General features: G+C 62.3%; 57 protein-coding genes (2 of these 57 cut by a window edge). 22 read left to right on the top strand and 35 right to left on the bottom strand.

Going from position 1 to position 55,403, the window contains the following annotated elements; all coding sequences use genetic code 11:
- The 3 genes from CK627_RS05295 to bioH form a co-directional block, all read right to left on the bottom strand.
- On the bottom strand, positions 1-747 hold the 5' portion of the coding sequence (locus tag CK627_RS05295; RefSeq protein WP_095591832.1) for a putative metalloprotease CJM1_0395 family protein. The gene continues 51 nt to the left of window position 1, outside the view; 747 of the gene's 798 nt are visible here — the first part of the coding sequence; the start codon lies at positions 745-747; its stop codon lies off the left edge, out of view.
- 1 nt (position 748) lies between these two features.
- Positions 749-982, bottom strand: coding sequence for a flagellar biosynthesis protein FlgE (locus tag CK627_RS05290; RefSeq protein ID WP_095591831.1), 234 nt, complete (start codon positions 980-982; stop codon positions 749-751).
- Positions 983-1,053: 71 nt separating this feature from the next.
- Entirely contained in the window at positions 1,054-1,818 is a 765-nt protein-coding gene (gene bioH / locus CK627_RS05285) for a pimeloyl-ACP methyl ester esterase BioH (protein WP_095591830.1), read from the bottom strand.
- 37 nt (positions 1,819-1,855) lie between these two features.
- Between bioH and CK627_RS05280 the strand changes: the two genes are divergently transcribed.
- Positions 1,856-2,584: a ComF family protein gene (locus CK627_RS05280; RefSeq protein WP_095591829.1), complete on the top strand. Its 729-nt coding sequence runs from the start codon at positions 1,856-1,858 to the stop codon at positions 2,582-2,584.
- Positions 2,585-2,664: 80 nt separating this feature from the next.
- On the top strand, positions 2,665-3,243 hold the full coding sequence (nfuA, locus tag CK627_RS05275) for a Fe-S biogenesis protein NfuA (RefSeq protein WP_005307891.1): 579 nt from the start codon (positions 2,665-2,667) through the stop codon (positions 3,241-3,243).
- Between the two features lie 69 nt (positions 3,244-3,312).
- Here the strand turns inward: nfuA and gpsA are convergent, their stop codons facing one another.
- The 3 genes from gpsA to CK627_RS05260 are packed head-to-tail and all read right to left on the bottom strand — an operon-like array spanning position 3,313 to position 5,269.
- Entirely contained in the window at positions 3,313-4,317 is a 1,005-nt protein-coding gene (gpsA, locus tag CK627_RS05270) for an NAD(P)H-dependent glycerol-3-phosphate dehydrogenase (RefSeq protein ID WP_095591828.1), read from the bottom strand.
- A gap of 2 nt (positions 4,318-4,319) precedes the next feature.
- Positions 4,320-4,790, bottom strand: a complete 471-nt coding sequence (gene secB, locus CK627_RS05265; protein WP_005307878.1) for a protein-export chaperone SecB — start codon at positions 4,788-4,790, stop codon at positions 4,320-4,322.
- Positions 4,791-4,837: 47 nt separating this feature from the next.
- The gene (locus CK627_RS05260) at positions 4,838-5,269 is read right to left on the bottom strand and encodes a rhodanese-like domain-containing protein (RefSeq protein WP_005307875.1); all 432 of its coding nucleotides are present in this window, start codon (positions 5,267-5,269) and stop codon (positions 4,838-4,840) included.
- Positions 5,270-5,594: 325 nt separating this feature from the next.
- Between CK627_RS05260 and gpmM the strand changes: the two genes are divergently transcribed.
- Together gpmM and CK627_RS05250 are read left to right on the top strand one after the other, a co-directional pair.
- On the top strand, positions 5,595-7,124 hold the full coding sequence (gene gpmM, locus CK627_RS05255; protein ID WP_095591827.1) for a 2,3-bisphosphoglycerate-independent phosphoglycerate mutase: 1,530 nt from the start codon (positions 5,595-5,597) through the stop codon (positions 7,122-7,124).
- A gap of 9 nt (positions 7,125-7,133) precedes the next feature.
- Positions 7,134-8,474, top strand: coding sequence for a peptidoglycan DD-metalloendopeptidase family protein (locus CK627_RS05250; RefSeq protein ID WP_095591826.1), 1,341 nt, complete (start codon positions 7,134-7,136; stop codon positions 8,472-8,474).
- Between the two features lie 110 nt (positions 8,475-8,584).
- On the opposite strand, the gene CK627_RS05245 is transcribed toward CK627_RS05250, so the two are convergent.
- Positions 8,585-9,235, bottom strand: a complete 651-nt coding sequence (locus CK627_RS05245; RefSeq protein WP_017778597.1) for a Qnr family pentapeptide repeat protein — start codon at positions 9,233-9,235, stop codon at positions 8,585-8,587.
- A 90-nt stretch (positions 9,236-9,325) separates the two neighbouring features.
- Here CK627_RS05245 and CK627_RS05240 point away from each other — a divergent pair, with 90 nt between their 5' ends.
- Complete coding sequence (locus CK627_RS05240; RefSeq protein WP_017778598.1) at positions 9,326-10,333, top strand: substrate-binding domain-containing protein; 1,008 nt, start codon at positions 9,326-9,328, stop codon at positions 10,331-10,333.
- Between the two features lie 97 nt (positions 10,334-10,430).
- Here CK627_RS05240 and CK627_RS05235 read toward each other — a convergent pair whose 3' ends face one another.
- From CK627_RS05235 to CK627_RS05225, 3 genes are read right to left on the bottom strand one after another with little or no spacing between them, the layout of a single operon-like run.
- Positions 10,431-11,072 (bottom strand): bifunctional 4-hydroxy-2-oxoglutarate aldolase/2-dehydro-3-deoxy-phosphogluconate aldolase, encoded by a 642-nt coding sequence (locus CK627_RS05235; RefSeq protein ID WP_010635429.1) that lies wholly within the window; start codon positions 11,070-11,072, stop codon positions 10,431-10,433.
- A gap of 9 nt (positions 11,073-11,081) precedes the next feature.
- The gene (gene edd, locus CK627_RS05230; protein WP_095591825.1) at positions 11,082-12,878 is read right to left on the bottom strand and encodes a phosphogluconate dehydratase; all 1,797 of its coding nucleotides are present in this window, start codon (positions 12,876-12,878) and stop codon (positions 11,082-11,084) included.
- A complete protein-coding gene (locus CK627_RS05225; protein ID WP_005307862.1) occupies positions 12,875-13,384 on the bottom strand; it encodes a gluconokinase in 510 nt (169 codons plus the stop codon). The genes edd and CK627_RS05225 overlap by 4 nt, the downstream gene beginning before the upstream one ends.
- 245 nt (positions 13,385-13,629) lie before the next feature.
- On the opposite strand from CK627_RS05225, the gene gntU reads away from it, so the two are divergent.
- The 4 genes from gntU (at position 13,630) to CK627_RS05205 (ending at position 20,949) form a co-directional block, all read left to right on the top strand.
- Positions 13,630-14,970: a gluconate transporter gene (gene gntU, locus CK627_RS05220; protein WP_095591824.1), complete on the top strand. Its 1,341-nt coding sequence runs from the start codon at positions 13,630-13,632 to the stop codon at positions 14,968-14,970.
- A gap of 146 nt (positions 14,971-15,116) precedes the next feature.
- The gene (pssA, locus tag CK627_RS05215; RefSeq protein ID WP_026139269.1) at positions 15,117-16,466 is read left to right on the top strand and encodes a CDP-diacylglycerol--serine O-phosphatidyltransferase; all 1,350 of its coding nucleotides are present in this window, start codon (positions 15,117-15,119) and stop codon (positions 16,464-16,466) included.
- 176 nt (positions 16,467-16,642) lie between these two features.
- Complete coding sequence (recG, locus tag CK627_RS05210; RefSeq protein ID WP_065017236.1) at positions 16,643-18,712, top strand: ATP-dependent DNA helicase RecG; 2,070 nt, start codon at positions 16,643-16,645, stop codon at positions 18,710-18,712.
- A 170-nt stretch (positions 18,713-18,882) separates the two neighbouring features.
- Positions 18,883-20,949 (top strand): AsmA family protein, encoded by a 2,067-nt coding sequence (locus CK627_RS05205; RefSeq protein WP_095591823.1) that lies wholly within the window; start codon positions 18,883-18,885, stop codon positions 20,947-20,949.
- Positions 20,950-21,011: 62 nt separating this feature from the next.
- On the opposite strand, the gene CK627_RS05200 is transcribed toward CK627_RS05205, so the two are convergent.
- Both CK627_RS05200 and CK627_RS23145 read right to left on the bottom strand, forming a co-directional pair.
- Positions 21,012-21,920: a bifunctional GNAT family N-acetyltransferase/hotdog fold thioesterase gene (locus CK627_RS05200; RefSeq protein WP_005307835.1), complete on the bottom strand. Its 909-nt coding sequence runs from the start codon at positions 21,918-21,920 to the stop codon at positions 21,012-21,014.
- Entirely contained in the window at positions 21,908-22,042 is a 135-nt protein-coding gene (locus CK627_RS23145) for a hypothetical protein (protein ID WP_302476478.1), read from the bottom strand. The genes CK627_RS05200 and CK627_RS23145 overlap by 13 nt, the downstream gene beginning before the upstream one ends.
- Before the next feature lie 51 nt (positions 22,043-22,093).
- Here CK627_RS23145 and CK627_RS05195 point away from each other — a divergent pair, with 51 nt between their 5' ends.
- On the top strand, positions 22,094-22,771 hold the full coding sequence (locus CK627_RS05195; protein WP_026141220.1) for a spermidine synthase: 678 nt from the start codon (positions 22,094-22,096) through the stop codon (positions 22,769-22,771).
- Here the strand turns inward: CK627_RS05195 and dtd are convergent.
- The 4 genes from dtd to typA form a co-directional block, all read right to left on the bottom strand.
- Entirely contained in the window at positions 22,760-23,194 is a 435-nt protein-coding gene (gene dtd / locus CK627_RS05190; RefSeq protein WP_043171993.1) for a D-aminoacyl-tRNA deacylase, read from the bottom strand. The two genes, CK627_RS05195 and dtd, sit on opposite strands and share 12 nt — an antisense overlap.
- 80 nt (positions 23,195-23,274) lie before the next feature.
- Positions 23,275-23,412, bottom strand: a complete 138-nt coding sequence (locus CK627_RS05185) for a ribonuclease BN (RefSeq protein WP_437339682.1) — start codon at positions 23,410-23,412, stop codon at positions 23,275-23,277.
- Positions 23,413-23,415: 3 nt separating this feature from the next.
- A complete protein-coding gene (locus tag CK627_RS05180) occupies positions 23,416-24,288 on the bottom strand; it encodes a virulence factor BrkB family protein (RefSeq protein ID WP_017778606.1) in 873 nt (290 codons plus the stop codon).
- A 171-nt stretch (positions 24,289-24,459) separates the two neighbouring features.
- Positions 24,460-26,271: a translational GTPase TypA gene (typA, locus tag CK627_RS05175; RefSeq protein WP_005307808.1), complete on the bottom strand. Its 1,812-nt coding sequence runs from the start codon at positions 26,269-26,271 to the stop codon at positions 24,460-24,462.
- Between the two features lie 352 nt (positions 26,272-26,623).
- On the opposite strand from typA, the gene glnA reads away from it, so the two are divergent.
- From glnA to add, 5 genes are all read left to right on the top strand, one after another.
- Positions 26,624-28,033: a glutamate--ammonia ligase gene (gene glnA / locus CK627_RS05170; protein ID WP_005307807.1), complete on the top strand. Its 1,410-nt coding sequence runs from the start codon at positions 26,624-26,626 to the stop codon at positions 28,031-28,033.
- A gap of 91 nt (positions 28,034-28,124) precedes the next feature.
- Entirely contained in the window at positions 28,125-28,706 is a 582-nt protein-coding gene (locus CK627_RS05165; protein WP_005307806.1) for a DUF4124 domain-containing protein, read from the top strand.
- An 80-nt stretch (positions 28,707-28,786) separates the two neighbouring features.
- A complete protein-coding gene (gene glnL / locus CK627_RS05160; RefSeq protein ID WP_005307805.1) occupies positions 28,787-29,842 on the top strand; it encodes a nitrogen regulation protein NR(II) in 1,056 nt (351 codons plus the stop codon).
- 9 nt (positions 29,843-29,851) lie between these two features.
- Entirely contained in the window at positions 29,852-31,270 is a 1,419-nt protein-coding gene (gene glnG, locus CK627_RS05155) for a nitrogen regulation protein NR(I) (RefSeq protein WP_010635441.1), read from the top strand.
- A 141-nt stretch (positions 31,271-31,411) separates the two neighbouring features.
- Complete coding sequence (gene add / locus CK627_RS05150) at positions 31,412-32,413, top strand: adenosine deaminase (protein WP_095591822.1); 1,002 nt, start codon at positions 31,412-31,414, stop codon at positions 32,411-32,413.
- A gap of 67 nt (positions 32,414-32,480) precedes the next feature.
- Here the strand turns inward: add and hemN are convergent, their stop codons facing one another.
- The 4 genes from hemN to CK627_RS05125 form a co-directional block, all read right to left on the bottom strand.
- Entirely contained in the window at positions 32,481-33,854 is a 1,374-nt protein-coding gene (gene hemN / locus CK627_RS05145) for an oxygen-independent coproporphyrinogen III oxidase (protein WP_095591821.1), read from the bottom strand.
- 26 nt (positions 33,855-33,880) lie between these two features.
- Positions 33,881-34,321 carry a DUF2489 domain-containing protein gene (locus CK627_RS05140; protein WP_005307801.1) on the bottom strand — a complete coding sequence of 147 codons (441 nt, stop codon included), beginning with the start codon at positions 34,319-34,321 and terminating at the stop codon, positions 33,881-33,883.
- 11 nt (positions 34,322-34,332) lie between these two features.
- Positions 34,333-34,911: a Der GTPase-activating protein YihI gene (gene yihI, locus CK627_RS05135; RefSeq protein ID WP_005307800.1), complete on the bottom strand. Its 579-nt coding sequence runs from the start codon at positions 34,909-34,911 to the stop codon at positions 34,333-34,335.
- A gap of 830 nt (positions 34,912-35,741) precedes the next feature.
- Positions 35,742-36,359 (bottom strand): c-type cytochrome, encoded by a 618-nt coding sequence (locus CK627_RS05125; RefSeq protein WP_005307797.1) that lies wholly within the window; start codon positions 36,357-36,359, stop codon positions 35,742-35,744.
- 142 nt (positions 36,360-36,501) lie between these two features.
- Between CK627_RS05125 and yihA the strand changes: the two genes are divergently transcribed.
- Entirely contained in the window at positions 36,502-37,152 is a 651-nt protein-coding gene (gene yihA / locus CK627_RS05120) for a ribosome biogenesis GTP-binding protein YihA/YsxC (protein ID WP_005307794.1), read from the top strand.
- A gap of 499 nt (positions 37,153-37,651) precedes the next feature.
- On the opposite strand, the gene spfP is transcribed toward yihA, so the two are convergent.
- From spfP to CK627_RS05075, 10 genes are all read right to left on the bottom strand, one after another.
- Positions 37,652-37,699 carry a small protein SpfP gene (gene spfP / locus CK627_RS23240; RefSeq protein ID WP_462101308.1) on the bottom strand — a complete coding sequence of 16 codons (48 nt, stop codon included), beginning with the start codon at positions 37,697-37,699 and terminating at the stop codon, positions 37,652-37,654.
- Between the two features lie 243 nt (positions 37,700-37,942).
- Positions 37,943-38,203 carry a DUF1488 family protein gene (locus CK627_RS05115; protein ID WP_005307791.1) on the bottom strand — a complete coding sequence of 87 codons (261 nt, stop codon included), beginning with the start codon at positions 38,201-38,203 and terminating at the stop codon, positions 37,943-37,945.
- Positions 38,200-39,021, bottom strand: coding sequence for a shikimate dehydrogenase (gene aroE / locus CK627_RS05110; RefSeq protein ID WP_095591820.1), 822 nt, complete (start codon positions 39,019-39,021; stop codon positions 38,200-38,202). The genes CK627_RS05115 and aroE overlap by 4 nt, the downstream gene beginning before the upstream one ends.
- Before the next feature lie 102 nt (positions 39,022-39,123).
- Positions 39,124-40,032, bottom strand: coding sequence for an oxygen-dependent coproporphyrinogen oxidase (gene hemF / locus CK627_RS05105; RefSeq protein ID WP_095591819.1), 909 nt, complete (start codon positions 40,030-40,032; stop codon positions 39,124-39,126).
- A gap of 106 nt (positions 40,033-40,138) precedes the next feature.
- Positions 40,139-40,699, bottom strand: a complete 561-nt coding sequence (gene tsaC / locus CK627_RS05100) for an L-threonylcarbamoyladenylate synthase type 1 TsaC (protein WP_005307782.1) — start codon at positions 40,697-40,699, stop codon at positions 40,139-40,141.
- A gap of 131 nt (positions 40,700-40,830) precedes the next feature.
- Entirely contained in the window at positions 40,831-41,334 is a 504-nt protein-coding gene (gene purE, locus CK627_RS05095; protein ID WP_005307779.1) for a 5-(carboxyamino)imidazole ribonucleotide mutase, read from the bottom strand.
- Positions 41,335-41,408: 74 nt separating this feature from the next.
- Positions 41,409-41,966 (bottom strand): DNA topoisomerase family protein, encoded by a 558-nt coding sequence (locus tag CK627_RS05090; protein WP_005307777.1) that lies wholly within the window; start codon positions 41,964-41,966, stop codon positions 41,409-41,411.
- 55 nt (positions 41,967-42,021) lie between these two features.
- Complete coding sequence (locus CK627_RS05085; RefSeq protein ID WP_005307774.1) at positions 42,022-42,495, bottom strand: DUF494 family protein; 474 nt, start codon at positions 42,493-42,495, stop codon at positions 42,022-42,024.
- The gene (gene dprA / locus CK627_RS05080; RefSeq protein WP_095591818.1) at positions 42,488-43,603 is read right to left on the bottom strand and encodes a DNA-processing protein DprA; all 1,116 of its coding nucleotides are present in this window, start codon (positions 43,601-43,603) and stop codon (positions 42,488-42,490) included. The genes CK627_RS05085 and dprA overlap by 8 nt, the downstream gene beginning before the upstream one ends.
- 1 nt (position 43,604) lies before the next feature.
- The gene (locus CK627_RS05075; RefSeq protein WP_017778614.1) at positions 43,605-44,693 is read right to left on the bottom strand and encodes a LysM peptidoglycan-binding domain-containing protein; all 1,089 of its coding nucleotides are present in this window, start codon (positions 44,691-44,693) and stop codon (positions 43,605-43,607) included.
- A gap of 108 nt (positions 44,694-44,801) precedes the next feature.
- Between CK627_RS05075 and def the strand changes: the two genes are divergently transcribed.
- The 5 genes from def (at position 44,802) to CK627_RS05050 (ending at position 50,683) form a co-directional block, all read left to right on the top strand.
- Positions 44,802-45,314, top strand: coding sequence for a peptide deformylase (gene def, locus CK627_RS05070; RefSeq protein WP_011704266.1), 513 nt, complete (start codon positions 44,802-44,804; stop codon positions 45,312-45,314).
- Positions 45,315-45,326: 12 nt separating this feature from the next.
- On the top strand, positions 45,327-46,271 hold the full coding sequence (gene fmt / locus CK627_RS05065) for a methionyl-tRNA formyltransferase (RefSeq protein WP_017766225.1): 945 nt from the start codon (positions 45,327-45,329) through the stop codon (positions 46,269-46,271).
- A gap of 56 nt (positions 46,272-46,327) precedes the next feature.
- Positions 46,328-47,620, top strand: coding sequence for a 16S rRNA (cytosine(967)-C(5))-methyltransferase RsmB (rsmB, locus tag CK627_RS05060; RefSeq protein ID WP_017785240.1), 1,293 nt, complete (start codon positions 46,328-46,330; stop codon positions 47,618-47,620).
- Between the two features lie 147 nt (positions 47,621-47,767).
- The gene (trkA, locus tag CK627_RS05055) at positions 47,768-49,144 is read left to right on the top strand and encodes a Trk system potassium transporter TrkA (protein WP_005307752.1); all 1,377 of its coding nucleotides are present in this window, start codon (positions 47,768-47,770) and stop codon (positions 49,142-49,144) included.
- Between the two features lie 96 nt (positions 49,145-49,240).
- The gene (locus tag CK627_RS05050) at positions 49,241-50,683 is read left to right on the top strand and encodes a TrkH family potassium uptake protein (RefSeq protein WP_005307750.1); all 1,443 of its coding nucleotides are present in this window, start codon (positions 49,241-49,243) and stop codon (positions 50,681-50,683) included.
- Positions 50,684-50,811: 128 nt separating this feature from the next.
- On the opposite strand, the gene rmuC is transcribed toward CK627_RS05050, so the two are convergent.
- Together rmuC and CK627_RS05040 are read right to left on the bottom strand one after the other, a co-directional pair.
- Positions 50,812-52,152, bottom strand: coding sequence for a DNA recombination protein RmuC (gene rmuC, locus CK627_RS05045; protein WP_095591817.1), 1,341 nt, complete (start codon positions 52,150-52,152; stop codon positions 50,812-50,814).
- Positions 52,149-52,364: a hypothetical protein gene (locus CK627_RS05040; protein ID WP_005307744.1), complete on the bottom strand. Its 216-nt coding sequence runs from the start codon at positions 52,362-52,364 to the stop codon at positions 52,149-52,151. Before CK627_RS05040 ends, rmuC begins: the two co-directional genes overlap by 4 nt.
- Before the next feature lie 138 nt (positions 52,365-52,502).
- Here CK627_RS05040 and CK627_RS05035 point away from each other — a divergent pair, with 138 nt between their 5' ends.
- Positions 52,503-53,015, top strand: coding sequence for a ferredoxin-type protein NapF (locus CK627_RS05035; protein ID WP_005307741.1), 513 nt, complete (start codon positions 52,503-52,505; stop codon positions 53,013-53,015).
- Positions 53,016-53,075: 60 nt separating this feature from the next.
- On the opposite strand, the gene CK627_RS05030 is transcribed toward CK627_RS05035, so the two are convergent.
- The 3 genes from CK627_RS05030 to ald form a co-directional block, all read right to left on the bottom strand.
- Positions 53,076-53,528, bottom strand: coding sequence for an Rrf2 family transcriptional regulator (locus CK627_RS05030; RefSeq protein ID WP_005307739.1), 453 nt, complete (start codon positions 53,526-53,528; stop codon positions 53,076-53,078).
- A 297-nt stretch (positions 53,529-53,825) separates the two neighbouring features.
- A complete protein-coding gene (locus tag CK627_RS05025; protein WP_095591816.1) occupies positions 53,826-54,665 on the bottom strand; it encodes a PfkB family carbohydrate kinase in 840 nt (279 codons plus the stop codon).
- A gap of 119 nt (positions 54,666-54,784) precedes the next feature.
- A protein-coding gene (gene ald, locus CK627_RS05020) for an alanine dehydrogenase (RefSeq protein ID WP_010635456.1) crosses the window boundary here: on the bottom strand, positions 54,785-55,403 show its 3' portion. 497 nt of this gene lie beyond the right edge of the window; the window shows 619 of its 1,116 coding nt (coding positions 498-1,116); the start codon falls outside the window, past its right edge; the stop codon is at positions 54,785-54,787.

Below are 55,403 nucleotides of genomic sequence, written 5' to 3'. Positions count from 1 at the left end.
ATAGCGCTGGGCGATGACCTGGTTGCGCTGCTCCATGTAGCCATTCAACACCCCGGTCTTGACACTGCCATCGGCCTTCAAGGTGGAGTCCGGATCGGAGGAGATCAGCGCCTTGCGGGCCTGTGCCTCCTTGGCCGCGGCACTCCTTGCCACACTCAGGTCCTGGGAGGAGGGTTGCGCCGGCGCCAGTGCGGCGGCACGTACCTGCTGCATCTTGGCGATGGTGGCCCTGGGGTCACCGGGAATGACGCTGATATCGATGGAAACGCCACCACCGGTGGCATAGCGCTTGCCATCCGGCCCCATGGCAAACTGGTAGGTCGGGCTGCCGGCATACTGACCGCCAGTGCTCTGATGCGCCTGCTCGTGGGTTCGCACCTCCTGATCCCTGTCTGCCAGCTCCTTGACCTGCAGCTCCTGTTTCTGCTGCTGTTCTTGTTGTTTGGGATCCTGCTGCTTGTTGCGCTGGCCGTCTTCACCAGTGGCCTCGACGAAACGGTTGTCGACGGTAGCCTGCGGGTTGCCGGTCTGGGAGCCCTCCCGGGCCTGCTGGGAGGTCTGATTGGCGTTGGCCTGAGTGGATCTGGATTTGTCTTTCTGGGAGCCGACCTCGGGCTCGGCATTGAAGGCCTCGGTCTGGCGGCTCTGGGGGATGAGGGCTGCGCGGCGATTGTCAGTGCGTGCCGATTCCGTCTGCGGTTGCAGCTGGTTGGGAATGATGGTCGGCAGACTGACATTGATGTTCATGTCACACCCGGATGTCGATCAGGGTTCCCATCATGTCGCTGGCGGTCTGGATCACCTTGGCGGAAGCACCGGCCTGCACCTCGGCACTCTTGAGGTTCACCAGTTCCTCGGGCAACTGTATCTTGTCACCGCTCGGGGTGTTGAGCCTGGCGATCTGATTGGATGCCTTGTCGGCGACCTGCTCCGCACGCTGGAACCCCTGTACACCGCTGTTCAATGCAGAATCTATACGCATGACAATTCTCCTCTGACACTGGATTAATTATCCGTCACCCCAGAGGATTAATGAAGCAAATTGGCTATTTTTCAACCTACAAAATGTTCAATGATTTCAATGAACTGCTGTGGATGAGAAATAAAGGGCGCGTGTGAGGCCTTTTCCAGCACCACACTGCGGCTGGCAGGGTAGCGCTCGTCCAGCAGAGGAATGGAGGCTTTGGGCACCAGCGAATCCAGCCGGCCGTAGACCCGTAGCCAGGGCAGGTTCAACTGCACCAGCTCATCGCGCAGATCGACATCGGCCAGCAAACCTAGCCCCGCCTCCAGCGCGGCCAGCTGTGGAGCGGGCCGCTCCGCCAGCCAGTGGCGCAACTGACGGATGTCATCTCTGGCATGTTCGCTGCCCATGGCCTGGATCGCCAGGAAGCGTTCAATGGTCTGCTTGAAGTCCCCCGCCAACATCTGGTTGAACCCGGTCAGCACCTTGGGGGCGATCCCCGGCCACTCGTCGCGTGCCATGAAACAGGGGGAACTGGCCACCGTGATGAGAGAGTGCAGTCGCTCGGAATGGTTCAAGGCCAATTGGCTGGCCACCAGACCACCGAGGGACCAACCCAACAAATGGCACTGCTCCGGCAGGATGGCAGCAACCTGTTCCGCCAGCCAGGGCAGACTGTACTCTGCCTCACCCGCCAGCGGGCTGTTGCCAAAGCCGGGCAGATCCACCAGATGGACGCGATAGCGAGCCGCCAGGGCCGGCACAATGCCGTGCCAGACCGCGCCATTCATCCCCCATCCGTGCAACAGCACCAGATCGGGCCCCTGACCAAACCGCTCTACCGATACGCTCATCTAGACTCTAGATCCTGTTCACTCTGTTGGGGTCAGCATGTTAAAGCGGCTGCTCGCCAAAGCAAGTCCGATCCTCGGCAGTCATGCCGACTGGCAGGGCAGTTGCCTGCTCTGCCAGCAACCTTGCGATGTTGATCCCCTATTGTGCAGCTGGTGTCGACAGGCCCTGCTGCAGGCTGACCACACCTGCCGCTTGTGTGCTGCCCCCTTGCCGGCACTGGATGACGCACGCGAGCCAATCTGCGGTCGCTGCCAGCGCAGGCCGCCGCCCTGGGAGCGACTGCAGGTCATAGGTGACTACCGGCCACCCTACCCCATGCTGATCCCACGGCTGAAGTATTCCGGCCAGATCCTGCTGGCCCCGCTGCTCGCCAGGGTGCTGGCGGATCATCTGGATTGCCGCGAGCCGCCACAGGCCATCATTCCAGTCCCCCTGCACTGGTGGCGCCAGTGGTGGCGTGGCTTCAACCAAGCGGAAGAGATAGCCCGCGCCCTCGGCGAGCTGACCGGCATCCCCTGCGATAATCGGCTGCTGCGCCGGGTCAGGGCAACGCCGCAGCAGACCAAATTGAGTGCGGGCCAGCGGCGGCGCAATCTGCGCGGCGCCTTCCAGATCCGCCCCCACGCCTACCAGCACGTTGCGCTGCTCGACGATGTGGTCACCACGGGTGCGACCGCCGGCCATCTCACCCGTTTGCTCCATGAGAGCGGAGTCACAAAGGTGGAAGTGTGGGCCGTCTGTCGTACCCTCAAGCACCTCAAGTAGCCAACGGCATGCTACCCAAGCCTTGCCAACAGAGTTATCATGAATACCCTAGTCGTACACTCAGGTTTATGAGGATAGTGATGATCAGCATTTCCGACACCGCCCAGGCCCATTTCCGTAAATTGCTGGAAAAGCAGCCTGACGGCACCAATATCCGGGTGTTTGTGGTCAATCCGGGAACCCAGAATGCCGAGTGCGGCGTATCATACTGCCCACCCGACGCGGTCGATCCGGAAGATCAACACCTGCCCTTCAGCGGCTTCGACTGCATGGTCGATCCCCTGAGCGCCCCCTTCCTGGTGGATGCCACCATCGACTTCGTCACCGATCAGATGGGCTCCCAGCTCACCCTGAAAGCCCCGAACGCCAAGATGCGCAAAGTGGCCGACGACGCCCCGCTGATCGACCGTATCGAGTACGTGTTGATGTCCGAGGTGAACCCCATGCTGGCCGGTCACGGCGGCAAGGTCACCCTGGTCGAACTGACCGAGGACAAGCTGGCCATCCTGCAGTTCGGCGGTGGTTGCAACGGTTGCTCCATGGTCGATTACACCCTGAAAGAGGGGATCGAGAAGCAGCTGCTGGAGAAGTTCCCGGGCGAGCTCAACGGCGTCAAGGATGCTACCGAGCACCAGCGCGGTGATCACTCCTACTACTGATTTGCTCTTTTTCGGCAAAGAAAAGGCCCCGCCAGCTGGCGGGGCCTTTTGCATTCTGCGGCGGGCGGTTCACTCGTCCTTCTTGTCTCGCGACAGCAGGGCGATGGCCGCCTCTTTCGGATTCTTGCCTTCGTACAGCACCTTGAAGATCTGCTCGCAGATGGGCATCTCGACGCCACAGCGGGCCGCCAGCAGATGCACCTCCTTGGTGTTGCGATAGCCTTCCACCACCTGGCCGATCTCGGCCATGGCGGTGTCGACATCCTTGCCAGCCCCGAGGGCCAACCCGAAGCGACGGTTGCGCGACTGGTTGTCGGTACAGGTCAGCACCAGATCCCCGAGCCCTGCCATCCCCATGAAGGTCTTGGCGTCGGCCCCGAGCGAGGCGCCGAGGCGCTGCATCTCTACCAGGCCACGGGTGATGAGCGCAGTCCTGGCGTTGGCGCCAAAACCCAGCCCGTCGGAGAGACCGGCGCCGATGGCGATGACGTTCTTGACCGCCCCGCCTAGTTGCAAACCGATGAAGTCCGGATTGGTATAGACCCGGAACGAACGGCCACAGTGCAGCAGCAGGGAGAGATCGTCGGCGAAGTCGTCGTGGGTCGAGGCCACCGAGATGGCGGTCGGCAGACCGGCAGCCAGCTCCTTGGCGAAGGTAGGGCCGGAGATCACCGCCAGCGGCATCTCGTCACCCAGTACTTCGCGCGCCACGTCCTGCAGCAGACGGCCGCTGTCCGGCTCCAGCCCCTTGGTGGCCCAGGCGATACGGGTATCGGGGCGCAGGAAGGGCTTGACCCGGGCCAGCACCTGGCCGAACACATGGCTCGGCACGACCAGCAGCAGTACGGGGGCGGCTTGCACCGCCTGTTGCAGATCCGCGGTCAGCTGCAGATCGGCGGGAAAGGGGACATCCGGCAAGAATGCCTTGTTGCAGCGGTCCTGTTCCAGCTCGGCGACATGGGCAGGGTCGTGACCCCACAGCAGGGTCGGATGACCGTTGCGCGCCAGAGAAATGGCAAGGGCGGAGCCGTAAGACCCCGCCCCCAAGACCGAGATAGCGATCTGGTCGGCCATTATCAGGCTTCCGCAGTCGCCTGCTGAGCCTGAGCCTGTGCCATGTGCTGGGCAAACAGGGCATCGAAGTTGACCGGTGCCAGGTTCAGCTGCGGGAAGGAACCCTTGCTCACCAGGTTGGCCACCGCTTCACGGGCGTACGGGAACAGGATGTTCGGGCAGAAGGCAGCCAGGCAGTGGGCCAGTTGCGGCTCCGGCAGGTTGCCGATGGTGAAGATACCGGCCTGCTGTACTTCGCACAGGAAGGCAGTCTCGGTTTCCAGCTTGCAGGTGACGGTCAGGGTCAGTACCACTTCATAGACGCTGTCGGCCAGGATGTTGGTCTTGGTGTCCATGTCCAGCTTGACGTCCGGCTGCCACTCTTTCTGGAAGATGTGCGGGGTGTTCGGCGCTTCGAAGGAGACGTCCTTGGTGTAGACGCGCTGGATGTGGAATTCCGGTTGTACTTCCTGGTTGTTGATCTCTTCAGCCATTTTGTTTGATTCCTTTTTATGAAAATAGGTGGGCGCAGGCCCTTAAATCAGCGTTTTTTGGTCACCGGCAGATTTTCTGCACGCCACTGGGCCATGCCACCGCTGAGCACATATACCTGCTTGAAGCCGGCTTTGCTCAGTTGGCGACCCGCGCCACCAGCGGTCATCCCCGACTCGCACACCACTATGATGGGGGCATCTTTATGCTTTTCAACCGGGCCCAGGTTATTGCTCTGGATCTGGCTGAGCGGCAGGTGCTGGGCACCGGCCAGATGGCCCTTGGCAAACTCTTCCTGACTGCGGATGTCCACCACGGTGGCGTTTTCACGGTTGATCAGCAGGGTGGCGGTGTGGTTGTTCACCGACTTGACCGGAGAAAAACGGGCACGCACCGTGGTGTAAACCAGAGTGCCCGCCAGGCCGAACCAGGCTGCGGTCAGCAGCGGGTTGCGGGCCGCAAAATCCAAATACTCTTGCATCTTCTACTATCCAGGGACCAAGACAAGTGCCCGAGTATACATGGGGACCCAGCCAAGATCAGCCATCTTGGCGGCAAAGCGGGAGCGGGCTCCCATCGGCTGGATACGGGATGCGACAGCAACATAAAAAGCGGTATCTGGCAGGCCTGACCGAGGATTCGTCGTGCAATGCGACAAGCCGGCGACAAAGGAGAAACAGCTCGGCAACAGGGTGCGGGCCCCGCCGGACGGGGCTTGGCTATCAGGTGACTATTTCGGCAGATGTAGTAATATTACGCTAGTTTCACTTCCCGCAATTCATTCCTATCCGAGAGGACATAGCCTTATGTCAACAGCTAAGAAACCTTTGGTTCTGGTCATCATGGACGGTTGGGGCTACAGCACCAAGCAAGAGCACAACGCCGTCGCTGCCGCCAAGACTCCCAACCTCGACCGTCTCGCCCGTGACTACACCAGCACCCTGATCTCCGGCTCCGGCCTGGACGTGGGTCTGCCGGACGGTCAGATGGGGAACTCCGAAGTGGGCCACGTCAACATTGGCGCCGGTCGCATCGTCTATCAGGAACTGACCCGCATCTCCAAAGACATCCAGGACGGCCCCTTCTTCGAGAACGTCGAGCTGGCCAAGGCTGTTGACACTGCCGTGAGCAAGGGCAAGGCCGTGCACATCATGGGCCTGATGTCCCCGGGTGGCGTACACAGCCACGAAGAGCACATCATGGGCATGATCGAGATGGCCGCCAAGCGTGGCGCCGAGCAGATCTACTTCCACGCCTTCCTGGATGGCCGCGACGTACCGCCGCGCTCCGCCCAGTCCTCCATCGAGCTGTTCGACGCCCTGTTCGCCCGTCTGGGCAAGGGTCGTTTCGCCTCCATGATCGGCCGTTACTACGCCATGGACCGTGACAACCGTTGGGATCGCGTACAGCAAGCCTATGACCTGATGACTCAAGGCAAGGGCGAGTTCACCGCCGACAGCGCCAGCGAAGCCCTGGCCGCCGCCTATGCTCGCGACGAGAACGACGAGTTCGTCAAGGCGACCCGTATCGGCGAAGCCGCCCCCATGCAGGATGGCGATGCGCTGATCTTCATGAACTTCCGTGCCGACCGCGCCCGCGAGATCACCCGCGCCTTCGTCGACAGCGACTTCACCGGCTTCGCCCGCACCGCCACCCCGGCGCTGAACTTCGTGATGCTGACCGAGTACGCGGCCGACATCAAAACCGCCTGTGCCTACCCGCCGACCGCCCTGGTCAACACCCTGGGTGAGTGGCTGGCCAAGCAGGGCAAAACCCAGCTGCGCATCTCCGAGACCGAGAAGTACGCTCATGTCACCTTCTTCTTCAACGGCGGCGAAGAGGCCTGCTTCACTGGCGAAGATCGCGAGATCGTTGCCAGCCCGAAAGTGGCCACCTACGACCTGCAGCCGGAAATGAGCTCCGAAGAGCTGACCGACAAGCTGGTTGGTGCCATCAAGAGCGGCAAATACGACGTCATCATCTGCAACTACCCGAATGGCGACATGGTTGGCCACACCGGCGTGTTCGATGCGGCCGTCAAAGCCTGTGAAGCGGTTGACCACTGCATCGGTCGCGTCACCGAGGCCCTGGCTGAAGTGGGTGGCGAGTGCCTGATCACCGCCGACCACGGCAACGCCGAGAAGATGATGGACGAAGAGACTGGTCAGGCCCATACCGCCCACACCAATCTGCCGGTTCCGCTCATCTACTTCGGTCGCAAGGCCGAGGTGCTGGAAGGCGGCAAACTGTCCGATCTGGCCCCCACCATACTGACTCTGATGGGTCTGCCGGTGCCGCCGGAAATGACTGGCAAGCCCCTGATGATTCTGAAATAATCCTTCCCCATGCGGGGATGCGAAGTGATTTCAACCAAAACCAGTCGCGTCGGCCTGTTGGCCGGCGCGCTGTTTTTTTGTCTGTCGTTCGGGCCGGGCAAGGCCTGGGCTGCCAACCAGCAGCTGGGCGCCATGCAGTCCCAGATCAAGGAACAGCAGCAGACCATCAAGCTCAGCAAACAGGAGCTGGCCAAGCTCAACACCCAGCTCAAGGCCGATGAGCAGGCCATCTCGGCCGCCGCCGCCAAGCTCGACCAGACCAGACAGCAGCTCAGAGAGAACCAGCAGAAGCTGGTGGGGCTGCAACAGGACAAGCTGGATCTGGAGCAGCAGGCCAGCCGCCAGAAGCAGTTGCTGGCCAAACAGGCGGAGAGCGCCTTCACCGCCGGCAACCACGATTACCTCAAACTGCTGCTCAACCAGCAGGATCCGGCCAAACTGAGCCGTTCCCTCGACTACTACGACTACCTCAACAAGGCACGCATCGAGGCCATCGAAGCCCTGCGGGCCACCCGTACCAAGCTGGCCAAAAACCAGCAGGCCACCAAAGAGACCGAAAGCCGGCTGCAATCCCTGCTCACCGAACAGCAGCAGCACCATCAAAGTCTGCTGGCCAGCCAGCAGAGCCGCGCCAAGGTGCGCAACCAGCTGCAGCAGTCGGTGCAGGATGACGAACAGAAGCTGACCAAGCTGGTCAAGGCGGAGAAAGCGCTGAAGGCACGGCTGGAAGAGTTGCGCCGCCAGCGGGAAGAGCAGGAGCGCCGCGAGCGGGAGCGCCTTGCCAAGCTGAAGGCGGAACAGGAGCGGCAACGCAAGCTGGTCGAACAGCGCCGCGCCGAACAGGAGCGGCTCGCTGCCCAGCAGAGCAAGGCGGCCCAGCAGCAGACCGCCAGCCGGGAGAGCACCACCAGCAAGCCTGAACGAGGTTCCGGCATCAGCAGCGCCGGTTACTACAGCGGGCTCAAGACCAATGGCAGCCTGCGCTGGCCGGTGCAGGGGCCGATCCTCATCGCCTACGGCTCGCCGCGCACCGCCGAGCTGAAGTGGAAGGGCACCCTGATCGGCGCCAGCGAAGGGACCCAGGTCAAGGCGGTGGCACCGGGCCAGGTGGTCTATGCCGACTGGCTGGACGGCTTCGGCATGTTGCTGGTGATCGATCACGGCCGCGGCTACATGAGCCTCTACGGTCACAACCAGTCGCTGCTGCGCCAGGTGGGCCAGAACGTGGAACAGGGTGAACCGGTGGCGCTGGTCGGTGACAGTGGCGGCCAGGACAGACCCGGCCTCTACTTCGAAATTCGCTACCAGGGCGAGGCCATCAACCCCACCAAGTGGCTGGCCAAGCGCTGACGCCGACTTGCCTCCTCCCCCGACAGCCTGCCTTGCGCAGGCTGTCGTCCCTCCGGCAGCGCGCGGCGACGCGCCACCTTTGGTGAAAAATTACCTCTTTTTCAGGCTGTTCAAGGGAAGACGACCAGCCCAATCTGCTCCAGCAAGGCCTGTTGCTGATCTTCGTTGATCTGCACCCCGTGCAGATTGACCCGCCGCAGATCCAGCCCGGGCAGATCGCACTGACGCAGATCGCAGCCCTGCAGGTTGATGCGGCTCCAGTCCAGTTGGCCGAACTCGGAGCCGCTGAGATCCGAGCCCGCCAGCGAGGCGCCGAACAGGTTGGCCCCCTGCCAGCGATTGCCGCTCAATTCGCATTTTTCCAGCAGACAGCCCTCGAAATTGGCGTAGCTGAAGTTGTTGCCGGTAAGATGGGCTTCGCAGAAGTAGCTCTTGACGGTGATCTGGTTGGCAAAGCTGGCGCGGGAGAAGTTGATCCCCATCGCCTGGCAGTCGCGCAGCTCGAGTCCGAGGCACTGGCTGTGACTGAAGTCGGCCATGGTGAGATCGCAGCGCAGAAAACTCGCCTCGCGCAGATTGCAGCCCTGCAGCAAACAGTTCTGTTCGCTCTCCCGATCGTAGAAGCTGCAGTCGACGAAACGGCTCTCGCCGAGATCTAGCCTGGAGAAGTTGCAGCCGATGAAACGGCATCCCTGAAACTGCTCCCCAGCCAGGTCCTGCTGCTCGAAGCGCACACCCTCAAAGCACTTGGCCTTGATCATCCTGAGATTCCCCTTGTTGACGGCGTCATATGCTGACTTTGTTACAAAAAAACGGTAATGTTACACGTAACATTTGTCCCGGATCCAGAGATGAACGATACCCGCAAGCGCCGCCCCACCCTGCAGGACATAGCCGACCTGACCGGGGTCACCAAGATGACCGTCAGCCGCTACCTGCGCGACCCGCAAGCCGTGGCCGAGGGCACCCGCGAGCGGATCGCCGCCGCGGTGGAGGATCTCGGCTACATCCCCAACCGGGCGCCGGACATTCTCTCCAACGCCACCAGCAAGGCGATCGGCATCCTGATCCCCTCCCTCTCCAACCAGGTCTTCTCCGCCGTGGTGCATGGCATCGAATCGGTGACCCGGCCCGCCGGTTACCAGACCCTGCTGGCTCACTACGGCTACAGCCCTGAGCGGGAAGAGGAGCAGGTCGCCTCCCTGCTCTCCTATCACGTGGATGGGCTGATCCTCTCCGACAGCCAGCACACCGAGCGCACCCGCAAGATGATTGCCACCGCCGGCATCCCGGTGGTGGAGACCATGGATCTGCCGCAGAGCCCCATCGACATGGTGGTCGGCATGGATCACCGGGCGGCCGCCCGGGCCATGGTAACAGAGATGCTGCGGCGGGGCCGACGCAAGCTGGTCTATCTCGGCGCCCGGCTCGACGTGCGTACCCAGTTGCGGATGGAGGGCTACTACCAGGCGATGCAGGATTTCGGCCTGAGCGGCCAGCACCTGCTGACCGAGCAATCCTCCAGCTTCACCCTCGGCGGCCAGCTGCTGGAGCAGGCGCTGGTACGCTATCCCGATCTGGACGGCCTGTTCTGCACCAACGATGACCTGGCGGTGGGCGCCCTGCTGCAGTGTCAGGCCAAGTGGATACCCGTGCCCCAGCAGATCGCCATCGCCGGCAGCAACGCCCTCGACATCGGCCACGCCATGACCCCCAAGCTGGCCAGTATCGTCACGCCGCGCAAGGAGATCGGCCGTGCGGCCGCCACCATGCTGCTGGCCCGCCTCAACGGCCAGCCGCTGGCCGACACCCGGCTCGACATGGGCTTCTCCCTGTACGAGGGGGACAGCCTGGGCTGAGGCCCAAATCCCCACCATGCAGCTAAAACAGAGCAGGCCACCCGAGGGTGGCCTGCTTGCTTGGCAAACGGAAGGTCCGGCTCACGCCGGCGTCAAATCAGGATGCGACCAGAGCGACGGCTTCGCGGGAGAGTCGGGTCACCTCTTCCCAGTTACCGTTCTTGACGGCCTCGGCCGGCAGCATCCAGGAGCCGCCGACGGTGGCGACGCACTTGAGCGCCAGATAATCGGCCACGTTTTTCGGGCCGATACCGCCGGTGGGGCAGAACTTCACCTGGGGCAGCGGCGCGGCGATGGCGGCCAGCGCCTTGGTGCCGCCATTCGCCTCGGCCGGGAAGAATTTGAGGTGGTCGTAGCCCGCTTCCAGCGCCTGCATCACCTCGGATGGGGTGGCCACGCCCGGGATCAGCGGCGCCGTGCTGTTGGCTGCATGGGCCAGCAGGGCCGGGGTCATCCCCGGGGAGATGACGAAGCGGGCACCGGCGGCCACGGCGGCGTCAAACTGCGCGCAGTTGAGCACGGTACCGGCACCGACCATGGCCTCCGGCATCGCCTTGGCGATGAGGGCGATCGCATCGAGTGCCACCGGGGTGCGCAGGGTGATTTCGAACACCGAGATGCCGCCGGCCAGCAGCGCCTTGGCCATCGGCAGGGCCTGATCCAGCTCATTGATGACCATCACGGGTACCAGCGGGGAGGCGGCAAACACCTCGGCCGGGGTCACTTTCCAGTTCTGCATAGCTCTTCCTTAGTCAAAGATGGTGGCGCCACACTCGGCGCTCGATACCGCGCGACGCATCACGCTGAACAGTTCACGGCCCCACCCCTCTTGTTCCAGGGTGAGGTCGATCTCGGCCTGGGTACGGCCGCTCAAATCGGTCAGGCAGTCGAGGCTGCCGGTTACCGCGTCCACCCGCAGCAGGTCGCCATCGGCAAGCAGGCCGATGGCCCCGCCGTGCAGCGCTTCCGGGGTGACGTGGATGGCGGCCGGGATCTTGCCGGAGGCACCGGAGAGGCGACCATCGGTGACCAGTGCCACCTTGTAACCCGCCTTCTGCAGGTTGCCGAGCACCGGCATCAGCTTGTGCAGCTCCGGCATGCCGTTGGCGGCCGGGCCATTGTGACGCACCACGATGACGGCGTCCTGATTGAGATCGCCCGCCTTGTAGGCCGCCTCCACCGCATGCTGGGAGGAGAAGACCCGGGCCGGGGCTTCAATCACCCGATACTCGGGGGCCACGGCAGAGACCTTGACCACGGCGCGGCCCAGATTGCCGGAGAGCAGCTTGGTGCCGCCGGTGGCCTGGAACCGGCTACCGGAAGGCGACAATACACTCGCATCACTGCTCTCGCCCACCGGCTGCCATACCAGCTTGCCATCCACCAGTGCCGGGCGGCTGAGGTAATCCTGCATCTCGCCGAAGACCGGGGTGGCATCCAGGTGGATCAGCCCCTCTTGCGCCAGCCGGCGCATCAGGCCGGGCACGCCACCCGCCTGTTCGAAGGCGTTCACGTCGGCCGGGCCGTTCGGGTACATGCGTACCAACAGCGGCACCACGTCGGAGAGATCGCTGATGTCGTCCCAGGTCAGCACCAGACCGGCGGCGCGGGCCAGCGCCACCATATGGATGCTGTGGTTGGTGCTGCCGCCGGAGGCGAGCAGGGCCACCAGCCCGTTGACCAGCGAGCGCTCGTCGATCACCGCACTCAGGGGGCGATAGGCCGGGGAACCCGGGATCATGGCGCTGATGCGGCGGGCCGCCTCCTCGGTGAGGGCGCGGCGCAGCTCGCTGTGCGGGTGCACGAAGGCGGAGCCCGGCAACATCAGACCCATGGCCTCGAACACCAGTTGGTTGGTGTTGGCGGTGCCGTAGAAGGTGCAGGTGCCGGCCGCGTGGTAGGCGCCGCACTCCATCTTGAGCAGGGCATCGCGACCCACTTCGCCGGCGGCGTACTGCTGGCGCACCTTCACCTTCTCGTCGTTGCTGATGCCGCTCGCCATCGGGCCGGCCGGCACGAAGGCGGTGGGCAGATGAGCGTGGGAGAGCGCTCCCATGATCTGGCCCGGCGCTATCTTGTCGCAGATGCCGAGCAGCAGGGTGGCGTCAAAGGTGTTGTGGGAGAGCGACAACGCGGTCGCCTGGGCGATCAGATCGCGCGAAAACAGGGACATGTCCATCCCCGGCTGGCCCTGGGTCACGCCGTCGCACATGGCGGGCACACCGCCGGCCACCTGGGCGCTGTGGCCGAGCTCGGCCAGCGCGGCCTTGATGATGTCCGGATAGCCCTGATAGGGCTGATGGGCGCTCAGCATGTCGTTGTAGGCGGTGACGATGCCGACGTTTGCGCGGGTCATGTCGAGGATGCGACCCTTCTCGTCACAGCTGGAGGCTGCCACGGCGTGGGCTAGGTTGCCGCAGGCCAGCGCGGCTCGGGTCTTGCCCTGATCGGCCTGGCGCTGGATGCGGGCCAGGAAGGCCTGGCGACGGGCGGCACTGCGCTCGCGAATGCGGGCGGTGACGCTGGAAATAACCTGATGGATCATTGGGCTTGCTCCAATGCGGTGACGGCGCGATCAACCACCTGTTCGAAGGTGCCGTCGATATCGATGTGGAATACACCGGCTTCGCCGTCCGGGCGCTCCAGGGTATCGAACTGACTTTGTACCATGCTTTCGCGCATGAAGTGGCCCTTGCGGGCCCGCATCCGCTCGAGGATCAGCGGCTGGCTGCCGTCGAGGAAGAGGAAGCTGACCGACTCGTTGCCCTCGCGGATCTGGTCGCGATACTGCTTCTTGAGGGCCGAGCAGACAATGACGCCCACCTCGTTCTTCTGTTCCAGGCTGTAGGCCGCGTCGCGGATCCGCTCCAGCCAGGGGGCGCGATCCTCGTCGTTGAGCGGGTTGCCACCGGCCATCTTCTGGATGTTGGCCCTGGGGTGCAGATCATCACCGTCGATGAACTTGGCGCCCAGCACGCTGGCCACCTTGAGGCCCACGCTGGACTTGCCGCTACCACACACACCCATCACGATAATGCTCTTACCCGCCATTGTTTGACCTCTATCTCATTTTTCAAAAAACGTGCTGCCGATGGGTTCTAACTTAGCACGTTACCGGTAACATGTTACCGGTAACAACAAGAATTGTGAAGTCTGCCACAGACTGAGCGCACTCATAGTCACCTGGGCAAGCGAGTTTGAGCCCTGACCATAAATCTAAATAAATCATAAAGATATGGTCTGCCGATGGATCGGCAGGGTGTCGATACTGAACTTGGAACAAGGAATGCACAACAATGTCTGACCTCTCCCTGATCATGACGGCCGCCGGCTCCATCGTGCTGCTGCTCTTTCTGGTGATGAAGGCCCGCCTGCACGCGGTCGTCTCCCTCATCCTGGTCTCCATGGTGGCGGGACTCGCCGCCGGCATGAACCCGGCCGACATCGCCGCCACCATCCAGAAAGGGATGGGCGGCACCCTCGGTTTCGTCGCCGTGGTGGTGGCACTGGGTGCCATGTTCGGCAAGGTGATGGAAGTTACCGGCGCCCTCGACCGGGTGGCCCACACCCTGCTCGGCAAGTTCGGCGTCAAGCGCGCCAACTGGGCCATGGCGCTGACCGGCTTCGTCTGCGCACTGCCGCTGTTCTTCGACGTGGCCGTGGTGCTGCTGATCGGCGTCGCCTTCGCCATCGTCCGCCGCGGCGGCGGCAGCGTGGTGAAGATCGGCATCGCCCTGCTGGCAGGCATCGCCACCTGCCAGGCCTTCCTGATCCCGGCGCCGGGCCCCATCCTGGTGGCCTCCCAGCTGGGTGCCGACTTCGGCTACATGATCCTGTTCGGCCTGATCGCCGCCGTTCCGGCCCTGATCCTGGCCGGCCCGCTGTTTGGCGAGCTGATCAGCAAGGTAGTGGACGTGCCGCTGCCGGCCGACGCCCAGAGCAGTGCCCATGACGACGGCCAGAACCTGCCCTCCTTCGGGCTGGCCATGGGCCTCATCGGCCTGCCGCTGCTGCTGATCGGTCTCAAAACCATCGTCGGCCGCTTCGTCGATGCTGGCACGCCTCTGCACGGCTGGCTGGAGTTCATCGGCCACCCCTTCACCGCCATCATGGTCGCCTGCCTGGCCGCCTTCTACCTGCTGGGGATCCGCCGCGGCATGTCCCGTGACGAGGTGATGAGCGTCTGCAACGGCGCCATCCAGCCGGCCGGCGTCATCATCCTGGTGACCGGTGCCGGTGGCGTGTTCAAGCAGGTGCTGGTGGATTCCGGTGTCGGCGCCGCCCTCGGCAACATGCTGGCGGACTCCGGCCTGCCCATCGTTGCGCTGGCCTTCATCCTGGCGGCCGCGGTGCGGGTCATTCAGGGTTCCGCCACCGTCGCCATGCTGACCGCCTGCGGCCTGGTGCTGCCGATGCTGGAGCCGCGCGGTCTCAGCGGTGCCCAGCTGGCGGCGGTCACCATCGCCATCGGCGGCGGGGCCATAGTGCTCTCTCACGTCAATGACTCCGGCTTCTGGCTGGCCAACCGCTACCTCGGTCTCACCGAGAAGCAGACCCTGCAAACCTGGACCGTAATGGAAACCATCATAGGTACCACGGGCGGCGTGATGGCCATGCTGATCTACAGCTTCCTCTGATCGCGACCGTGCAGAAAAAGGCCTCCGATGTGAGGCCTTTTTCATCTTTATGACGATTCTTTCTTTGGCTAACAGGGCGAGATTGCTAGAATCGCCTATCCATCGCTCCGAGTGGAACGCTTAACGCAGTGATTTCAGGTTTCTCTATGCATTCATCGGCACATTATCGACAGCTGCTGGCGCGCCTGCCCCAGATCGCCGTCGCCGCAGACCAGTTTGAAGTGCTCAGCAGCGCCAAGGACTTCAAGAGCCGGATCCTTTCGCTCATCGCCAGCGCGACTCGCCGCATCTATCTGGTGGCGCTCTATCTGCAGGATGACGAGGCGGGACGGGAGATCCTCTCTGCCCTCTATGCCGCCAAACAGCGCAACCCGGCCCTCGACGTCAAGGTGTTCGTCGACTTCCACCGTGCCCAGCGCGGCCTGATCGGCAAGGGCAAGCAGGGTGGCAACCACCTGATGTATCAGGAGATGGCCGCTCGCCACGAGCACCAGATCGCCATCTACGGCGTGCCGGTGAAAGGGCGTGAACTGCTCGGAGTGCTGCACCTCAAGGGGTTCATCTTCGATGACACCCTGCTCTACTCCGGTGCCAGCCTCAACGACATCTACCTGCACCAGCAGGATCGCTACCGTTTCGACCGCTATCACCAGATCACCAGCCCGGAGCTGACCCGCAGCATGGTCAACTACGTGGATGACCTGTTCCTGCGCAGCGAGGCGGTGCAGCGGCTGGATCGCACCGACATCCCCAGTGCCAAGCAGCTGAAGGGGCCGATCCGCCGCTTCAAGCACAACCTGCGCCTCGGCCAGTACCGCTTCGACACCATGCCGGTCAACAGCCAGGAGGTGGCCATCACCCCGATGAGCGGCCTGGGCAAGCGCGGCAACCAGCTCAACAAGATGATCCGCACCCTGGTGCGGGCCACCGAGCGGGAGATCTTCATCTGCACCCCCTACTTCAACCCGCCCAAGGAGTTGAACAAGGATATCGAGGCCCTGCTCAAGCGCGGCTGCAAGGTGACGATCGTGGTGGGCGACAAGACCGCCAACGACTTCTTCATTCCGCCGGAGGAGAAATTCTCCACCATCGGCGGTCTGCCCTATCTGTACGAGACCAACCTGCGCAAGTTCGCCGAGCGCAACCAGCATCACATCGATGCCGGCCGTCTCAACCTGATGCTCTGGTGCTGCGAGCGCAACTCCTACCACCTCAAGGGGATCTTCGTGGATGACGAGTGGGCCCTGCTCACCGGCAACAACCTCAATCCCCGCGCCTGGGCGCTGGATCTGGAGAACGGCCTGCTGGTCTACGATCGCCGCCACCTGCTGCGGCCCCAGTTCAATGCCGAGCGCGAGAACATCCTGACCAACACCAAGCGCATCAGCCACTTCGATCAGATCGAGCAGATCCAGGACTACCCGGATCAAGTGCGCAAGCTGCTGGCCCGGATCCACAGGGTCAAGGCCCATATCCTGCTCAAGCGCATCATCTGACCGCGCATCGCGACCTCGGGTATCCTCACAAGGGCCTGCCGCATCTCGGCAGGCCCTTGTCATTGGGGGCTCCGCTCCCCACCAGCCGAGCCCCAACCGCGCGACGCGGCTTGCGTCGGGACGGCAATAAACCCTATCATCTGGACATATTTACAGTGTTTTCGGGCATCTAATTGATGAAATTGGATAAAATCTCCCTCGACAGCCTCAAGGGCGTCGGCAGCAAGATGCAGGAAAAGCTCGAGCGGCTGGGGCTGGCCACGGTGCAGGATCTGCTGTTCCACCTCCCCCTGCGCTACGAGGACCGCACCCAGGTGTGGCCCATCGGCGATCTGCCGCCCGGCCTGCACGGCGCCGTCGAGGGGGAGATCCAGGACACTCAGCTGGTGATGGGGCGCCGCCGCATGCTGGTCTGCCGCATCAGCGACGGCACCGGCACCCTCACCCTGCGCTTCTTCAACTTCACCGCCGCCCAGAAGAACAGCCTGAGTCCGGGCCGGCTGATGCGCTGCTTCGGCGAGGTGCGCCCCGGCAAGTACGGGCTGGAGATGGCCCACCCCGAGTACAAGCTGCTCGGCGAGGAGCAGGCCGGCCAGACCGAAGAGGCGCTCACCCCCGTCTATCCGACCACCGAGGGGCTGCGCCAGCTCACCCTGCGCAGCCTCACCGATCAGGCGCTGGCCCAGCTCGACCTCTACGGCGTGGAGGAGCTGCTGCCCGCCGGCCTCTATCCCCAGCAGATCGATCTGGCCGCGGCTCTGAAGCTGCTGCACCGTCCGCCCCCCTCGGTGGCGCTGGCCCTGCTGGAAAGCGGCCAGCACCCGGCCCAGCAGCGACTGGTGCTGGAGGAGCTGCTGGCCCACAACCTATCTGTGCTCAAGGTGCGGGCCCAGGCACAGACCCAGCTGGCCCGCGCCCTCAAGCCGGCCCCGGCCCTGGTGGAACAGCTGCTCGGTGCCCTGCCGTTCACCCCCACCGGTGCCCAGAACCGGGTGGTGGCCGAGATAGGCAAGGATCTGCAGCAGAGCCACCCCATGATGCGGCTGGTGCAGGGGGACGTAGGCTCCGGCAAGACCCTGGTCGCGGCGCTGGCCGCCCTGCAGGCCATCGGCAACGGCTGTCAGGTGGGGCTGATGGCGCCGACCGAGCTGCTGGCCGAACAGCACGCCATCAACTTCGCCAAGTGGCTGGAACCGCTCGGCATCGGGGTGGGCTGGCTGGCGGGCAAGCAGAAGGGCAAGGCGCGGGAGGAGGCGCTGGCTGCCATCGCCGACGGCAGCGTCAAGATGGTGGTGGGCACCCATGCCATCTTCCAGGAGCAGGTGGTGTTCCAGCGCCTCGCCCTGGTGATCATCGACGAACAGCACAGATTCGGTGTGCATCAGCGCCTCGCCCTGCGGGAAAAAGGAGAGCGGGAGGGGGTACATCCCCACCAGCTCATCATGACCGCCACCCCCATCCCCCGCACCCTGGCGATGACCGCCTATGCCGACCTCGACACCTCCATCATCGACGAGCTGCCGCCGGGCCGCACCCCCATCACCACGGTGGCGCTGCCGGACAGTCGCCGCCAGGACGTGATCGAACGGGTCAGACTGGCCTGTGAGGAGGGCAAGCAGGCCTACTGGGTCTGCACCCTGATCGAGGAGTCGGAGGTACTGGAGTGCCAGGCCGCCGAGGACACCGCCGCCGAGCTGCAAAATCGGCTGCCCGGCCTGCACATCGGGCTGGTGCACGGCCGGATGCGGCCGGTCGAGAAACAGCGGGTGATGGAGGAGTTCAAGGCGGGCATACTGCAACTGCTGGTCGCCACTACCGTCATCGAGGTGGGGGTGGACGTGCCCAACGCCAGCCTGATGATCATCGAAAACCCGGAGCGACTGGGGCTGGCGCAGTTGCACCAGCTGCGCGGCCGGGTCGGGCGCGGCTCGGTGGCCTCCCACTGCGTGCTGCTCTATCATGCTCCCTTGTCCAAGACGGCCCAGAGCCGGCTCGGGGTGCTGCGGGAGACCAACGACGGCTTCCTCATCGCCCAGCGCGATCTGGAGCTGCGCGGCCCGGGGGAACTGCTCGGCACCCGCCAGACTGGCCTGGCCGATCTCAAGATCGCCGATCTGGTGCGGGATCAACCGCTCATCCCGCAGGTGCAGAAGATGGCGCGCTTCTTGATGGACCGCCACCCAGATCATGTCGAACCCTTGATACGACGCTGGCTCGGCCTGCGGGATCACTACTCCAATGCCTGACCAAGGCAGAGGCAGAAGATGGGCACATTGCCTGCTGGATAGACACCCAGGCCATGTCGAGCCCTTGATACGACGCTGGCTCGGTCTGCGGGATCACTATTCCAATACCTGACCTGCGGGATCACGCTGCCAACGCCTGATCACCCAACCAATACAGGAGGAAAGCGCTTATGAATTCCTGGCTGCGCGGCCTGCTCTACACCCTTGCCTTCCTGTTGCTGTTTGTCTGGGTCGGGCTCGGCCTGTTCGACGCCGAGCGGGCCAAGGGGCCCATCGCCGGCTGGCTCAGCCAGCAGACTGGCGTACCCGTCACCATAGGCCGACTTGTGTTCAACCCGCTTCACCCCTACACCCTGTTGGCGGAGCAGGTGAGTTACGGCAACGCCGTGACCCTCGACAAGATCTATCTCGAGATAGAGAGCATCGACTGGCTGAACCGGGACGTACGCATCGCCCATCTCGACCTCATTCGCCCGGCCATCAAGCTGCCGCTGCCCAACCAGCTGCCGAGCCTGCCGGTGCACTCCCTCACCATCGCCGACAGCACCATAGACCGGCTCAGCCTGGAGAGCGACGGGTTGACCCTGCGCGGCCTCAACGCCACCCTGAGCGACTGGCAGCTGCTCAACCCGGTGCGCCCGCCCCAGGCCAACCTGACCCTCAACATCACTGAGCTGGCGACCCCGGCCTGGGCCCTCTCCCGCCTCAACCTGGCCGGTCGGCTGGAGGGGCAGGTGCTGAGCACCGACAAGCTGACCGCCAACCTGTTCGACGGTCTGCTCGAGACCGGCATGGTGCTGGACTGGCCCGCCCGCAGCCTGCGGCTGAACAACCTCAAGAGCCAGGGCATGCGCATCGAGTGGGGCACCCTCGCCAAAGCCGAATCTCCCCTGCGCCAGGTCAGCCTGGATCTCGGCCAGATCCGGGATCTCAGCTTCAACGACATCGAGCAGGAGCTGGCCCTCAACAACCTCAGCGGCCAGCTGACCGCCTTCAACTGGCAGGCCGGCAGCACGCCCAGCGGCTACTTCTCGGGAACCCTCGGCGATCTCGGCCGTGGCCTGTTCCAGCTGGAGGCCATTCAGGGCAAGGTCGCCTTCTCGCCCCAGCAGCTGGATGCCGAGCTGCAGGGCAAGGCCTATGAAGGGGAGTTCAACCTGGAGCTCTCCTTCGATCCCCTGCAGCAGAAGCTGACCCTGAAGGACATGGCGCTGAGCGGCATGGACATCAGCCTGCCGGAAGGGTGGTGGCAGGATTGGCAGAGCTGGCGCCCGCAGCAGATCGACATCCGCAAGCTGGCCTTCGACAAGCTCAAGGTGCTCTCCTTCGACGATACCCTGCCCCTCTCCCTGACCGGCTGGCAGCTCTATCTGACCGACCTCAGCCTGCGCGGCAATCAGCCAGGGCCGCTGCTAGGCCGGGCCCGCCTCGAGAGCGCCTGGTTCGAACTGGTGTGGGACGGCCTCAGCGCCCGCAACGGCGAACTGGATGGCGAGCTGAGTGCCGGCTCCTGGCAGCTCAACAAGCTCACCAGCTCGCTGCCGGATGAGGGCAGCCTCAGCCTGAGCGGCCAGTGGGGACGCGAGCCGGGCCAGACCAGCCGGGTGCAGCTCAAGGGCGAGAAACTGGATCTGGTGCAGTGGGGCAAGATCCTCCACTCCCCTGTCTCCTTCGCCGGCAAGATGGACCTGAGCGCCGATCTGCAGGCGCTGCACGGCGGCACCCCGGGCGCCTGGCGCAACTCCCTGCAGGGGAATATTGCCCTCGATGCCACCGAGCCCTTCTGGGACAAGGTGCAGATAGATCCGCTGCTGGATCAGTGGTTCAAGCAGGCGGCGGCGCCGACCCTCACCCCGGCCGAGCTCTGGCAGGCGATGCAGGAGGGGGACACCCCCTTCTATCGCATCAAGCTGCAGGGCAAGGTGGCCCAGGGCCAGCTGAAGATCGAGCAGGCCGGAGCTTCTACCATCACCCACCTGCTGGGGCTGCAGGGCAGCGTCGATCTGGTCAATGAGCAGTGGCAGCTGGATCTGGGCGTTCTCAACGGCCAGCACTGCGCCGAACTGCTCGGCCAGTGGCGCGGGCCGCTCGCCGAGCCGACCCTCAGCTGGGGCTTCCAGCAGAAGCCGGACGGCTGTGGCTGGGAGACAGGGGTGCGCTACCCGCCCCAGGGCAACGGCAGCCCGCTCTGGCGACCGGCGCCGAAGGCCCAGGCCGCGCAGGCGGCCAACGGCTAGCCGATAGAAAGCAACAAGGCCTCGTGATGAGGCCTTGTTGTTTGATGGGATCCCGCGCGCCGCTACTGACCCGGCCGCTTGACCGGCTGCACCACGTAGTGACCGAGGAACTCTGCTGCCAGCTTGTCGCCGCTGAACAGCTTGATCTTGAGGCTGAACTTGGCGGACTCACCGGCCTTGAGCGGCTCGAGCACGGCGGGCATGCCTTCGCGGGCCACCCGCGCCTCCGGCTCCTCCTTGACCGGCCGGTAGTACTTGATGTTGCCCTCCGCCAGCACAGTATCCCCCACCAGTCCCGCCTCCTTGAGCTGCAGCCAGATCAGGCCCCAGCCCGCCAGCACGCACTGGCTGTAGATGCTGCCGGCGAACATGGTGTCATGCACGTTGAGGTTGGCCGCCAGATTGGCCTTGAGGTGGAAGGTCTGACCGTCGTAGTGGGTGATGTGCACCCCCATCTTCTCGCTGATGGGAATGCCCTGCGACCAGCGGGTGGTGAGATCCTGGCACCACTCGGGGCGGTACTGGATGGTCTGCAGCGGGCTCAGAGACTTGATCATTTGGCGGTGCGGGATGCGGCCGAAGGAGACGGGGCCTTCCCCCACCTCGAGAAAGCCGCACTTGCGGTAGAACTCCACCGCCTCCTGGCGGGCATTCATCACCAGTCGCTTCACCTTCTCGCTGCAGGCCAGCTGTTCGAGATCCTGCACCATGCGGGCACCCAGCCCCTGACCGCGAAATTCGGGGCGCAGCGCCATGAAGCGGATCTGCGCCTCGTCACCGCCGACAAACAGACGCCCCACCGCGATGGGTGTGCCGTCGGGGGCCAGCATCAGCCGGTGAATGGCGACGGTGTCGTATTCATCCCGCTCGGAACCGAGAGGCAGATTGAAGGGTTTACGCAGTAGTTCCCAGCGCAACTGGTAGTAGGCATCCAGCTCGGCGTCGGTTTGAGGAGTGACTACCCGGTACATAAAGCGATCCTTGAGTTGGCGCCGACGGACAGACGGAAGGGCTTGCGCACCCATGCCTCCCAGCTCAACTGATAATGGGCATCCAGCTCGGCTGCCGTCTGGGGGGTGACCACCCGGTACATAGTTCCATCCTTGAGTTACACTGGTCGAAAACCATCTTGCCGTGCAAATTCATGGACTTCAATCTGCAAGCGTACCAAGCCGACCACTTATTGCACCTCAGCGCCAAGCCCCAGCGCCGGCTCACCGTGCAGGAAAATGCCCATCACCGCTGGCTGGAGATCGACGGCGTGGTGCAGTCGGCCATGTCCCTGGCCGAACCCGCCACCCTCTGCCTGCCGCACCAACAGGTGATCGCCTGTCTGCTGCCCGAACAGGCCGCCAGCATCCTCGAGCTGGGGCTGGGGGGCGGCGATCTCACTCGCCATCTGCGTCGACGCTGGCCCGATGCCCGCCACGAGTGCGTCGACCTCGATGAAGAGGTGATCACTCTCTATCAGCTGTTCTTTCAGCCCGAACAAGGCAGCCAGCGTACACCGACCCTGCACCAGGCCGATGCCCTCGCCTTTCTGGAGCAGAGCGAGGCACAGTACGACCTCATCCTGCTCGATCTGTTCAGCCAGGACGGCAATCCGCCGCTGCTGTTCCAGGAGCGCATCTATCAGGCGCTGGCCCCCCGCCTCAACGGCGAGCTCATCATCAACCTGCTGCCGCGCACCCGCCTCGAGCTGACCCGGGTGCTGATGCTGCTGGAGCAGTGGGTCGGTCCCACCACCCCCTACCCGGTGCCAGGGCTGCGCAACATACTGCTGCACACCAGCCCGCGCGATCCGCTGGCGTCAGACCTGTAGCCAGAAGGTGACCGGGCCGTCGTTGACCAGCGCCACCTTCATGTCGGCGGCGAAGCGGCCGGTGGCAGTCGGTATGCCGCTGGCGGCCCGCGCCACGAAGTAGTCGTACAGCCGCTCGGCCTCGACCGGGTGGGCACCGCCGGAGAAGCTGGGTCTCATCCCCTTGTTGGTGTCCGCCGCCAGGGTGAACTGGGAGACCACCAGCAGGCTGCCGCCGGCCTGGCTCACGTTGAGGTTCATCTTGCCGTTCTCATCGGAGAAGATGCGGTAGCCGCTCACCTTGTGCAGCAACTTGTCGGCCTTGGCCTCGTCATCCCCCTGCTCCACCCCGAGCAGCACCAGCAGACCCTGACCGATAGCTCCGGTCACCTCGCCCTCTACCGTTACGCTGGCCTCGCTGACCCGCTGAATCAGTGCAATCACATCCCTCTCCTCTCAAAACGAAACGACCGCCCCCATCTACTGACGGGGGCGGTCGTCGATGCTAACAGCAAGGGGCCGGATCAGGCCAACTCATCGGCACCCGGTCGCTCATATTCGCCGAGGCAGGCGGTGGTTTCCGCGCCAAGCAAGACCACCAGCCAGCTCAGGCAGTCCACATAGGTCCAGACAAACAGCATGGTCGCCAATGCCAACAACAAGGTTCAAGCCAGCTCTTCTGAGGCAGGCCGCTCATATTCACCAAGGCAGGCGGTGGTTTCCGCGCCAAGCAAGACCACCAGCCAGCTCAGGTAGACCCAGACAAACAGAATGGGGATGGTCGCCAGGGCACCATAGATGGCCTGATAGGAGGGGAAGTTGGTGATGTAGATGGCAAAACCGCGCTTGGCCAGCTCGAACAGGGTGGCCGCCACCAGGGCGCCGATGAAGGCGTGCATCAGCCGCACCTTGCAGTTGGGCACCACGGTATAGACCAGCAGGAAAGTGAGCACAGAGAACAGGAATGGCAGGCCGCGCAGCAGCAGGTAGCCGATGCCGAACAGGCTCTCGGCCCCGAACAGCCGCAGCGAGAAAATATAGGAGGAGATGGCGATGCTGGCCCCGATGAGCACGGGGCCCAGGGTCAGGATCATCCAGTACATGGCGAATGCCTGGGCCAGCGGCCGGCTCCGGGTCGAACGCCAGATGTAGTTGAGGTTCTTGTCGATGGCCGAGATCAGCATCAGCGCCACCACGATCAGGGCACCGATACCGACTGCCGTGGTGTTGGTGGCGTTGGCCACGAAGCCGTCGATGTACTCCTTGAGCATCTCGCCGGCGGTGGGCACGAAGTTGTGATAGACGAACTGCTCCATCGCCTGCTTCAGGCTCTGGAACACAGGAAAGGCCGACATCATGCCGAACACCACGGCTATCATGGGCACTAGGGAGAGCAGGGTGACATAGGCCAGATAGCCGGCGGTGACCGTCAGCCTGTCCTGCTGGAAACGGCCCCAGACGAACTGGGCAAAATGGCGCCCATCATGGCGCAAGAAAGAGAGGGCGTGACCGAGACGGCCACCGGATTTCAGCTGCATTGTGCTTCCCGATGTCTTCATCATGTCGACATTGTGTCAGATCCCGTCACCGTTTGACCACCCGCGAGCCGGCCGAATGCGACTCGTCCGGGCGCGACCGTTGCCCCTTCTGCGGGAAACGACCATAAAAAAAGAGGCCCGCAGGCCTCTTTTCATCGCTGATGCAGCGGATCAAGCACGACCGGCGCGTTTGCGGTCCAGCTCGGTCAGCAGCTTCTTGCGGATACGGATGCTCTTCGGAGTGACTTCAACCAGTTCGTCGTTGTCGATGAACTCCAGAGCCTGTTCCAGCGACATGCGGATCGGCGGAGTCAGCACCTGGGCTTCGTCGGTACCGGAGGCACGCATGTTGGTCAGCTGTTTGCCCTTCAGGCAGTTGACGGTCAGGTCGTTGGAACGGGAGTGAATACCGATCACCTGGCCTTCGTACACTTCGGTCGCGTGACCGATGAACAGACGACCACGGTCTTGCAGACCGAACAGGGCATAGGTCAGCGCCTTGCCGGTAGCGTTGGAGATCAGCACGCCGTTCTGACGCTCACCGATGCTGCCGCCCTTGTGCGGACCGTAGTGGTCGAAGGTGTGGTACAGCAGACCGGTACCTGAGGTCAGGGTCATGAACTCGGTCTGGAAGCCGATCAGGCCACGGCTAGGGATCATGAAGTCGAGGCGAACACGGCCTTTGCCATCCGGAGTCATGTTGGTCATCTCGCCCTTACGCAGGCCGAGTTGCTCCATGACGGAACCCTGGTGTGCTTCTTCCACGTCCACGGTTACGGTTTCGAACGGTTCTTGCAGAACGCCATCCACGGTGCGCAGGATAACTTCCGGACGGGATACCGCCAGCTCGTAGCCTTCGCGACGCATGTTTTCGATCAGGATGGAGAGGTGCAGTTCACCACGGCCGGAGACACGGAACTTGTCCGGATCGTCGGTCTCTTCCACACGCAGGGCCACGTTGTGGACCAGCTCCTGGTTCAGACGCTCCAGGATGTTGCGGGAGGTCACGAACTTGCCCTCTTTACCGGCGAACGGAGAGGTGTTGACCTGGAAGGTCATGTTCACGGTCGGCTCGTCAACGGAGAGCGGCGGCAGCGCTTCAACGGCACCGTTGTCGCAGATGGTGTCGGAGATCTTCAGCTCGCCCAGACCGGTGATGGCGATGATGTCGCCAGCTTGCGCATCGGCCACTTCGGTACGGGACAGACCCAGGTAGCCCAGCACCTGGCCAACTTTACCGGTACGGGTCTTGCCATCGGCACCCACTACGGTCACCTGCTGGTTGGTCTTGACGCGACCACGGGTGATGCGGCCGATACCGATAACGCCCACGTAGGAGTTGTAGTCCAGCTGGGAGATCTGCATCTGGAAGGCACCGTCGGTGTCCGCGGCAGGCGCTTCCACGTTGTCGACGATGGCCTGGAACAGGGGTTCCATGTTCTCGGACTCGACGTCTTGATCCAGGGTGGCCCAACCGTTCAGTGCAGAGGCGTAAACAACCTTGAAGTCCAGTTGCTCATCGGTGGCTCCCAGGTTGTCGAACAGATCGAAGACCTGATCCATTACCCAGTCAGGACGAGCACCCGGACGGTCGATCTTGTTGATGACCACGATCGGCTTCAGACCCTGGGCGAACGCCTTCTGGGTCACGAAACGGGTCTGCGGCATCGGGCCGTCAACGGCGTCAACCAGCAGCAGTACGGAGTCAACCATGGAGAGCACACGCTCAACTTCACCACCGAAGTCGGCGTGACCCGGGGTATCCACGATGTTGATGCGGTAGTCGTTCCAGCGGATCGCAGTGTTCTTGGCGAGAATGGTGATGCCACGTTCCCGTTCCAGATCATTGGAGTCCATGATCCGTTCCTGACCTTCGCTGGTGCGATCCAGAGTGCCGGATTGCTGCAGCAGCTTGTCCACCAGCGTGGTTTTGCCGTGGTCAACGTGCGCAATAATCGCAATATTGCGTAAATTCTCTAACATTCTCGCCTCAAATCACCGGGTAAAATTGGGCGCTAATTGTACTCTCGCCTTTGTGATCTGCCTAGCAGAATTGCAGTACATTCGCGCATAACAGGGGATCAGGATCATAGACCTTCTCATCAAAGCCTGCTTAGATAGGGGCCGACCGTATACCACGCACCATTTTAGTGCACCAAAACGATCCAAGGTTGCACTACTTTGAGGCGTAACGCGCTGAGATAGCGAGTCTCGGGGCAGGCCCGTAGTCGCAAATGCCCTGAAATCAAGCTGTCACAAACTTGGCACGATACTGGCTTATGTGAATGTGATGACGCATTCACCCTAAGAGTTTTAACACCGGAGGTTACTTAGCATGTCAGCCCAGAACGTTTTGGCCCTGATCCAGGAACACGAAGTCAAGTTTGTCGACCTGCGCTTTACCGATACCAAGGGTAAAGAGCAGCACGTATCCATCCCTGCCCACCAGGTCGACGAAGATTTCTTCGAAGACGGCAAGATGTTCGACGGCTCCTCCATCGGCGGCTGGAAAGGCATCAACGAATCCGACATGGTGCTGATGCCGGATCCTGCCTCTGCCAAGCTGGACCCGTTCACCGAAGAGACCACCCTGAACATCGTCTGTGACGTGCTGGAACCCGCTACCATGCAGGGTTACGACCGCGATCCGCGCTCCATCGCCAAACGTGCCGAAGACTTCCTGAAAGCCAGCGGTATCGCCGACACCGTGCTGTTCGGGCCGGAGCCGGAATTCTTCATGTTCGACAACATCACCTTCTCGAACACCATGGGTCACAGCTTCGTGAAGATCGAATCCGAAGAAGCCGCCTGGAACTCCGGTACCAACTACGAGCACGGCAACAAAGGCCACCGTCCGTTCGTGAAGGGCGGTTACTTCCCGGTTGCCCCGGTCGACTCCTCTCAGGACATCCGCGCCGCCATGTGTCTGGTGCTGGAAGAGATGGGCCAGGTCGTTGAGGCTCACCACCACGAAGTGGCCACTGCCGGTCAGAACGAGATCGCCACCCGCTTCAACACCCTCACCCTGAAGGCTGACGAAGTTCAGGTACTGAAGTACGTGATCCACAACGTGGCCCACGCCTACAACAAGACCGTCACCTTCATGCCGAAACCCATGTTCGGTGACAACGGCTCCGGCATGCACTGCCACCAGTCTCTGGCCAAGAACGGCGTCAACCTGTTCGCCGGCGACCTGTACGGCGGTCTGTCCGAGATGGCGCTGCACTACATCGGCGGCATCATCAAGCACGCCAAGGCCATCAACGCCTTCGCCAACCCGACCACCAACTCCTACAAGCGTCTGGTTCCGGGTTATGAAGCACCGGTCATGCTGGCCTACTCCGCCCGCAACCGCTCTGCCTCCATCCGTATCCCGGTGGTACCGAGCCCGAAAGCGCGCCGCATCGAAGTCCGCTTCCCGGATCCGGCTGCCAACCCGTACCTGGCCTTCGCTGCCCAGCTGATGGCCGGTCTGGACGGCATCATCAACAAGATCCATCCGGGCGATGCCATGGACAAGAACCTGTACGATCTGCCGCCGGAAGAGGCTGCCGAAGTGCCGACCGTGGCCGGCTCTCTGGACGAAGCCCTGGCCGCTCTGGATGCGGATCGCGAGTTCCTGACCCGCGGTGGCGTGTTCAGCGACGACTTCATCAACTCCTACCTGGAGCTGAAGCAGCAGGACGTTGACCGCGTGCGCATGACCCCGCACCCGCTGGAATTTGAACTGTACTACTCCGTTTAATCCGGATCCCAGCTCAGAACTTGACCAAACCCGCCGACAGGCGGGTTTTTTCTCTGATAGGATTAAGCAGAATCCCGTCAAGGAGAGATGGATGAAAACCGCCTACCCAGTATGGATGCTGAGCCTGTTGCTGCTGGCCACCAGTGCCGCCCAGGCCGCCAAGGTATACTCCTGGACCGACAACCAGGGGGTCGTCCACTACACGGATGCACCGCCCCCGGGACAGAAGGCCAAGGAGGTCGATCTGCGCGTCGCCCCCTTCATCGGCACTGCCCCCCGTTCGGTCCAGGTGGACAACTTCAACAGCCTGACCGGTGTCGATGCCAAAAAAGAGAAGGAAGCGGCCAAGCTGGTGATCGAACTGCTCTCCCCGGAACAGGGCAGCACCCTGCGCGACAACACAGGCAACGTGGTGTTCCAGGGCCAGGTCAGGCCCCAGCCGCCTACCCAGTATGACGTGCGCCTGACCCTGGACGGCAAGGCGGCCCCTCTCGTCAACAACGCCCTCGCCATCCGGGTCGAAAACCTGGATCGCGGTGCCCACGAGGCCCAGCTCGAGCTGCTAGCCAAAGACGGTACGATCCTTGCTAAATCCAAGGCAGTCACCTTCTACCTGCACCGGGCCAGCATCAATTCAGCCCCCAAAGCGACCCCGCTCAACAACAAGGGGTGATCCTGTGCCTCGATACGGGTAGACTAAATGCACCACATTGGTGCATAGCTGGTGTATAGCACCGTTTTAGGGAGAAACCAGTGCCAACCCGCCCGGATCAAGCCAGGATACTGCTCGACAACCTGCTGACCGCCGTCATCCTGATGGATGAACGGCTCTGTATCCAGTTCGTCAACCCCGCCGCCGAGCAGCTGCTCTCCCTCAGTCAGCGCCGGCTGATCGGCATCGAGCTGCCCCATCTGCTGGAACATATCTCCCTCGATCTGCAGCGCCTCAAGCAGTGCCTCAGTTCGGGGCAGGGCTTCACCGACAGCGAAGTCACCCTGGTGGTGGAGGGGGAGCCCAGACTGGTGGAGATGAGCGTCAGTCCACTGGCCGACCACGAACAGCGGCTGATGGTGGTTGAGCTGCGCAAGATAGACCAGCAGAAGAAGATCAGTCAGGAGTTGCAGCAACATGCCCAGCAGCAGGCGGCCAAGGAGCTGGTACGCGGCCTGGCCCACGAGATCAAGAATCCCCTCGGCGGTCTGCGCGGCGCGGCCCAGCTGCTGCAAAAGGAGCTGCCCGACCCCGCCCTGCGCGAATATACCGGCATCATCATCGAACAGGCCGATCGGCTGCGGGTGCTGGTCGACCGGCTGCTCGGCCCCCAGCGCCCCGGTCGTCACCAGATGCACAACGTACACTCGGTGCTGGAGCAGGTGCGCCGGCTGGTAGAGCTGGAGCTGCCACCAACGGTGCGCATCGAGCGGGATTACGATCCCAGCATTCCGGAGTTCGAGATGGAGCCGGACCAGTTGCAGCAGGCCTTTCTCAACATGGTGCGCAACGCCGCCGAGGCCATCGGCGAGCAGACCGGCCTCATCCGCATCAAGACCCGCACCGCGTTCCAGATCACCATCCACGGCCAGCGCTACCGGCTGGCGGCCGAGATCAAGATCATCGACAACGGCCCCGGCATCCCGGATGCCATCCGCGACACCCTCTTCTATCCGATGATCACCGGCAAGGAGGGAGGCACCGGGCTCGGCCTCTCCATCGCCCAGAACCTGATCGACCAGCACAAGGGGCGGATCGACTGCATCAGCTGGCCAGGCCATACCGAATTCACCATCTTTCTACCGCTTCGCAAATAAGGGAACGTCATGACAGCAAAAGTGTGGATCGTCGATGACGACAGTTCTATCCGCTGGGTGCTGGAGCGCACCCTCGGCAGTGAAGGCTTCGAGTGCGAGAGCTTCGCCGACGGCGAGGCGCTGCTGAGCTCGCTGGAGATGCGCTCGCCGGACGTGATCCTCTCCGACATCCGCATGCCCGGCATCGACGGCCTCAGCCTGCTTGAGCAGATCCATCGCCGCCAGGCCGACCTGCCCATCATCATCATGACCGCCCACTCGGATCTCGACAGCGCAGTCAACGCCTACCAGCGCGGCGCCTTCGAATACCTGCCCAAGCCGTTCGACATCGACGAGGCTGTGACTCTAGTGCGCCGCGCCGAGAATCACCTCAAGGAGCAGCGCACCAAGCGCAAGGCACGCCAGCAGGATCCGGCCAGCAGCCCGGAGATCATCGGCGAGGCGCCGGCCATGCAGGAGGTATTCCGCGCCATCGGCCGGCTGTCGCGCTCCAGCATCTCGGTACTGATCAACGGCCAGAGCGGCACCGGCAAGGAGCTGGTCGCCCACGCCCTGCACAAGCACAGCCCACGCGCCCACAAGAACTTCATCGCCCTCAACATGGCGGCCATCCCGAAAGATCTCATCGAGTCGGAACTGTTCGGCCATGAGAAGGGGGCCTTCACCGGCGCCAACAACATCCGCCACGGCCGCTTCGAACAGGCCGACGGCGGCACCCTGTTTCTCGACGAGATCGGCGACATGCCGCTGGATGTGCAGACCCGGCTGCTGCGGGTACTGGCCGACGGCCAGTTCTACCGGGTTGGCGGCCATCAGCCGGTGCAAGTGGATGTGCGGATCATCGCGGCCACCCACCAGAATCTGGAGAAGCGGGTAGCCGACGGCGAGTTTCGGGAAGACCTGTTCCACCGCCTCAACGTCATCCGGATCCACATTCCCGCCCTCAAGGAGCGGCGCGAAGACATTCCCCAACTAGCCCAGCACTTCCTGCTGCGGGCAGCCAAGGAGCTGAACGTGGAGGCCAAGAGCCTGCATCCGGATACTCAGGCCTACATCAGCCGCCTGCCCTGGCCTGGCAACGTGCGCCAGCTGGAGAACGTCTGTCGCTGGCTCACCGTGATGGCCTCGGGGCAGGAAGTGCTGGTGAGCGACCTGCCCACCGAGCTGCTGACCCCCATCACCAGCACCGCCGAGCCGGGCCAGCCGGCGCTGTCCGGCGGCTGGCAGCAGCAGTTGCAGGATTGGGTCGCCGCCAAGCTGGCCCTGGGGGAGACCGACATCCTGGCCGATGCCCTGCCCCAGTTCGAGCGGATCATGCTGGAGACCGCGCTGGACCATACCCATGGCCACAAACAGGAGGCGGCGCGCCTGCTCGGTTGGGGACGCAATACCCTCACCCGCAAGCTGAAGGAACTCGACCTCTCCTGAGTCCCGAGGAAAAACGATTCCCATCACGCCTTGGCAAATCGCCGACCAATAAGACCCCGTTTGATTTCAAACGGGGTATCTTTTTTGGAAGCCCCGCCTAGAATGGCAGGCTTTCCAACCCGACTCGAAGAAGGCGCCATCATGATTGACAGATCTCTTCCCCTGACCGACCTGCACCGCCATCTGGACGGCAACATCCGTCCGCAGACCATCCTCGAGCTGGGACGTCAGCACAATATCCAGCTGCCGGCAGACGAACTCGAAGCGCTGCGCCCGCACGTGCAGATCGTCGAGAACGAGCCGAGCCTGGTCGCCTTCCTGAAGAAACTGGACTGGGGCGTAGCTGTGCTGGCCGACTACGATGCCTGCCGCCGAGTGGCCTACGAGAACGTGGAAGACTTGCTGCGCGCCGGCATCGACTATGCCGAGCTGCGTTTCAGCCCGGCCTACATGGCGATGGCCCACAAGCTGCACCCGCAGGGCGTGGTCGAAGCCATCATCGACGGCGTGGCGGCCGGTAGCCGCGACTTCGGCATCAAGACCAACCTGATCGGCATCATGAGCCGCACCTTCGGCACCGAGCAGTGCAAGCAGGAGCTGGATGCCTGCCTGGCTCATCGCGACAAGCTGGTTGCCATCGATCTGGCCGGCGACGAGCTGGGCTTCCCGGGCGAGCTGTTCACCGAGCACTTCCGCCGGGTGCGCGATGCGGGCATGCGCGTCACCGTGCACGCCGGTGAAGCCGCCGGCCCCGAAAGCATGTGGCAGGCCATTCGCGAGCTGGGGGCCGAACGTATCGGCCACGGCGTCAAGGCGATTCAGGATCCAGCCCTGATGGCCTATCTGGCCGAGCACCGCATCGGCATCGAATCCTGCCTCACCTCCAACATTCAAACCACCACGGTGGCGAGCCTGATCGAGCACCCGATCCGCCAGTTCCTGGCCGCCGGCGTGCTGGCCTGTCTCAACACCGACGACCCGGCGGTCGAGGGGATCGACCTGCCCCACGAATATGAAGTAGCCGCTCCGGCCGCCGGCATGACGATGAGCGAGATCCGCACCGCCCAGCAGAATGGCCTGACCCTGGCCTTCCTGAGCGAGAGCGAAAAGGCCGAGCTGAGCGCCCGCGCAGCCCAGCGCTGAGTACAGCCAAGCCCAATAAAAAACCGCCTCTCGGCGGTTTTTTTATTTTCCAACAGCATCGACCGGCTTAGATCACCCGGGAAAACTGCTGCTGGCGCGCCTTGCTCCGCAGGTAAACATCGAAACACATGCAGATATTGCGGATCAGCAGCTGACCGGTGGAGACCACCTCCAGCCCCTCTTCGGTCATGCACACCAGTCCGTCATCGATGAAGGTCTGCAGCAGCTTGAGGTCCTCGGCGAAGTACTCCTTGAACACCAGACCATGGGCCTGCTCGACGGCGGCAAAGTTCAGGGAAAAATCGCAGATGAGGCGCTTGATCACCTCGCGGCGGATCAGGTCGTCCCGATTGAGAGAGCACCCCTTCCACTGGGCGTGTCCCAGCGTTTCTACCTGGCCATAGTAGGCTTTGAGCTCTTTCTGGTTCTGGGAATAGGCGTCGCCGATCATGCTGATGGAGGAGACCCCCAGTCCCAGCAGATCGCAATCCCCCTGGGTGGTATAGCCCTGGAAGTTGCGATGCAGCTTGCCCTCACGCTGGGCCACCGCCAGTTCGTCGTCTGGCTTGGCGAAGTGATCCATGCCGATGAACTGGTAGCCGCGACCGGTCAGAAAGGCGATGGTGTCCTGCAGCATGGCCAGCTTCTCCTGCGGCGCCGGCATGTCCGCCTCCTTCAGCTTGTGCTGGGCGGCAAAGCGGCTCGGCAGGTGGGCATAGTTGAAGATGGAGAGGCGCGCCGGGTCGGTCTTGAGCACCTCTTCCAGGGTGTGGTGGAAGCTCTCACGGTTCTGATGGGGCAGGCCGTAGATGAGATCCAGGTTGGTGGAACGGAAACCCAGTTCGCGGGCTCGCTCCAGCATGGCGCGGATGAAGTCGTTGTCCTGCTCGCGGTTGACCGCGACCTGGACCTCATTGTTGAAATCCTGCACGCCGAGGCTGATGCGGTTGAAGCCGATTTCTCGCAGCACATCCAGCATGGAGAGCTCGATCTCGCGCGGATCCACCTCGATGCTGATCTCTCCCTCTTCGGCGAAATGGAAGTGCTCCCGCAACATGGCCATCAGTCGGCGGGTCTGGGGTTCATCCAGATAGGTGGGCGTGCCGCCGCCCCAGTGCAGCTGGGTCACCAGCCGCTGCTTGAACAGCGGGGCCTGCGCCTTGATCTCCTGTTCGAGGAAATCGAGGTACTGGTCAGCCTTGTGACGGTGACGGGTGATCACCTTGTTGCAGCCGCAGTAGTAGCAGAGCTTGTGACAGAAGGGGATGTGCACGTAAAGCGACAGGTTGCGCGCCGGATACTGGCTCGCGGCCTGGACGAAGTCCGGATAACCGAAGCCCTCGTTGAACTCCAGCGCAGTGGGATAGGAGGTATAACGCGGGCCGCTGTAATTATATTTTTCGATCAGGGCCTGATCCCACACAATCTGTTCTGCTTGCACGCTTGCTTCCTCTTGTTGTTATTGGCTCACCGGCTTAACTGAAAATCCTTCAGTCGGGCCACATCCTTGAGGATCTGCGCCTCCAGCTCGGCCTCATAGCCACTGCGTTCGAGATCCATCTTCATGATTTCATTGCGCTTGAGGGCCCGCCTCGCCTCATGGGTCGGCATCTCTTTCACCTTCTCGTAGAGACCGTACAGACCCGGAAATTCACCGGCAAAGGCACGACCGCCCTTGATCTGCAGTGCATCGAGCAGGTTGGTCAGCCGGATGGCACCTTCGGAGTAGTCGCACTGGCCGTCTCGTACCGCGTGGGCGATGACCCTGACGCTCTCGAGAATACGCTCATTGCGAGCTGCGATGGCCTGCTGCTGGCTGTCGTGCTGGCGCTTGAGACGGGCCAGCAGGGAACCGGCATAGAAGGCCAGCCCCAACAAAATCAGGCCGCCCAACAGGGCGGCCAGCATCCATCCACTCATCACTTTTTCTTCGGCTCAGGCTTGGGCTCCGGCTGATAGTCAACCTGAGTGAAACGATCCCACAGCTCCTCTTCGGAGGCAGGCTGGTTCGGCTCGTCAAAGTCGGCATCATCAAAGTCCATGTCGTCTTCGTCGTCATCGTTGTCGATGATGCCAAGCTCGTCCATCAGCTCCTGATAGCGATCGACCCGCTGATCGACCCAGGCCTGCTCGGTCGCTTCCAGGGTTTCACCGGCATCCAGACGATCCAGCAGGTCATTGAGGCGATCATCATTCTCGATGGAGGCCAGCTCCTGCTCGGGGGTCATCACCAGCTTCTTCTCTTTGGCGGGTTTAGGCGCCACCGGCTTGCCACCCTTCTCTTCCACGATCAGGGCAACCGGCTTGCGGGAACCGATACGCGGGTCCTTGGCCTGCTTGGTACCGCCTTTCTTGCCGCTCTGCTCGACTTGCTGGCGGGATCCGGCCTTCAAGCCCTTACGCTTGGCGGCGCGCTTGCGCTCACGGCCTTCCTGGGCACTGGCCTCTGATTCTTTGCGCTTACCGGCGGGCTTGCGATTGGGTTGTTTAGCCGACATGAATGACTGACTCCGACAAATGACTGGATTGAAACCCGTTCCCGGCCTGATGTGGGCCGGGGAGGATGCTGATACCGGGAGTGATGGACGAGAAACAAAAAAGTGGGATCCCGCACCCATCCGGCCATGAATGACCGCCAAATACCGCAGGATCGGCATCCTCTGGGCATGTTGCTGGTATTTTGACACAGAATGACCGGGCGGGTTAATGACCCAAAAGAAAAAAGGCAGCCGAAGCTGCCTTGATATGTTTATGCGAGTCCCATCCCTGGCTGCAAATCACCCTGTCCGTGGTGATACGTCTGCGCATCATATCTTTGTGTGTGGTCGTCCTGACCTTAATTGGTCGATCCTGAATGTGCGTGTGCTTGCCTGACCCATGCCGACGACATCCGGTCATCTTCTGGGGTGGTTGCGTCCCGCAGCCCCGCTCTTCCTGAACGGTCACCATCCTGGTTTTTCAATCCTTTGCCTGCCACTTGTATGGCTCCGTGGCGTCCTGCCGCCTCGACATCCTGTCTTTCACGTCATCCCTGTCGTGAACTGCCCTGCGGGCCACTCCATGCATCCACTGTATCAACTTAATAAAGTGGCTCAATCCACCAGGAACGTTTTCAAACGGAAATAATCCATCTATTGTCATTTAACATATTGAAATTAATGAATTACTAAGCATTATTCCCGAATTTTTTAAGCCCTGGCCAGGCTCATGAATGGGAGATCTCTTACAACAATGTGAGAAAAAATTGGCCAAATGGTGTTAAAGGCCAAAAGAAACGAGGAGCCACTGGCTCCTCGTCAATATCAACGGGCTGGATAAACGACCGCAATCAGTGCAGACCCGCCACATATTTGGACAGCACTTCGATATCCTGATCGGTCAGCTTCTTGGCCACGTCCCGCATCATGCCGTTTGGATCGTTGTCACGAGCGGCAGCCCGGAAGGCGGTGAGCTGGGCCTTGATGTAGGCTGGGTGCTGGCCGGAGAGGCTTGGATACTTGGCCTGCTCGACCCCGGAACCACGAGGACCATGACAGGCGGTACAGGCAGCCAGACCGCGGCTCATGTCGCCCCCCATGTAGAGCGCCTTGCCTGCCGCCACAGCATCATCGGGCACGGCGATCGGCGTCACCTTCTGGCTGGAGAAGTAGGCAGCCAGGTCCTCCATGTCCTGCTCGGACAGGGGAAGCGCCATCGGCCCCATGATGGGAGCAACCCGACCAGTTTGGCCGGAAGCTGCAGCCTTCAGTTCAACTAACTGCTTTTTGATATATGATGCGTGCTGACCAGCAATCTTGGGATACATGTCGACAAGGCTGTTTCCGTCCGGTCCGTGACAGGCCGCGCAAACGGCAGCCTTGGTTTGTCCCGCAGCGGCATCGCCCTTGGCTTGTGCCATCCCCGTTACGCCAACCATCAGAGCAAGAGTAATGACTAGGTTCTTCATGGCGTTCCAACTTCTCGTTATTAGGCTTCCAGATCCCATGCCGCTGAAGGCATGTTAAAATAAACGCGTTTAAGCGACGCCATTTTACACGATTTCACAAAAAAGTAACTCTATAACCCTCTATCTCTATGGGGAATTTACGTTGGATACACAAACTCTGAATTTCAATAAGGTGCATTTTGTGACCAGCGCACCCGACATCCGTCACCTGCCAAATGATGGGGGTGTCGAGATTGCGTTTGCCGGCCGTTCCAACGCCGGTAAGTCATCTGCATTGAATACCTTGACCAAGCACAAGAACCTGGCGCGTACCAGTAAGACCCCGGGTCGCACCCAGTTGATCAACCTGTTCGAGCTGGAGCCGGGCAAGCGTCTGGTCGACCTGCCGGGTTACGGTTATGCACAAGTTCCGCTGGAAATGAAGCTTAAGTGGCAAAAGTCCCTGGCTGAATATCTGCAGCGTCGCGAGTCCTTGAAAGGGCTGGTGATCCTGATGGACATCCGTCACCCACTCAAAGATACCGACATGAACATGCTGGAGTGGAGCGCCCACCGCGCACTGCCTGTCATGCTGCTGCTGACCAAGGCCGACAAGCTGAGCCCGGGCCCGCGCAACAATCAGGTCATCAAGGTACGCCAGGCCGTGGCGGCACTGGGCCCGCATATCCAGGTGGAAGCCTTCTCCTCGCTGAACAACATCGGGGTGGAAAAGCTGGCCCAGACGCTGACCGGCTGGTATCAGGCTGGCGCCGATGAGGTGATTGACGACGAACAAGAGTCGATCGAGGAATAGCTCCCCTCTTGTTGACGCGGCAAACAACCATGCAATTGGCGGAGCGGCTCCTCCGCTGATTGAAAGGCTTTCAGCCTGTGAGTCCCCTTCTCTGCCCTCCATCCACGCTTGGCTTACCTCCCTCCAAAAATCTGAATAACCATATTGATCAATGGGATAAACAGTTAATTTTATATAACAATTAACTTTTCATCCCATTGGCAACGTTTTCAAATTCATGCAGAGAAAAAGCGGCGATATCGCTTAATAAGTACCAAAATGAAATTTAATTACACTTTCTGTGGTGGAGGGATAAAAATGAGGCCGATGCTGCAGATGCAGTACCGGCCTTAAACAATCAGTTCAAAAATTGGGAAGAAGCTAAATCTTGAGAACAAAGACGACTGGTTTTTCCTCAAGAAGCCCTTTCATTCTAACAAATATTCACCAACATTAAAGCATTTACTCTAAACGCAACCCATAAAAAAACGCCCCGATGATGACTCACCGGGGCTGCTATTCAGCCACATTCAATTACGTGAAATAAAAGGTCTGAAAGATAGAACATCTTACCTCTGTACCCTACGTTGCTAACTGTATAGCAAAGCAGCAGAAAGTGAAAGTAATTTATGTAATTTAGTTTCACGGAAAATGAATTACATAAATTTTCTTACTTTTCATGCAGATAAAAAAATCCCCAGTACGAATACCGGGGCGTTATAAAGGTGACTAGCTAGCACTTCCTCAACTATCTAGTTAGTCCACGTCTCTTGGTACAAGTTCCGCTGCTTTGAGAAAAAACTCGTAAAAATCACAGATAGATTGCACCATCCTCTGCAAACTCTTGTTCTTCAATGAGTTTTTCAGCCATCTCCTCGATGTCAAAACGCACGCTTTCGAAGGCCCGCAGTATGTCCTCCTCCCTGGCCAGGGAGAGACCGGTCATTTTTTCCAGTCGCCGGCGGCTGATGTAGCAGTCGACCAGTGCACCCATCTGCTGGGCGGGAAAATGGATGCGCTGTTCATGCGGTTGCCAGTCCGCCAGCTCGGGAAACAGGATGCCTTGATTCATAGGGTCCCCAGATTGCGTTGCAGTTCTCTCAATACCTGTTTAGTCCCTGGCCGGATTCCGCGCCACACGGCAAACGCTTCGGCAGCCTGTTCCACCAGCATACCCAGCCCGTCCATGGTCTGGCGGGCACCATGTTGTCTGGCCCAACCAATGAAAGGGGTATCCGTCGTACCATACATCATGTCGTAGATGGCGATGTCGGCATGGATCAGGGCAGGAGCCAGCGGCGGGAGCTCTCCCTGCAGACTGGCGGAGGTGGAGTTGATGATCAGATCGAAAGGACCGGCTAGCTGTGGGTAAGTCTGGGCACTGACGGACCCCAGATCAGCAAACTCGGCTGCCAGCTGCTCGGCCCGGGCGTGGGTCCGGTTGGCGATCACCACTTCGGCCGGCTGTTCGGCCAGCAAGGGCGCCAGCGCACCGCGCGCCGCACCACCCGCTCCTAGCAACAGGATCCTGCTGCCGGCCAAATTCATCCCGTGGGACTTGAGGTCAGCCACCAACCCGGCCCCATCGGTATTGTCCCCCAGCAATACGCCGTCATCGGTCAACTTGATGGTATTGACCGCCCCCGCCCGTTTGGCCCTGGGGCTCAACCGGTCGACCAGGGCAAATGCCTGCTCCTTGAAGGGGACTGTAACGTTGCACCCTTTGCCGCCCAGGGCAAAGAAGGCACGCAATGCGGTGGCGAACTCCTCGACTGCCGGCTCGGCCAGACCATATTCCAGCTCTTGCTGGGTCTGCCGGGCAAAGAGAGTATGAATGAAGGGGGATTTGCTGTGGCGCACCGGGTGGCCAAAAACCAGATAACGATCCATCAAGGCGTTCCTTTAGAGGGCAATCTCCCGATTTAACGGGTTTTCCCCCGCGGGAACAAGTCGAATATCGGCAACAAGAAGGGGCCGCGATGGCCCCTTGCTTCACAGCCACTCACGCGGCTTGAGATAGTCGGTGTAGAGCTGCGCCTCCGGGCTGCCAGCCTCCGGTTGCCAGTCATACTCCCAGCGGGCCAGTGGCGGCATCGACATCAGGATCGACTCGGTGCGCCCCCCCGTCTGCAGACCAAACAGGGTACCGCGGTCATATACCAGATTGAACTCCACGTAGCGACCGCGGCGATATAGCTGGAACTCCCGCTCCCGCTCGCCATAGGCATCTCCTTTGCGTCGCTCGACAATCGGCAGATAGGCGGCGAGGTAGCCTTCACCCACCGCTCGCATGAAGGCAAAACTGTCGGCAAACGGCCAGCGATTGAGATCGTCGAAGAAGAGACCGCCGACACCACGGGTCTCGCCTCTATGCTTGAGGAAGAAGTAGCGATCGCACCAGGACTTGAACTCGGGATAGATGTCGTCGCCAAACGGCTGGCAGAGGTCGTGGGAAACCTGATGCCAGTGCCGAACGTCTTCTGCGAACGGATAGAACGGCGTCAGATCGAAGCCCCCTCCGAACCACCAGATGGGCACCTCCCCCTCCTTTTCCGCGATGAAGAAGCGCACATTGGCATGGCTGGTCGGCACGTAGGGGTTGTGTGGATGGATCACCAGCGACACCCCCATGGCCTCGAACCTGCGGCCGGCCAGCTCGGGGCGATGGGCCGTAGCGGAAGCAGGCATGGCATCGCCATAAACATGGGAGAAGTTGACTCCCCCCTGTTCGATCACGGCGCCATGGCGCAGCACCCGGGTACGACCACCGCCGCCCCCCTCACGCTGCCAGGCATCCTCCACAAAGTGCCCGGCACCGTCAGCCTGCTCCAGTCCACGGCAGATGTCGTCCTGCAACTGCAGCAGGAAGGCCTTGACCTGGGCTACATCCGGTTTGCTCATCTTGTCTCCAGTCAGCCAGGATCGTCGCCTGACCCTATTATTGTGATGTCCTCGAACCGGCACTCCGCCCGTCCGCATAGCCACCAGACCTCGTCACCAACGCCGCTCAGGAGGGGCGAATGACGGCACCGGTTCTGGCATCCTTGATCTCGGATGGGTTGGCCTGCCCCCCCACCTCGCCGGGCAGGATATAGGCCAGCTGGCTGGCCAGCAATTCGCCGATGTCGGCCAGCCGGCGGGCAGGCTCCTCGCCAGTCAGATTGGCACTGGTGGAGACCAGCGGCTTGCCAAAGGCACGACACAGCGCCTGTACCTGTGGATGGGCCGTGACGCGCACGGCCAGGGTGTCAAATTGTCCGGTCAGCCAGGCCGGCGTATCGGGACGAGCCGGCATGATCCAGGTAAAGGGACCGGGCCAGCTGGCCTCCACCCTGGCCAGCTGCTCGCTGGTGAGCTGGTCCAAATCGATGTAATCCTGCAGCTGGGCCAGATCGGCGGCAATCAGGATCAACCCTTTCTCTACCGGTCGTTGCTTGATCGCCAGCAGGCGCTGTACCGCCGCTTCGGAATCGGGATCACATCCCAGGCCAAAAACCGCTTCGGTAGCGTAGGCAATCACCCCATCGTGCTGGAGTGCGGCAACAGCAAGTTCAAATTCTTTGGACATAAAAAATGCGACAGCCGGGCTGTCGCCTCATCATCAATTAAGGTTGACCCCGCAGGGTGGCAACCACTGTAGCCCCCTTCATCCCCCTGCCAACAACAGAGCGAAGCTGACCGTGGTTGCCGTCTCGGGGTTTACTTGAGTTGAGCCTGCAGGGCGGCATCCTTGGCCAGCACCTCATCGGCATTCTTCTGGCGCTCGGCCCGAACCTTGGCCGCCAGTTCATCATCGGCCACCGCCAGCATCTGGGCTGCCAGATAGCCGGCATTTTTGGCACCGGCTTTACCGATAGCCACGGTTGCCACCGGCACACCACCCGGCATCTGCACGGTGGAGAGCAGGGCATCCAGCCCCTTGAGCGGGCCACCATCGATGGGCACGCCGATCACGGGACGCGTAGTGATGCCAGCCACGGCACCTGCCAGGTGAGCGGCCAGACCGGCGGCGCAGATAAAGACCTTGCAGCCACGGGCTTCGGCATCGGTTACGTACTGGTGGGTCGCCGCCGGAGTACGGTGTGCGGAAGTCACCTTCACTTCCACCGCGATGTCGAACGACTTGAGAACCTCAAGAGTGGTTTGCATCACGGGAAAATCGGAATCAGAGCCCATCAATACGGCAACGAAAGGTTTAGTCATGGCGGGAATTTCCTTACTCCAAGTAGGGGGTGGAAGGTTGCCGAAAACGTTTCAATTCGCTCAAGGCGGCGTGATTATACCCGCTCGCTCTGGTGGCCGCATTTCTTTTGCGGACAGATCCAGCGCACGCTCCCCCGCACCTTTTTCTCCACCATGATGCCCCAGCCGCACTGCGGACAAGGCATGGCAACCGGCTTGTCATTGACGACGTATTTGCAGTGGGGATAGCCGTCGCAGGAGTAGAACTGCTTGCCATAACGCGAGGTGCGACTGATCAGATGACCCTTGCCGCACTCGGGACAGAGCACCTGGGTATCGTCACTCTCCTGCAGAGATTCGATGTGCTGGCAGGCCGGATATTGGGTACAGCCCACGAACAACCCATAGCGCCCCTTCTTGATCGCCAGCGGCTGGCCACAGTCCGGACAGGCAGAGCCCTCGAGCACTTTCTCGATGTCACGGCCGGAGGGGGTCAGGGAGCGAATGAAGTCGCAGGCAGGGTAGGCGGAACAGCCCAGAAAAGGGCCGTGCTTGCCCTGGCGGATCACCAGCTCGGCACCACACTGCGGGCATGGCTCACGTTCAAGCGCATGCTCGTGGGCAGAAAAGAGGTGGTGATCGATCTTTGACATGGGCCGCGCCTTGAAATCCAGATGATCCGGATTCTACCAGCGCGGCTGCGGGCTGTCAGTGGATGACGCCATCTGACTCGTCAAACACCAGCTCTTCCATCTGCTGGTAGGCGTTTTCACTGCCGGGAACGTTGAAGAGCACCATCATGACCACCCACTTCAGGTCATCCAGCTCGATATCCGGCTTGTCCAGCTCGAGCAGACGCTCGATGCAGATTTCGCGGGTTTCGGCGTTGAGCACCTGGGCCTGCTCCAGAAACAGCAGGAAGCCGCGGCACTCGGTGCTTAGACGGGCCAGTTCTTGCGGGGCATAGATGCGCATCGAGCCTTGCGTGCTGGCGGCCACGTAGACCTCCCGCTCGCTGTCGTGCAGATTGGCCAGTCTTTCCAGCCAGTCGAGTGCCTTTTCGATCTCCTCCTTGTCGAAACCGGCGCGGCTCAGTTCATCGGTGAGTTCGTTCTGTTCGACCGTCACATCTGCATCGCTGTGGATGTAGGTCTCGAAAAGGTACATCAATACATCAAACATGATTCGCCCTCCTCGCTCTGACGTATCCACCGGCTACCGCCATCACTGCTCCGGCCAGCTCCAGCTCAACCAACCTGCCCAATACCACTTCGACAGGAAGCTGGGTCCGCTCGGCAACGGTATCCACGCTCGTGGTCTCGTAATCTACGTTATCCAACAAATCGGCATAAGGCAATTCGCTATTATGCTGCTGCTCAGACATATCCGTCCCTTGATGGCTCAGGGCACAGAATCCCGGCAGCTCTTCCACTATATCGGCCGCGCTCAACACAAGTTTGGCCCCCTGCTGGATTAATTTATTGCAGCCCAGCGCCTGCCCATTCTGCGGTGCCCCCGGCACGGCGAAGACATCCCGTCCCTGTTCGAGCGCGTAACGGGCCGTGATGAGCGAACCGCTCTGCTCGGCAGCCTCCACCACCAGGGTTCCCAGCGACAGGCCGCTGATGATGCGATTGCGCCGTGGAAAGTGTTCCGCCAGCGGCCCCTTGTCGGGCACCAGCTCGGAGATGAGCACACCATCCTGCGCCAGGATCTGCTCTGCCAGCCCCTGGTGACGCTTTGGGTAGAGGCTGTCGAGCCCGGAGCCCAGCACTGCCAGGGTGATCCCCCCGTTTGTCAGCGCCTGTTGATGACAAATCCCGTCGATGCCAAGCGCCAGACCGGAGGTAATGGCCAATCCGCACCCGACCAGCTCGCTGCAGAGGCGGGACGCATTGTCCTTGCCGGCATAGGTCGGGTGGCGCGTGCCGACCATCGCCAACTGGGGAACAGACAGTGCTGCCAGATTGCCGCGGCAGTAGAGCAACAGAGGGGCGGCTGGGATCTCCTTGAGCAGAGGTGGATAGGCGGGATCGTCGGGGCAGAGAAGATGATTGCCGGGCTCGGCTGCCCAGCTCAGCCCCTGTTCGACCACCGGCAGAGGCCATCGCATCTGCCGGATCTGGGCACTTTGCAGACCCAGTTCTCGCAAGGTGCCGTCTTCCGAGTCGAACAGGGCGGCGATGTCGCCGCCGAAATGGGCTAGCAGGCGAGCGGCAGTGACCGGGCCGATACCGGTGACGGCATCCAGTGTCAGCCACAGCGCGAGTCGCCCGGATGGAAGCGTCACGTCAGAAATTGCTGACCTGATAGCCGGTGCCGACCATGTTCTGGCTTTGCAGGATCAGCCCGTAGCTCAACTTGTCATACACCTTGAACAGCATGACCCGCGCCACCGCTTCCGAGGGGAGCGGTGGTTTGCCGGCAGAATAGAAGGCCTTGTCATAGACGGAAGAGTACTCCCGATAGGCGACCTTGCCATTCTTGCTCACCAGCCGGGTCCCGGGTCGCAGGATCTCCAGCACATCGCCGGGTGCCACCTGATCCCGCAGACCCTTGTTGATGAGCACGACATCGAACTTGCCGCCGCCCCGGGCCTTGCTCGGCAGATCGACGATATAGCCGGGCGAGATGACGGGGGCCGCCTTGGGTGTAAACACGGCGGAGAGGCTCTCCTGCGGCGGGAACGGCATCAGCTTGTCTCCCTGATACACTTCCCGCTTGCTGTGGCTGAGGGTGACCCGGGTACGGCCATCCGGCAGCAGGGCCTCCGCCCTGGCCGTACCGACGAAGACCGCCTCCTGCCCAAGTTGCTCGCCGGTTTTCCGATCCTTGTAGATGGCGCCAGGGTGGTAGATGCCGTAATCCTGGCCCGGGATCAGCGAACCCTGCACGTAGAGGGTATCGCCCTCCAGCATGCCGATATGGGCCTCATCATTACCGAGCACGTAGGGCAACTGCTTCGCCTGCTGGCTGTTTGCCAGAATATGGTCGGTCTGCAGGAAGGGGCCGATCTCGCTGAGCGGCAGGGTCGGAATGGGGTTGGCCTTGTTCTCGTAGCGGCTCTTGGGAGAGAGACGGATCACCTGCTTGCCGCCCTGGGTCGCCTTGCCGAGCCGCGGCTCGCCATTGACCCAGCTCAGGTGCAGCACGTCACCCGGGTAGATCCAGTGGGGATTGGCGATCTGCGGGTTGATGTTCCAGAGCCTTGGCCAGAGCCAGGGCTCTGCCAGATACTGGCCGGAAATATCCCAGAGGGTGTCGCCTTTTTGCACCACATAGGTCTCGGGATAGCCTGCCTTCAGTTTGAGCTGGTCGGCCTGAGCTCCCTGGCTCAACGTGGCCAACAGGCAGGCGAGGATGGTTTGCTTCAGATACATAACACTCCCTGTTACTTCTGCGCGCAAAGTGTTGCTGTTTTTTGTCGGCGTAAATGACTAGAATTACGCCAATATTGACTGCATTTATACGAAACTAAAGAAAAAACTATGGCCATTCTAGATGTATTGCGTTTCCCCGATGAGCGTCTGCGTACCGTCGCAGCCCCTGTCGAGACCTTTACACCCGAGTTACAACACATTGTAGATGATATGTTCGAAACCATGTACGCGGAGGAAGGCATCGGCCTCGCCGCCACTCAGGTCGACATTCATCAGCGCATCATAGTGATCGATGTCTCTGAAAACCGTGAAGATCCTCTGGTATTGATCAACCCCGAGATCATCGAGCAGGCCGGCAGCACCGGTATCGAGGAAGGGTGTCTCTCCGTACCCGGCAGCCGTGCCCTGGTGCCCCGCGCCGAGTGGGTCAAGGTGCGCGCCCTGGATCGCCACGGCAAGGCATTCGAGCTGGAAGCAGACGATCTGCTCGCCATCTGCATCCAGCATGAGATGGACCATCTGGTCGGCAAGCTGTTTGTTGATTACCTCTCCCCGCTCAAGCGCCAGCGCATTCGCCAGAAGCTGGAAAAGATGGCCCGTGAAGATCGCAAAGTCCTCTGAGGATCTGCCCCATTGAATAAGCTGAAACTGATTTTTGCCGGTACTCCCGACTTCGCCGCCCGTCACCTGGCGGCGTTGTTGTCTTCCGACCACGAGGTCGTCGCCGTTTATACCCAGCCGGACAAGCCCGCCGGCCGCGGCCAGAAGCTCACCGCCAGCCCGGTCAAGGAGCTGGCGCTGGCCCACGATCTGCCGGTTTATCAACCGGCTAGCCTGCGCAAGGAAGAGGCCCAGACCGAACTGGCTGCCCTTGGCGCCGACCTGATGGTGGTGGTGGCCTACGGCCTGATCCTGCCCAAGGTGGTGCTCGATACCCCACGTCTGGGCTGCATCAACGTGCACGGCTCCCTGCTGCCGCGCTGGCGCGGCGCCGCCCCAATCCAGCGTTCCATCTGGGCGGGCGATGCCGAAACCGGCGTCACCATCATGCAGATGGATGTGGGGCTGGATACCGGCGCCATGATCCGCAAGATGAGCTGCCCCATCGCCGCCGACGAGACCTCCGCCAGCCTCTATGACAAGCTGGCCGAGCTGGGCCCGCAGGCGCTGGTCGACACCATCGATGCCATGGCCGCCGGCGACACCGCCGCCGAGGCGCAGGACGATGCGCTGGCCAACTACGCCGAGAAGCTATCCAAGGAAGAGGCCCGCATCGACTGGTCGATGGACGCAGCCGCTATCGAGCGCTGCATCCGCGCCTTCAATCCCTGGCCCATCAGCTGGTTCGAGGTGGCTGACCAGACCGTCAAGGTATGGCAGGCCGAGGTCATCACACAGGATCACGGCCAGCGCGCCGGCACCCTGCTCAAGGCCGACAAGCAGGGGATCGATGTCGCCACCGGCAAGGGGGTACTGCGCCTGCTGACCCTGCAGCCGCCCGGCAAGAAGGCGATGTCCGTGACGGATCTGCTCAACTCTCGCCGCGACTGGTTTGAACCCGGCACGCAATTGAATTGAACTGAATTGACACAAGGCGGGGCCCAGGCCCCGACTTGCGCATCTAAGGTAACACTATGAAAACACGCGCACAGGCTGCTCTCGTCATTCAACAGGTGCTGGATCAGGGCCAGTCCCTCTCAGCCGTTCTGCCTGCTGCCCAGGAGAAGGTTGCGCCCCGCGATCGCGCCCTCCTGCAAGAACTCTGCTACGGTACCCTGCGCTGGCTGCCCCGCCTCGATGCGGCGGTCGGCGAGATGATGGACAAGCCGCTCAAGAACAAGAGCCGCATCTTCCACTACCTCATCCTGGTCGGTCTCTATCAGCTCATCTACACCCGCATTCCGGCTCACGCCGCGGTGGCCGAGACCGTCAACGCCGTCAAGCTGCTCAAGGGTACCTCTCTGCGCGGCCTCATCAACGGCGTGCTGCGCAACTTCCAGCGCAGCGCCGAAGTCATTCTGCTGCGTATCGACCGCGTGCCGAGCGTGCGCCTCGGCCACCCCGAGTGGCTCACCAAGCGTCTGCGTCAGGCCTATCCGGATGAGTGGGAGTTCATCATGGAGGCCAACAACCAGCGCCCGCCCATGTGGATCCGCAACAACAGCCAGCGCCAGAGCCGCGAGCAGATGCTGGCCCGCATGGCCGACGCCGGCATCAACGCGGTGGCCGGTGAAGAGGGCGAGGATTGCATCCTGCTGGAGCGTCCCTGCGACGTGACCAAGCTGCCCGGCTTCGAGGTCGGCGACTGCTCGGTACAGGATGGTGCCGCCCAGCAGGCGGCCGCCCTGCTCGACCCGCAGCCGGGCGAGTGGGTACTGGATGCCTGCGCCGCCCCCGGTGGCAAGACAGCTCACCTGCTGGAGCGCCAGCCCGCGCTGGCCGGCGTGGTCGCCGTCGATGCCGACGAGAACCGCCTCAAGCGGGTGCAGGAGAACCTGGATCGCATCGGCCTCAGCGCCAAGGTGATCCACGGCGATGCCAGCACGCCGGATCAGTGGTGGCCAGAGGGGCAGTTCGACCGCATCCTGCTGGATGCCCCCTGCTCCGCCACCGGCGTCATCCGCCGCCACCCCGACATCAAGTGGCTGCGCCGGGATCAGGACATTCGCGAGCTGGCAGAACTGCAGCGCCGCATCCTCGGTGCCCTCTGGTCGAAACTGAAAAGCGGCGGTACTCTGCTCTACGCCACCTGTTCCGTGCTGCCGGAAGAGAACCGCGATCAGATCCGCGCCTTCCTCGCGGCCACGCCGGATGCCACCCTGGTGCCCCTGCACGCAGAGGACACACCGGAGTGCCCGGGGCGCCAGTTCCTGCCGGGCGAGGCCGAGATGGACGGCTTCTACTACGCCAGGCTGAGCAAGCGCTAAGCAGGGCCGCAAGTACGGGGGTGCCGCCGGTCGGCACCCGTTACTGCCCAATATCGAGCACGTTTTCCCTATGAGATTCATGATGTTGATGACTGTCCCCGCGCACACAGGCAGAGCTGGCAAGGGTGACGTCCATGAGGCTGTTCTATGAAGATCATCATTCTGGGCGCCGGTCAGGTCGGCGGCACCCTGGCCGAGAACCTGGCCGGCGAGAACAACGACATCACCATAGTCGACACCGACAGCGATCGGCTGCGCGAGCTGCAGGACAAGTTTGACCTGCGGGTTGTGAACGGCCACGGCGCCCATCCCAAGGTGCTGCGCGAAGCCGGCGCCCAGGATGCCGACATGCTGGTCGCGGTCACCAACAGCGACGAGACCAACATGATCGCCTGCCAGGTGGCCTACTCCCTGTTCAACACCCCGAACAAGGTGGCGCGCATTCGCTCCCCGGCCTATCTGGTGGAGCGGGATCGGCTGTTCCTGCCCGAATCCGTGCCGGTGGATCACCTGATCGCCCCCGAGCAGCTGGTGACCGACTACGTGCGCCGCCTGATCGAATACCCGGGCGCCTTGCAGGTGGTGGACTTCGCCGGCGGCAAGGTGGGACTGGTGGCGGTCAAGGCCTACTACGGCGGCCCGCTGGTGGGCAATGCCCTCTCCACCCTGCGCGATCACATGCCCAACATCGAGACCCGGGTGGCGGCCATCTTCCGTCAGGGCCGCTCCATCCGTCCGCAGGGGACCACCATCATAGAAGCGGATGACGAGGTGTTCTTCGTGGCGGCGGCGGGCCATATCCGCGCCGTGATGTCGGAGCTGCAGCGCCTCGAGAGCCCCTACCGGCGCATCATGATCGTCGGCGGCGGCAACATAGGCGCCGGCCTCGCCCGCCAGCTGGAGAAGCGCTACAGCGTGAAGCTCATCGAGCGCAGCCAGAAGCGGGCGGAGCAGCTCTCCGAGGTGCTGGAGCACACCATCGTCTTCTGTGGCGATGCGGCTGATCAGGAGCTGCTGGCGGAGGAGCACATCGACCAGATCGACGTCTTCATCGCGGTGACCAACGAGGACGAGGCCAACATCATGTCGGCCCTGCTCGCCAAGAAGATGGGCGCCAAGAAGACCATGGTGCTGATCCAGCGCAGCGCCTACGTGGATCTGGTGCAGGGCGGCTCCATCGACATCGCCATCTCGCCCCAGCAGGCCACCATCTCGGCCCTGCTGACCCATGTGCGCCGGGCCGACATCGCCAACGTCTACAGCCTGCGCCGCGGGGCCGCCGAGGCCATCGAGGCCATCGCCCACGGTGACGAGAACACCTCCAAGGTGGTCGGCAAGACGGTGGGCGAGCTCAAGCTGCCGCCCGGCACCACCATAGGTGCCGTGGTTCGGGGGGATGAAGTACTGATCGCCCACGATCGCACCCAGATCCAGCAGGACGACCATGTGGTGATGTTCCTGGTGGACAAGAAGTACATTCCGGAAGTGGAGCGCTTGTTCCAGCCAAGTCCCTTCTTCCTGTAACCTGCCCATGTACCCAGGCAGCGCAAAGCAGACCCGGCACCGCCTCTCCAGGGGGTTGTCCGGGTCTTTTGTCAATCAACGACCAGGTTATCTTGCATGATCAAGCTGCGTCCCATCATCTTCACCCTCGGGCTGGTGCTCTCCAAACTGGCCCTGTTCATGTGGCTGCCCACCCTGCTGGCCCTGCTGACCGGCTCAGAGGGGTTCGTCGAGTTTCTCAAGTCGGTGCTGATCACCCATGGCGCAGCCCTGCTCTGCCTTCATTACGGCCGCAAGGCGGAGTTTCACCTCGGCGTGCGGGAGATGTTCCTGCTCACCACCTCGGTCTGGGTGGTGGCCTGCATCTTTGGCGCCCTGCCCTTCTTCTTCATCACCCACATCAACTTCACCGACGCCTACTTCGAAACCATGTCGGGGGTGACCACCACAGGCTCCACCGTGCTGTCCGGGCTCGACAACATGGCCCACAGCATCCTGTTGTGGCGCTCCATCCTGCAGTGGCTGGGCGGGGTGGGTTTCATCGTGATGGCGGTAGCGGTACTGCCCTACCTCAACGTAGGGGGCATGAAGCTGTTCCAGACCGAGAGCTCGGACTGGTCGGATAAAAGTGCCCCGCGCGCCAAGACGGTGGCCAACAACATAGTGCTGGTCTATCTGGTGCTCTCCATGCTCTGCTTCCTGGCCTACTGGGTGAGCGGCATGACCCTGTTCGAGGCGGTCAATCACGCCATGACCACCCTGAGTACCGGCGGCTACTCCACTTCCGATCAATCCATGTCCCACTTCTCCAACTCGGCGCACTGGATCGGTACCCTCTTCATGTTTCTCGGCGGCCTGCCCTTCCTGCTCTACGTGCAGAGCCTGAGCCGGCGCGATCACAGCCTGCTCAAGGATGCCCAGGTGCGGGGCTTCTTCTGGCTGGTGGTCTGGGTCACCCTGGTGGTCACCGTCTATCTCTGGTTGCGGGGCACCTACGACTTCACGGATGCCCTGCGCATCAGCAGCTTCAACATCGTCTCCGTGCTCACCACCACTGGCTATGGCCTCGGCGACTATGGCACCTGGGGCCCGCTCACCAGCATCATCTTCATCGTGCTGCTGGCGCTCGGCGCCTGCTCCGGCTCCACCGCCGGCGGCCTCAAGATCTTCCGGGTGCAGGTGGCCTTCGCCCTGTTCAAGAAACAGATGCGCCAGCTGATGCACCCCTCCGGGGTCTTCCCGCAGAAGTACAACGGCCGGCCGGTCAACGACGCCATCATCCGCTCGATGATCTCGTTCGTGCTGGCCTACTTCGCCATCATCTTGCTGATCGCCGCCCTGCTCGGCGCCATCGGGCTGGATCCCCTGACCGCCATCTCGGGCTCCATCACCGCCGTAGCCAACGTGGGCCCGGGCATGGGCCCGGTCATCGGCCCCAGCGCCAACTTCGCCTCCCTGCCGGACTCGGCCAAGTGGATCCTGTCGTTCGGCATGCTGCTGGGGCGCCTCGAGATCCTGACCGTGGCGGTGATCTTCTTCCCCTCCTTCTGGAGGCAATAACCGACCAGGGCGGCAACCCGCATGCCGGTAAGTTCACACGTTCGAAGAGCAAAGCCTGTGCGGACGCAGCAATACAGAAGGGCAGCCACTGGCTGCCCTTCTTGTTGCATGAAGCATGAGGCCCCACCTCACTCGGCCGGGTCTTCCCGCTCCAGCGCCCGGTTGACCAGCGGCTCGGGCAGGGTCTTGGTCACCTCCACCCCCAGCTCGCGAAAGCGCTCCACCTGGGCGATCAGGTTGCCGCGCCCGTTCACCAGCCGCCCCATCGCCTTGTCGTAGCTCTCCTGCGCCTTGTGCAGGCTGCCCCCCAGCTGCTGCATCTCCTCCACGAACAGGCGCAGCTTCTCATAGAGGCGGCCGGCCCGCTCGGCGATCTGGCGGGCATTCTGGTTCTGCCGCTCGTAGCGCCACAGATTCTCTATGGTGCGTAGCGCCACCATCAGGTTGGTGGGGCTCACCAGCAGTATGTTGTTGTCGAGACCGTAGCGCACCAGCGAGGGGTCGGCCTCCACCGCGGTGAGGAAGGCGGGCTCCACCGCCACGAACATCAGCACGTAGTCGAGGGTGCGTACCCCGGGCAGCTGCTGGTAATCCTTGCGGCCCAGCTCGCGAATGTGGTTGCGCACCGAGGCGACGTGCTCTTTCAGCGCGACCGCCTTCTCCAGCTCGTCAGCGGCATTGTACCAGCGCTCGTAGGCGGTCAGCGACACCTTGGCATCGATGATGATGTCTTTGTCCTGCGGCAGGTGGACGATGACGTCGGGCTGATAGCGCTTGCCCTTGTCCACCTCGATGTTGACCTGGGTGTGGTATTCGTGACCCTCACGCAAGCCGCATTCGCTCAGGATGCGCGCCAGCACTACCTCGCCCCAGTTGCCCTGCTGCTTGCTGTCGCCCTTGAGGGCGCGAGTCAGCGCCGCCGCCTCCTCGGTCATGCGGGCGTTGAGCTCGGCCAGGCGCTCCAATTCGAACTTGAGGCTGTGACGCTGGGCCGTCTCCTGGGCGTGGGTCTCCCCCACCTGACGGCGAAAGCCTTCCAGCTGCTCTTTCAGCGGAGTGAGCAGCAGATCCAGGCTGTTCTGATTCAGTTCGCGGAAGTTGCCGGAGTTCTGCTCGAAGATGCGGTTGGCGAGGTTCTCGAACTGCTGGCTGAGGCGCTGTTCAGCCTCATGTTGCAACTGCAGCTTCTCGGCGGCGGCCAGCCGCTCGCTACGCAGGGTGGCCTCGGCATCCTTGAGACGGGCGGTGAGCTTGATCAGCAGGGTCTGCTGCTGATCCAGCTTCTGCTGGCCCAGCAGCCGCTCATCCTGCAGCTCGTCATAACGCTCCTGCAGCATCTGCAGGCGCTCCTGGCTCAGCAGCAATTCCCGGGCTTGCGCCGTGCCGCTGCGCCGCCCGATCCCCCAGCCAATGCCGATGGCCAGCAGCGCCCCCGGCAGCAGCAGGGCCCAGAGCCCGGGCTCGATCATTTGCGACCCCGTTGGCGCAGGAACAGCTCGAGATAGCGGTTGAGCAGCAGCCAGATCAGCACGTAGAGCAGATAGGCGGCCAGCACCACCCATTTGTGGCTGTTAACCCCGGTGTCGAGCTCGACGAATTCGATCCCCTTGATGCGGCAGTAGCCCCACATCAGCAAGGGGAAGACATAGAGCAGAGAAGCACGCCACAGAAATAACCACATGAGTTCATTCAATCCTGCAAAAAGACCCGCCTAGCTTACACAAGGGCAACCCGGCTTGCGATCCTGGCCGGCGCTATTCTCTGGCTTGCGAAGGGAAACTTGGATAAAATTAACCCCTAATAGGTATCAGGGGTGGGCATGACGCATTTTTTCTGTCGCTGGCTGACGCAGGCATTGGGAGGCTCCCGCAAACCCGAGGTGGTTTGCCATGAAGCCCGTCCCCCCTGGGCCATCGAAGAGTCCCAGTTCCTCTCCCTCTGCTCCCGCTGCGGCGAATGCTTCAAGGCCTGTCCCAACGGCCTGCTCAAGCCGGCCACCCAGCCCGAATACGACGGCACCCCCATCGCCGGCACGCCGCTGCTCGATCTCGCCTGCGGCCAGTGCAGCTACTGCGGCAGCTGCGCCAGAGCCTGTCCGACCGGCGCCCTGGACCTGCAACTTGGCCGTCAGGTGCAGACCCGGGTGCGGATCGAGGCAAGCTGTCAGGCCCGCCAGGGCTTCTACTGTCTGCTCTGTGAAGATGCCTGCCCCCAGCAGGCGATCAAGGCCTGCGCCGACGGCGTCAGCATCAACATGGCGGCCTGCGACGGTTGCGGCGCCTGCGGCCTCGCCTGCCTGCACGGCGCCATCACTCTGATCCCCCAACCCTGATCCCGCGTCCGGCGCAAACGACAAAGGGGCCCGCGGGCCCCTTTGTCGTGCTTGCCTAGCTTATGCCATGGCCAGAATGGAATCCTGTTCGATGCCGAGCAGGTGGCAGAGCCGGGTCGGGTCGCGCACCGCATCGGCCAGGGTGTATTCGCCCAGCACCTCGAGGAAGGCGTTCATGGCGCGACGCAAAATGCCCTGGATGCGGCAGCCACCGGAGAGGCGGCAGTTTTCGCGCTTGCAGTCCACCGGGCAGAGCACGTGCTCCATGTCCATCACCACGTCGCGCAGGTTGATGGAGACGGCGGAGCGACCGAGCCGGATGCCACCATGCTTGCCACGCACCGTCTCTATGTACCCCTTGATGCCGAGCTGGTGGACAATCTTGACCACGTGGTTGCGGGAGATGCCAAAGGTATCGGCCACCTCTGTGATGGTCGACAGGCGATCTCCCGGCTGGACGGCCAGAAAGGTGAGGGTACGCAGGGCATAGTCGGTAAATCGTGTCAGTTGCATGGTCGCACTTGCCTCTTACTACAAGCCAGAAATCAGGACGACGACCTAAAGCTAAGAGGTAGGGGAACCCCTGCGCCCGCGCAGCGTCCGCCTCTTAATCTGAGTCGTGGAGGTCAAGGTTAAGAGCAGCTCAGGCGGGTGTCGATGAAGATGCACATAAATCGACACTTTCTTTGATTGATCGCAAACTTGCAGGGTTAGCCCAAGGTTTTGGCGGGTTTTGACGGTGAAATTCGCCGGTTTCCTCCCTCGCCCCCGCCGATGCTGCCATGTGTCATTCGCAACCGTTTTGCCGATTCAATGGGGCTGCTTGAGCCAGTTTTTGAGAGCGCTGGAGGGGATGGAACTCTCGGAGGCGACCGCAAAGGCGCCCCAGTCCACCGCGCACTGCAGCGCCTCCCGGATCGCCATGCCCCGCGCCAGCCCGTGGATCAAACCGCCGGCGAAGGCATCCCCCGCCCCCGTGGTGTCCACCACCGATACCGGCCGCGCCGCCACCCGGATCTGCTCCTCGCCGTGAATGGCCACCGCCCCCGCCTTGCCTTCGGTCAGTACCAGCCAGGCCAGCTGCTCGCCGGCGATCTGGCGGGCATGCTGCCAGAGGTCGTCCACCTCGCCGAGATCGGAACGGGAGGCCACCAGCACGTGGCAGGGGCGACGCGCCTGGCCGCCCTTGGGGTACTGGGCCACCACGAAGCTCTTGCCGAGCATCTGGCGCATGTAGCCGATGATGGCGGTGCCGGGATAGTTCACGTAGAGGCAGTCCACCCCCTCGCTCGGCAGATCCCCCGGCAGATCCGGACGCCGTGGCCGCCGGAGGATGGTACGCTCGCCGGTGGAGTCCACCAGGATCAGCAGCTCGCCGGTCTCGCCGCCGAAGCGCTCCACATGGCTGCAGTCCAGGCCGTAGCCCGCCGCCTGCTCCAGCAGCCAGTCGCCGGTTTCGTCCAGCCCGATGCGCGACGCTATGGTCACCTCGTGGCCGGCCCACACCAGCCCTATGCCGGTGTTGGCGGCGCCACCGCCGAGCCGACGGCCCTGATCCAGGTATTGCAGGCGGGCACCGGCCACCAGGGGTTCGGAGAGGGAGAGCACGTGATCACAGTTGAGATTGGCGAGCAGCAGAATGCGGGACATGAAGAGACCTCACTGACAGGGGAGCCCAGTATATGAGAAAGGGCCACAGCGGCCCTCCCTGAAATCGCGGGGTTTGTGAGCCCGCTCGACGTTTGCCGGGCGGGCCCGCGCCGGCTGCGTCAGTCCAGAACCGCCTCGGCGCTGACGTACTCGTAGCCGAGCGCCTGCGCCACCGCCGCCTGGGTGATCTTGCCCTTGAACACGTTCAGACCGGCCCGCAGGTGGCGATCCTCCTGCAGCGCCCGGGCATAGCCCTTGTCGGCCAGCGCCAGCACGAACGGCAGGGTGGCGTTGGTCAGCGCGAAGGTGGAGGTGCGCGCCACCCCGCCCGGCATGTTGGCCACGCAGTAGTGGATGATGCCGTCCACCACGTAGGTGGGCTCCTCGTGGGTGGTCGGGTGGGAGGTCTCGAAACAGCCGCCCTGATCGATGGCCACGTCCACCAGCACCGAGCCCTTGCGCATCAGCTTGAGCATGTCGCGGGTCAGCAGCTTGGGCGCCGCCGCCCCCGGGATCAGCACGGCACCGATCACCAGGTCAGCCTGGGCGATGCACGCCTCTATGTTGGTGCGGGTGGAGTAGAGGGTCTTGAGGGCCGGGCCGTAGAGGCTGTCCAGCTCCCGCAGTCGCGGCAGGGAGCGATCCAGGATGGTGACGTCCGCCCCCAGTCCCAGCGCCATGCGCGCCGAGTTGACACCGACCACTCCGCCCCCCAGCACCACCACCTTGGCGGGTGCC

The organism is Aeromonas dhakensis (genome assembly GCF_002285935.1).
GTDB lineage: Bacteria > Pseudomonadota > Gammaproteobacteria > Enterobacterales > Aeromonadaceae > Aeromonas > Aeromonas dhakensis.
The sequence above is the reverse complement of the archived record's forward strand: the minus strand, read 5'-3'. Positions and strand labels throughout refer to the sequence as shown.

What these genes read in the sequence shown, in the direction of transcription:
- CK627_RS05115 (WP_005307791.1), bottom strand. Translation starts at nt 38,203, where the DNA reads ATGAATCAAGGCATCCTGTTTCCCGAGCTGGCGGACTGGCAACCGCAT.
- recG (WP_065017236.1), top strand. Translation starts at nt 16,643, where the DNA reads ATGAAATTGGATAAAATCTCCCTCGACAGCCTCAAGGGCGTCGGCAGC.
- typA (WP_005307808.1), bottom strand. Translation starts at nt 26,271, where the DNA reads ATGTTAGAGAATTTACGCAATATTGCGATTATTGCGCACGTTGACCAC.
- CK627_RS05075 (WP_017778614.1), bottom strand. Translation starts at nt 44,693, where the DNA reads ATGTATCTGAAGCAAACCATCCTCGCCTGCCTGTTGGCCACGTTGAGC.
- nfuA (WP_005307891.1), top strand. Translation starts at nt 2,665, where the DNA reads ATGATCAGCATTTCCGACACCGCCCAGGCCCATTTCCGTAAATTGCTG.
- yihI (WP_005307800.1), bottom strand. Translation starts at nt 34,911, where the DNA reads ATGTCGGCTAAACAACCCAATCGCAAGCCCGCCGGTAAGCGCAAAGAA.
- bioH (WP_095591830.1), bottom strand. Translation starts at nt 1,818, where the DNA reads ATGAGCGTATCGGTAGAGCGGTTTGGTCAGGGGCCCGATCTGGTGCTG.
- gntU (WP_095591824.1), top strand. Translation starts at nt 13,630, where the DNA reads ATGTCTGACCTCTCCCTGATCATGACGGCCGCCGGCTCCATCGTGCTG.
- CK627_RS23145 (WP_302476478.1), bottom strand. Translation starts at nt 22,042, where the DNA reads ATGTACCGGGTGGTCACCCCCCAGACGGCAGCCGAGCTGGATGCCCAT.
- CK627_RS05180 (WP_017778606.1), bottom strand. Translation starts at nt 24,288, where the DNA reads ATGCAGCTGAAATCCGGTGGCCGTCTCGGTCACGCCCTCTCTTTCTTG.
- glnA (WP_005307807.1), top strand. Translation starts at nt 26,624, where the DNA reads ATGTCAGCCCAGAACGTTTTGGCCCTGATCCAGGAACACGAAGTCAAG.
- CK627_RS05250 (WP_095591826.1), top strand. Translation starts at nt 7,134, where the DNA reads ATGCGGGGATGCGAAGTGATTTCAACCAAAACCAGTCGCGTCGGCCTG.
- CK627_RS05140 (WP_005307801.1), bottom strand. Translation starts at nt 34,321, where the DNA reads ATGCTGGCCGCCCTGTTGGGCGGCCTGATTTTGTTGGGGCTGGCCTTC.
- rmuC (WP_095591817.1), bottom strand. Translation starts at nt 52,152, where the DNA reads ATGATCGAGCCCGGGCTCTGGGCCCTGCTGCTGCCGGGGGCGCTGCTG.
- gpmM (WP_095591827.1), top strand. Translation starts at nt 5,595, where the DNA reads ATGTCAACAGCTAAGAAACCTTTGGTTCTGGTCATCATGGACGGTTGG.
- pssA (WP_026139269.1), top strand. Translation starts at nt 15,117, where the DNA reads ATGCATTCATCGGCACATTATCGACAGCTGCTGGCGCGCCTGCCCCAG.
- hemF (WP_095591819.1), bottom strand. Translation starts at nt 40,032, where the DNA reads ATGAGCAAACCGGATGTAGCCCAGGTCAAGGCCTTCCTGCTGCAGTTG.
- CK627_RS05235 (WP_010635429.1), bottom strand. Translation starts at nt 11,072, where the DNA reads ATGCAGAACTGGAAAGTGACCCCGGCCGAGGTGTTTGCCGCCTCCCCG.
- tsaC (WP_005307782.1), bottom strand. Translation starts at nt 40,699, where the DNA reads ATGTCCAAAGAATTTGAACTTGCTGTTGCCGCACTCCAGCACGATGGG.
- trkA (WP_005307752.1), top strand. Translation starts at nt 47,768, where the DNA reads ATGAAGATCATCATTCTGGGCGCCGGTCAGGTCGGCGGCACCCTGGCC.
- CK627_RS05025 (WP_095591816.1), bottom strand. Translation starts at nt 54,665, where the DNA reads ATGTCCCGCATTCTGCTGCTCGCCAATCTCAACTGTGATCACGTGCTC.
- aroE (WP_095591820.1), bottom strand. Translation starts at nt 39,021, where the DNA reads ATGGATCGTTATCTGGTTTTTGGCCACCCGGTGCGCCACAGCAAATCC.
- glnG (WP_010635441.1), top strand. Translation starts at nt 29,852, where the DNA reads ATGACAGCAAAAGTGTGGATCGTCGATGACGACAGTTCTATCCGCTGG.
- CK627_RS05195 (WP_026141220.1), top strand. Translation starts at nt 22,094, where the DNA reads ATGGACTTCAATCTGCAAGCGTACCAAGCCGACCACTTATTGCACCTC.
- purE (WP_005307779.1), bottom strand. Translation starts at nt 41,334, where the DNA reads ATGACTAAACCTTTCGTTGCCGTATTGATGGGCTCTGATTCCGATTTT.
- CK627_RS05225 (WP_005307862.1), bottom strand. Translation starts at nt 13,384, where the DNA reads ATGGCGGGTAAGAGCATTATCGTGATGGGTGTGTGTGGTAGCGGCAAG.
- CK627_RS05165 (WP_005307806.1), top strand. Translation starts at nt 28,125, where the DNA reads ATGAAAACCGCCTACCCAGTATGGATGCTGAGCCTGTTGCTGCTGGCC.
- CK627_RS05125 (WP_005307797.1), bottom strand. Translation starts at nt 36,359, where the DNA reads ATGAAGAACCTAGTCATTACTCTTGCTCTGATGGTTGGCGTAACGGGG.
- def (WP_011704266.1), top strand. Translation starts at nt 44,802, where the DNA reads ATGGCCATTCTAGATGTATTGCGTTTCCCCGATGAGCGTCTGCGTACC.
- CK627_RS05040 (WP_005307744.1), bottom strand. Translation starts at nt 52,364, where the DNA reads ATGTGGTTATTTCTGTGGCGTGCTTCTCTGCTCTATGTCTTCCCCTTG.
- CK627_RS05050 (WP_005307750.1), top strand. Translation starts at nt 49,241, where the DNA reads ATGATCAAGCTGCGTCCCATCATCTTCACCCTCGGGCTGGTGCTCTCC.
- rsmB (WP_017785240.1), top strand. Translation starts at nt 46,328, where the DNA reads ATGAAAACACGCGCACAGGCTGCTCTCGTCATTCAACAGGTGCTGGAT.
- edd (WP_095591825.1), bottom strand. Translation starts at nt 12,878, where the DNA reads ATGATCCATCAGGTTATTTCCAGCGTCACCGCCCGCATTCGCGAGCGC.
- CK627_RS05205 (WP_095591823.1), top strand. Translation starts at nt 18,883, where the DNA reads ATGAATTCCTGGCTGCGCGGCCTGCTCTACACCCTTGCCTTCCTGTTG.
- CK627_RS05260 (WP_005307875.1), bottom strand. Translation starts at nt 5,269, where the DNA reads ATGCAAGAGTATTTGGATTTTGCGGCCCGCAACCCGCTGCTGACCGCA.
- CK627_RS05085 (WP_005307774.1), bottom strand. Translation starts at nt 42,495, where the DNA reads ATGTTTGATGTATTGATGTACCTTTTCGAGACCTACATCCACAGCGAT.
- CK627_RS05090 (WP_005307777.1), bottom strand. Translation starts at nt 41,966, where the DNA reads ATGTCAAAGATCGATCACCACCTCTTTTCTGCCCACGAGCATGCGCTT.
- CK627_RS05240 (WP_017778598.1), top strand. Translation starts at nt 9,326, where the DNA reads ATGAACGATACCCGCAAGCGCCGCCCCACCCTGCAGGACATAGCCGAC.
- secB (WP_005307878.1), bottom strand. Translation starts at nt 4,790, where the DNA reads ATGGCTGAAGAGATCAACAACCAGGAAGTACAACCGGAATTCCACATC.
- CK627_RS05200 (WP_005307835.1), bottom strand. Translation starts at nt 21,920, where the DNA reads ATGTACCGGGTAGTCACTCCTCAAACCGACGCCGAGCTGGATGCCTAC.
- CK627_RS05245 (WP_017778597.1), bottom strand. Translation starts at nt 9,235, where the DNA reads ATGATCAAGGCCAAGTGCTTTGAGGGTGTGCGCTTCGAGCAGCAGGAC.
- CK627_RS05290 (WP_095591831.1), bottom strand. Translation starts at nt 982, where the DNA reads ATGCGTATAGATTCTGCATTGAACAGCGGTGTACAGGGGTTCCAGCGT.
- CK627_RS05035 (WP_005307741.1), top strand. Translation starts at nt 52,503, where the DNA reads ATGACGCATTTTTTCTGTCGCTGGCTGACGCAGGCATTGGGAGGCTCC.
- CK627_RS05030 (WP_005307739.1), bottom strand. Translation starts at nt 53,528, where the DNA reads ATGCAACTGACACGATTTACCGACTATGCCCTGCGTACCCTCACCTTT.
- add (WP_095591822.1), top strand. Translation starts at nt 31,412, where the DNA reads ATGATTGACAGATCTCTTCCCCTGACCGACCTGCACCGCCATCTGGAC.
- CK627_RS05280 (WP_095591829.1), top strand. Translation starts at nt 1,856, where the DNA reads ATGTTAAAGCGGCTGCTCGCCAAAGCAAGTCCGATCCTCGGCAGTCAT.
- gpsA (WP_095591828.1), bottom strand. Translation starts at nt 4,317, where the DNA reads ATGGCCGACCAGATCGCTATCTCGGTCTTGGGGGCGGGGTCTTACGGC.